47 protein-coding genes and 1 pseudogene (1 of these 48 running past the window's edge) are annotated in these 52,390 nt (G+C 57.1%); 16 read left to right on the plus strand and 32 right to left on the minus strand.

Annotated features, from left to right (window positions below):
* The 6 genes in view from KQP88_RS24935 to fliF are tightly spaced (at most 18 nt apart) and all read right to left on the minus strand, a layout consistent with a single transcriptional unit that may run on beyond the window.
* Positions 1-294 carry the start of a flagellar hook-length control protein FliK gene (locus tag KQP88_RS24935; protein WP_216704483.1) on the minus strand. 1,074 nt of this gene lie to the left of the window's left edge, so the window shows 294 of its 1,368 coding nt (coding positions 1-294); it begins with the start codon at positions 292-294; the stop codon falls past the left edge of the window.
* Positions 295-302: 8 nt separating this feature from the next.
* The gene (fliJ, locus tag KQP88_RS24940) at positions 303-773 is read right to left on the minus strand and encodes a flagellar export protein FliJ (protein ID WP_216704484.1); all 471 of its coding nucleotides are present in this window, start codon (positions 771-773) and stop codon (positions 303-305) included.
* An 18-nt stretch (positions 774-791) separates the two neighbouring features.
* Positions 792-2,183 (minus strand): flagellar protein export ATPase FliI, encoded by a 1,392-nt coding sequence (fliI, locus tag KQP88_RS24945; RefSeq protein WP_260413822.1) that lies wholly within the window; start codon positions 2,181-2,183, stop codon positions 792-794.
* Complete coding sequence (locus tag KQP88_RS24950; protein ID WP_216704485.1) at positions 2,180-2,902, minus strand: flagellar assembly protein FliH; 723 nt, start codon at positions 2,900-2,902, stop codon at positions 2,180-2,182. Before KQP88_RS24950 ends, fliI begins: the two co-directional genes overlap by 4 nt.
* Positions 2,895-3,893 (minus strand): flagellar motor switch protein FliG, encoded by a 999-nt coding sequence (gene fliG, locus KQP88_RS24955; RefSeq protein ID WP_216704486.1) that lies wholly within the window; start codon positions 3,891-3,893, stop codon positions 2,895-2,897. Before fliG ends, KQP88_RS24950 begins: the two co-directional genes overlap by 8 nt.
* Entirely contained in the window at positions 3,886-5,619 is a 1,734-nt protein-coding gene (gene fliF, locus KQP88_RS24960; RefSeq protein ID WP_216704487.1) for a flagellar basal-body MS-ring/collar protein FliF, read from the minus strand. The genes fliG and fliF overlap by 8 nt, the downstream gene beginning before the upstream one ends.
* Positions 5,620-5,881: 262 nt before the next feature.
* Between fliF and fliE the strand changes: the two genes are divergently transcribed.
* The 14 genes from fliE to KQP88_RS25030 all read left to right on the plus strand — a co-directional run bounded on the left by fliE (position 5,882) and on the right by KQP88_RS25030 (position 20,121).
* Positions 5,882-6,202: a flagellar hook-basal body complex protein FliE gene (gene fliE, locus KQP88_RS24965; RefSeq protein ID WP_216704488.1), complete on the plus strand. Its 321-nt coding sequence runs from the start codon at positions 5,882-5,884 to the stop codon at positions 6,200-6,202.
* Between the two features lie 128 nt (positions 6,203-6,330).
* On the plus strand, positions 6,331-7,734 hold the full coding sequence (fliD, locus tag KQP88_RS24970) for a flagellar filament capping protein FliD (protein WP_216704489.1): 1,404 nt from the start codon (positions 6,331-6,333) through the stop codon (positions 7,732-7,734).
* Positions 7,735-7,758: 24 nt separating this feature from the next.
* The gene (gene fliS / locus KQP88_RS24975) at positions 7,759-8,160 is read left to right on the plus strand and encodes a flagellar export chaperone FliS (protein ID WP_216704490.1); all 402 of its coding nucleotides are present in this window, start codon (positions 7,759-7,761) and stop codon (positions 8,158-8,160) included.
* 2 nt (positions 8,161-8,162) lie between these two features.
* Positions 8,163-8,558, plus strand: a complete 396-nt coding sequence (locus KQP88_RS24980) for a flagellar protein FliT (protein ID WP_216704491.1) — start codon at positions 8,163-8,165, stop codon at positions 8,556-8,558.
* 298 nt (positions 8,559-8,856) lie between these two features.
* Entirely contained in the window at positions 8,857-9,192 is a 336-nt protein-coding gene (gene flhD / locus KQP88_RS24985) for a flagellar transcriptional regulator FlhD (protein ID WP_216704492.1), read from the plus strand.
* A gap of 3 nt (positions 9,193-9,195) precedes the next feature.
* A complete protein-coding gene (gene flhC, locus KQP88_RS24990; RefSeq protein ID WP_216704493.1) occupies positions 9,196-9,762 on the plus strand; it encodes a flagellar transcriptional regulator FlhC in 567 nt (188 codons plus the stop codon).
* A gap of 140 nt (positions 9,763-9,902) precedes the next feature.
* The gene (gene motA, locus KQP88_RS24995; RefSeq protein WP_216704494.1) at positions 9,903-10,796 is read left to right on the plus strand and encodes a flagellar motor stator protein MotA; all 894 of its coding nucleotides are present in this window, start codon (positions 9,903-9,905) and stop codon (positions 10,794-10,796) included.
* Positions 10,797-10,801: 5 nt separating this feature from the next.
* Positions 10,802-11,704: a flagellar motor protein MotB gene (gene motB, locus KQP88_RS25000; RefSeq protein WP_216704495.1), complete on the plus strand. Its 903-nt coding sequence runs from the start codon at positions 10,802-10,804 to the stop codon at positions 11,702-11,704.
* A 100-nt stretch (positions 11,705-11,804) separates the two neighbouring features.
* Positions 11,805-12,974 (plus strand): flagellar biosynthesis protein FlhB, encoded by a 1,170-nt coding sequence (gene flhB, locus KQP88_RS25005; protein WP_216704496.1) that lies wholly within the window; start codon positions 11,805-11,807, stop codon positions 12,972-12,974.
* Between the two features lie 59 nt (positions 12,975-13,033).
* Positions 13,034-15,064 (plus strand): flagellar biosynthesis protein FlhA, encoded by a 2,031-nt coding sequence (flhA, locus tag KQP88_RS25010; RefSeq protein WP_407681849.1) that lies wholly within the window; start codon positions 13,034-13,036, stop codon positions 15,062-15,064.
* Positions 15,061-17,316 carry a flagellar biosynthesis protein FlhF gene (gene flhF, locus KQP88_RS25015; protein ID WP_216704498.1) on the plus strand — a complete coding sequence of 752 codons (2,256 nt, stop codon included), beginning with the start codon at positions 15,061-15,063 and terminating at the stop codon, positions 17,314-17,316. Before flhA ends, flhF begins: the two co-directional genes overlap by 4 nt.
* Entirely contained in the window at positions 17,313-17,765 is a 453-nt protein-coding gene (locus KQP88_RS25020) for a hypothetical protein (protein WP_216704499.1), read from the plus strand. Before flhF ends, KQP88_RS25020 begins: the two co-directional genes overlap by 4 nt.
* A gap of 292 nt (positions 17,766-18,057) precedes the next feature.
* On the plus strand, positions 18,058-18,750 hold the full coding sequence (locus KQP88_RS25025) for an RNA polymerase sigma factor FliA (protein WP_216704500.1): 693 nt from the start codon (positions 18,058-18,060) through the stop codon (positions 18,748-18,750).
* Positions 18,751-18,798: 48 nt separating this feature from the next.
* Positions 18,799-20,121 carry a UDP-glucose dehydrogenase family protein gene (locus tag KQP88_RS25030; protein WP_216704501.1) on the plus strand — a complete coding sequence of 441 codons (1,323 nt, stop codon included), beginning with the start codon at positions 18,799-18,801 and terminating at the stop codon, positions 20,119-20,121.
* Positions 20,122-20,228: 107 nt separating this feature from the next.
* On the opposite strand, the gene KQP88_RS25035 is transcribed toward KQP88_RS25030, so the two are convergent.
* A complete protein-coding gene (locus tag KQP88_RS25035; protein WP_216704502.1) occupies positions 20,229-23,663 on the minus strand; it encodes an O-linked N-acetylglucosamine transferase, SPINDLY family protein in 3,435 nt (1,144 codons plus the stop codon).
* A gap of 174 nt (positions 23,664-23,837) precedes the next feature.
* Positions 23,838-24,890, minus strand: coding sequence for a FliC/FljB family flagellin (locus KQP88_RS25040; RefSeq protein WP_216704503.1), 1,053 nt, complete (start codon positions 24,888-24,890; stop codon positions 23,838-23,840).
* 324 nt (positions 24,891-25,214) lie between these two features.
* Between KQP88_RS25040 and KQP88_RS25045 the strand changes: the two genes are divergently transcribed.
* Positions 25,215-26,039 (plus strand): motility protein A, encoded by an 825-nt coding sequence (locus KQP88_RS25045; RefSeq protein WP_216704504.1) that lies wholly within the window; start codon positions 25,215-25,217, stop codon positions 26,037-26,039.
* A 20-nt stretch (positions 26,040-26,059) separates the two neighbouring features.
* A complete protein-coding gene (locus tag KQP88_RS25050) occupies positions 26,060-26,953 on the plus strand; it encodes an OmpA family protein (RefSeq protein ID WP_253950531.1) in 894 nt (297 codons plus the stop codon).
* A 55-nt stretch (positions 26,954-27,008) separates the two neighbouring features.
* On the opposite strand, the gene KQP88_RS25055 is transcribed toward KQP88_RS25050, so the two are convergent.
* From KQP88_RS25055 to rpmH, 24 genes and pseudogenes are all read right to left on the minus strand, one after another.
* Positions 27,009-28,685, minus strand: coding sequence for a sensor domain-containing diguanylate cyclase (locus KQP88_RS25055; RefSeq protein WP_216704505.1), 1,677 nt, complete (start codon positions 28,683-28,685; stop codon positions 27,009-27,011).
* A 437-nt stretch (positions 28,686-29,122) separates the two neighbouring features.
* The gene (locus KQP88_RS25690) at positions 29,123-29,995 is read right to left on the minus strand and encodes a methyl-accepting chemotaxis protein (RefSeq protein WP_407681850.1); all 873 of its coding nucleotides are present in this window, start codon (positions 29,993-29,995) and stop codon (positions 29,123-29,125) included.
* Positions 29,978-31,027 (minus strand): annotated as a pseudogene (locus KQP88_RS25695) (methyl-accepting chemotaxis protein); the annotation flags it as partial. The gene KQP88_RS25690 and the pseudogene KQP88_RS25695, both read right to left, overlap by 18 nt.
* A gap of 496 nt (positions 31,028-31,523) precedes the next feature.
* On the minus strand, positions 31,524-33,359 hold the full coding sequence (gene glmS, locus KQP88_RS25065; protein WP_200994418.1) for a glutamine--fructose-6-phosphate transaminase (isomerizing): 1,836 nt from the start codon (positions 33,357-33,359) through the stop codon (positions 31,524-31,526).
* A 9-nt stretch (positions 33,360-33,368) separates the two neighbouring features.
* Complete coding sequence (locus KQP88_RS25070) at positions 33,369-34,136, minus strand: DeoR/GlpR family DNA-binding transcription regulator (RefSeq protein ID WP_095068088.1); 768 nt, start codon at positions 34,134-34,136, stop codon at positions 33,369-33,371.
* Between the two features lie 177 nt (positions 34,137-34,313).
* Entirely contained in the window at positions 34,314-35,681 is a 1,368-nt protein-coding gene (glmU, locus tag KQP88_RS25075) for a bifunctional UDP-N-acetylglucosamine diphosphorylase/glucosamine-1-phosphate N-acetyltransferase GlmU (RefSeq protein ID WP_200994419.1), read from the minus strand.
* A gap of 108 nt (positions 35,682-35,789) precedes the next feature.
* Complete coding sequence (locus KQP88_RS25080; protein WP_025262613.1) at positions 35,790-36,215, minus strand: F0F1 ATP synthase subunit epsilon; 426 nt, start codon at positions 36,213-36,215, stop codon at positions 35,790-35,792.
* A 44-nt stretch (positions 36,216-36,259) separates the two neighbouring features.
* Positions 36,260-37,636: a F0F1 ATP synthase subunit beta gene (gene atpD, locus KQP88_RS25085; protein WP_200994420.1), complete on the minus strand. Its 1,377-nt coding sequence runs from the start codon at positions 37,634-37,636 to the stop codon at positions 36,260-36,262.
* Positions 37,637-37,663: 27 nt separating this feature from the next.
* On the minus strand, positions 37,664-38,524 hold the full coding sequence (atpG, locus tag KQP88_RS25090; RefSeq protein WP_025262615.1) for a F0F1 ATP synthase subunit gamma: 861 nt from the start codon (positions 38,522-38,524) through the stop codon (positions 37,664-37,666).
* 50 nt (positions 38,525-38,574) lie between these two features.
* On the minus strand, positions 38,575-40,119 hold the full coding sequence (atpA, locus tag KQP88_RS25095) for a F0F1 ATP synthase subunit alpha (protein ID WP_025262616.1): 1,545 nt from the start codon (positions 40,117-40,119) through the stop codon (positions 38,575-38,577).
* A 21-nt stretch (positions 40,120-40,140) separates the two neighbouring features.
* Complete coding sequence (locus KQP88_RS25100; protein WP_025262617.1) at positions 40,141-40,677, minus strand: F0F1 ATP synthase subunit delta; 537 nt, start codon at positions 40,675-40,677, stop codon at positions 40,141-40,143.
* A 12-nt stretch (positions 40,678-40,689) separates the two neighbouring features.
* The gene (locus tag KQP88_RS25105; RefSeq protein ID WP_025262618.1) at positions 40,690-41,160 is read right to left on the minus strand and encodes a F0F1 ATP synthase subunit B; all 471 of its coding nucleotides are present in this window, start codon (positions 41,158-41,160) and stop codon (positions 40,690-40,692) included.
* Positions 41,161-41,217: 57 nt separating this feature from the next.
* Entirely contained in the window at positions 41,218-41,475 is a 258-nt protein-coding gene (gene atpE / locus KQP88_RS25110) for a F0F1 ATP synthase subunit C (RefSeq protein ID WP_002555987.1), read from the minus strand.
* Between the two features lie 153 nt (positions 41,476-41,628).
* Complete coding sequence (atpB, locus tag KQP88_RS25115) at positions 41,629-42,498, minus strand: F0F1 ATP synthase subunit A (RefSeq protein ID WP_200994421.1); 870 nt, start codon at positions 42,496-42,498, stop codon at positions 41,629-41,631.
* 16 nt (positions 42,499-42,514) lie between these two features.
* Positions 42,515-42,922, minus strand: coding sequence for a F0F1 ATP synthase subunit I (locus KQP88_RS25120; protein WP_025262620.1), 408 nt, complete (start codon positions 42,920-42,922; stop codon positions 42,515-42,517).
* A 146-nt stretch (positions 42,923-43,068) separates the two neighbouring features.
* A complete protein-coding gene (locus KQP88_RS25125) occupies positions 43,069-43,941 on the minus strand; it encodes a ParB/RepB/Spo0J family partition protein (RefSeq protein WP_198723267.1) in 873 nt (290 codons plus the stop codon).
* 9 nt (positions 43,942-43,950) lie between these two features.
* Entirely contained in the window at positions 43,951-44,742 is a 792-nt protein-coding gene (locus tag KQP88_RS25130) for a ParA family protein (protein WP_201001373.1), read from the minus strand.
* An 18-nt stretch (positions 44,743-44,760) separates the two neighbouring features.
* On the minus strand, positions 44,761-45,405 hold the full coding sequence (gene rsmG / locus KQP88_RS25135; protein WP_162883174.1) for a 16S rRNA (guanine(527)-N(7))-methyltransferase RsmG: 645 nt from the start codon (positions 45,403-45,405) through the stop codon (positions 44,761-44,763).
* Complete coding sequence (gene mnmG, locus KQP88_RS25140; protein ID WP_200994423.1) at positions 45,402-47,294, minus strand: tRNA uridine-5-carboxymethylaminomethyl(34) synthesis enzyme MnmG; 1,893 nt, start codon at positions 47,292-47,294, stop codon at positions 45,402-45,404. Before mnmG ends, rsmG begins: the two co-directional genes overlap by 4 nt.
* A 583-nt stretch (positions 47,295-47,877) precedes the next feature.
* Positions 47,878-49,248, minus strand: coding sequence for a tRNA uridine-5-carboxymethylaminomethyl(34) synthesis GTPase MnmE (mnmE, locus tag KQP88_RS25145; protein WP_216704507.1), 1,371 nt, complete (start codon positions 49,246-49,248; stop codon positions 47,878-47,880).
* A gap of 78 nt (positions 49,249-49,326) precedes the next feature.
* Positions 49,327-51,012 carry a membrane protein insertase YidC gene (gene yidC, locus KQP88_RS25150; protein ID WP_216704508.1) on the minus strand — a complete coding sequence of 562 codons (1,686 nt, stop codon included), beginning with the start codon at positions 51,010-51,012 and terminating at the stop codon, positions 49,327-49,329.
* A gap of 2 nt (positions 51,013-51,014) precedes the next feature.
* Positions 51,015-51,260, minus strand: coding sequence for a membrane protein insertion efficiency factor YidD (gene yidD, locus KQP88_RS25155; RefSeq protein WP_038399718.1), 246 nt, complete (start codon positions 51,258-51,260; stop codon positions 51,015-51,017).
* A complete protein-coding gene (gene rnpA, locus KQP88_RS25160; RefSeq protein ID WP_025257771.1) occupies positions 51,253-51,654 on the minus strand; it encodes a ribonuclease P protein component in 402 nt (133 codons plus the stop codon). The genes yidD and rnpA overlap by 8 nt, the downstream gene beginning before the upstream one ends.
* Before the next feature lie 16 nt (positions 51,655-51,670).
* Positions 51,671-51,805 (minus strand): 50S ribosomal protein L34, encoded by a 135-nt coding sequence (rpmH, locus tag KQP88_RS25165; RefSeq protein ID WP_002551315.1) that lies wholly within the window; start codon positions 51,803-51,805, stop codon positions 51,671-51,673.
* Positions 51,806-52,390: the final 585 nt, after the last annotated feature.

The following is a 52,390-nucleotide window of genomic DNA, read 5'->3' on the forward strand; positions in this document are numbered from 1 at the left end:
TTGCAGCTCGGACTCAGAGACCACTGGCGCAGACAGTACTGGATCAGCCACATCGGCCTCTGCAGCATCGACAGGGCTTTCAGCCTTGGCAACATTCGTCGAAGTCACTGAAGCTTTCGGCTCAGTTGGCGTGCCGTTCGCTGCCGTTGCAGCCGAAGCCGTGCTGGCAGCCGCTTCATCAGCCTGACTGAATGCCAGCGAAAAAGATTCGCCAGCCGAGTCCTGAGAGGCGCCTGAAACGCTGGCCTGAGTCGATACAGCGGACGATGAAGTAAGCGAAGCGATGATATCCATGGTGTCCCTTAAAGGCCGCGATCGATGGAAGACGAGAAACTGGCAGAACGCCGACGCAACTGACTGGCCATTTCATCCGTCTGCCGTTGCTCGACACGCCCGGCCTGTAAACGCTCCTGCGTGGCCCGACGACTCAGCAGCGCCTCAATGGCGCTGACCTTGCGCCACTCCGTCATCCAGTTCTCTTGATGCTGGGCAACCTGTTTGCGCTGGCGCTCCAGGCTTTTCTGCGCACGCTCGACGGCGGCTTCCAGCGAGTTGAGAAAGCCACGGTAGTTGGTGAGCGTCGAAGGGCTCATCCCGTCCTTGTGCAACTCCTGTTGCAGGTTCTGCCGATATTCCTGGTGATACTGGTCCAGGGTGTGCAACTGATTGACGATCTGCTGCTCGGTGCGGCGGCTCTCGGCCAATGCCCGTGCAGCGGTATCCCGCGCCTTGCTGGTCAGTTCCATAAGCAGTTCGAGGGATTCGTTAGCCATCCGGGGTTACTCGCCAGGTCATTTGCCGGGGAACAACAGGTTGAGCCCGTGTACGGTTTCTTCCACGCTCGCGCGGTCGTTGATGCGCTGTTGCAAAAAGCGTTCGAGATGGGGATACAGCGCCACGGCACGGTCAAGTTGCGGGTCATGGCCCGGCGCATAGGCACCGACGCTGATCAGGTCGCGATTGCGCTGATAACGTGACAACGACTGCTTGAGCTGCTGGGCCTTGCGCTGTTGCGACTCGCTGACAATGGCGGTCATCGCCCGGCTGATCGAGGCTTCGATATCGATGGCCGGGTAATGTCCGCTTTCGGCCAGATGCCGCGACAGCACGATATGTCCGTCCAGAATCGCCCGGGCCGAATCGGCAATCGGGTCCTGCTGATCGTCACCTTCGCTGAGCACCGTATAGAACGCGGTGATCGAGCCACCGCCGGGCGGCCCGTTGCCGGTGCGCTCGACGAGTTTCGGCAGCTTGGCGAACACTGACGGCGGATAGCCCTTGGTCGCGGGCGGCTCACCCACGGCCAGAGCGATTTCGCGCTGGGCCATGGCATAGCGGGTCAAGGAATCCATAATCAGCAAGACGTCCTTGCCCTGGTCGCGAAAATCTTCGGCCAGCCGGGTCGCGTAAACCGCGCCCTGCAGACGCTTGAGCGGCGATGTATCCGCCGGCGCAGCCACCACCACCGAACGGCGCAGCCCTTCTTCACCCAGAATGTTATCGATGAAGTCCTGCACCTCGCGGCCCCGCTCACCGATCAGCCCGACCACAATGACGTCGGCCTGTGTATAACGAGCCATCATGCCGAGCAGTACCGACTTGCCGACACCGGAACCGGCAAACAGGCCCAGGCGCTGACCACGTCCGACACACAGCAAGGCATTGATTGCACGAATGCCGACATCGATCTGACGATCGATCGGCGCACGTTTCAACGGGTTGAGCGGCTGGGTGTGCAGGCTGGCGTGATGGGCTCCGAGCAAAGGGCCTCTTCCATCCAGAGGCTGCCCGCTGCTGTCCAGGACCCGACCCAGAAGCGACATGCCCAGCGGGAAATATCGGGCACCGGTCGTATCGTCAAGAAAATCACCCGAGGCAAATACTCTCGCGCCAGGTTGCAGGCCGTGGATTTCTTCCAGCGGCATCAGATACAGAACATCTCCCGCAAAACCGACCACTTCGGCCTCGGCATGATCGGGCTTCGAACCGCTCTGGTGCCGGGCAGCCAGTTCGATACGGCAGGCTCCGCCCAGCGGCAGACGCAAACCGACCGCTTCCAGCACCATGCCCGTGGCACGGGTAATCCGCCCGCTGCGCATGTAGTCGGCAACTCGCAACTGTTCACTCTGGAACGCATCCAGTACCCCGCTCCAGCGATCGACATGGCGGTTGCCTGTGTTCATGGCTGGTCGCCGAGAATCGACACGGCGTCATCAAGGTTACGATCGGTCGTGCGGCTCAGCATTTCCCAACGTGACTGGCGCGTGGCATCCAGTTCACCACTGGCACTGACGACACGGCAGCCACCGGGCAGGATCGTCGTGTCAGCGTGCAAGACCCAGCCCGCCGCTTCGATCTGTTCGGCAAGGCAGCCCTGGACCAGTTGCAAATCATCCGGGTTCAGCCAAAGACGCGGCTTGCCCGTGAGTTCGGGATTGCTGTTGAGCATTTTCTGAACAATTGAAATCACCTGCTCCGGCTGTGCGGTCAAGGCTTCGCCTGCCAGTTGTCGTGCGGTGTCGAGCGCAATGCGCGTCAGTTGTCGGGCGATGTGGGCATCCATCTGCTTGAGTGCCTGATCGAAGTTCTGGCACAACTCCAGCAACGGTTGCAGGGTTTGCAAGACTTGTTGTTGCAATTCCACGGCCGCCGCCTGCCGCCCCTCGCTCAAACCCTGTGCATAACCCTGTTCTACACCCTGGGCATGACCGACCTGATGCGCTTCGCTGATCGTTTTCTCGCGCAGGACCTGCATTTCCAGCTTGTGCTGAAAGGCCTGCTTGCGCAGTTTCTCCCGACGGCTCATATCCGGGTCATGCACAGGCAGCTCGTTGCTGCCCAGCGCCTCCATCTGCCAGGTTTGCCAGCGATCGCGGTCAGAAGCCGGAGAGTGATCAGACATAAGCGTCATTACCGCGTGAGGTCACAATCTCGCCGCTGTCGGACAGGCGCCGGACAATCTGCAGAATTGCCTTCTGCTCGGCCTCGACCTGCGACATCCGGATAGGTCCGCGTGCTTCCATGTCTTCGCGGAACAACTGCGAAGCACGTTGCGACATATTGTTGAGGAAGCGTTCGAGCAAGGCAGGTGGCGCACCTTTGAGGGCAATGGCCAGCGAGTTGTCTTCGACTTGCTGGAGAATCATCTGGATGCCACGGTCGTCCACTTCGATGAGGTTTTCGAACAGGAACATCTCGTCGAGGATCTTTTGCGCCAGGTCTTCGCTGTGCTGGCGAACGGTATCGATGGCCAGCTCTTCCTGAGCGGAATTCATCAGGTTGAGGATTTCCGCCGCTGTTCTTACGCCGCCCATCTTGCTGCGCTTGAGGCTCTGGCCGTCCAGCATGGTGCCCAGCACTTCCGTCAGTTCCTGCAAGGCCACCGGCTGCACGCCACTGAACGTCGCAATGCGCAGCACGATGTCGTTGCGCAGCCGATCCGGGAGCAACTGGAGAATATCCGAAGCCTGATGGCGCTCCAGATGCACCAGAATGGTGGCGATGATCTGTGGATGTTCATCGCGGATCATCTCGGCAACCATCGACGCTTCCATCAGGTTCAGCTTGTCGATGCCAGAGCCGGTGTTGGTGCTTTCCAGAATATCGTCGATCAGGCTGGCAGCACGCTCGCTGCCCAGCGCCTTGGTCAATACCGCACGAATGTGGTCGCTGGTCTGGATATTGATGGCCGCATACTGGTCCGTCTCGTCCATGAACTCTTCAAGGACCTGACGCATTTCTTCATGGGACACCTGGCTCAGACGCGCCATTTCCATACTGATGGTTTCGACATCGGTGCTGGGCAGGTACTTGAAGACTTCAGCTGCACTGTCGGCATCCAGCGACAGCAGCAGGATGGCGCTGCGACGCGACCCGTTCATCTTGTTAGTCATTTTTCTTCATCCACCCGCGCACGATCATCGCTACCAGCCGCGGGTCTTCAACGGCGATCTGTTGCAGGCTCAGCAGGTTCTGTTCATACAGCGCCGACTTGCGCGGCAAGGCATGTGGCGCGCCATCCTGACCTGAAACCATGACCGCCGTGCCCATAGAGCCCATGGCCGTGGCAACGAGCGAAGTACCCGGCTCGCCGCTTTCCTCCTGCATGACCATGCGATTCTGCGCGGCATTGCGGCGTTGCATGGGCCTGAGCACCAGCAGCCACAAGCTCAGCGCGGCGAAAGCCACCAGCAGATAGCGCAAGGCGCTCATCAGCAGGTTGTAAGCCTCGGGCGTTTTCCACCATGGTTGCTCGGCAGCGACTGTGTCTGACACAACGAACGGGCTGTTGATGACTTGCAGCGCATCGCCACGGCTTTCGCTGAAGCCCATGGCCTGGCGTACCAGATTATTGATGTTCTCCAGTTCTTCCTTGCTCAGCGGCTCAGGCGTCGCCACGCCGTCCTTGAGTACGGTGCGATAGTTGACCACCACAGCCGAGGTCAGGCGCTGAATGTTGCCCTGGCTCTGCTTGACGTGTTCGACGTTGCGATCGACTTCGTAGTTGATCATCCGCTCGCTTTGCAGCGTCTTTGGCCTGGCTTGCGCAGGGGCTGCGGTCGCTGCGGCATTTGCGTTGGCATTGGCAGCAGGCGTGGGTGCATTGGCCCTGGTCGGTGCCGGAGTATTGGGCGGGCTGTTGGTCAATGCGCCCGGCACGCCACCGGCTTCATCGCCCTGCTGGGCCTGCTCGGACACCTGTTTGCTGCGCACGGCGGCCTCGTTGGTGTCCTGATTGGGCGCATAACGTTCAGCCGTGCTCTCGCGAGCGGAGAAGTCGATCTGGGCAACCACTTGCGCATGAACATTCTGATTGCCAAGCAATGGCGTCAGGATATCTTCGATACGGCGCTGATAAGAGCGCTCGACCTCACGGACATAAGTGAGCTGCGAGCCATCCAGACCATTGTTGCCGCCATTGGTCTGGGTCAGCAGACGTCCGTTCTGATCGACGATGGTGACCGCATCGACGCTCAGCTCGGGCACGCTGGAAGACACCAGATGCACAATCGCGTTGGACTGGCTTTGCCCCAGCTCGCGTCCCGGCTGCAAGGTCAGAACCACCGATGCTCGCGCTGCTTCGCGGTCGCGAACAAAAACCGACTGTTTAGCCATGACCAGATGCACACGAGCCTTGGAAACCGGCCCAAGGGATTCGATGGTCCGCGACAGTTCGCCTTCCAGGCCGCGCTGATAGTTCAGGTGTTCGGCGAACTGACTGACACCGAACGCCTGCTTGTCCAGCAACTCGAAACCGACACTGCCGCCTTTGGGCAGGCCTTGCTCGGCCAGTTGCAGGCGCAGCGCGTTCATCTTGTCGCTGGGCACCATGATGGTGTTGCCGCCCTCACTCAGGCGATAAGGGATATTTCGCTTTTCCAGCTCCCCGATTATTTGCCCGCCATCGGCTTCGCTGAGGCCGGAGAAAAGCACCCGATATTCCGGTTGTCGCGCCCACAGCAGTAAAGCGACCAGAACCGCAATGACTGCTGCCCCCGCCAAAAGCATCGGAAGCAGAGGCTGACTCCGAAAAAGGGTCAACAACGCTTCCATCGGCCTGGCCGAAGCACTGGTCGGAATGAGTTTCTGAGCGCCTTTGGCCGGGGCTGCGGTACTCACGAACACCTCGATAGCGAGGATGGGGCCTGTACGAAAGACATTGCAGAGTCCGGTAGCGGTAGTAGTCGATCAGGCGTCTCGAATCATTGCAAAGCCCACGGGCACAGCAACGACTCAAGGCATCTGGCAGGGCTTCATTCTCGCGAAAATGCCCGAACCTAAAGGCCGGAAAAGCCAGTAGTTTTGTGGTCAATTGACCGAATGTGAGAGGCATCAGGCTTGGTAATCTGCTGCCCTCATCGCTATACACGAGCCTTGCGCCATGACTCCTTCCGCTCTTGATAATGCATTGCAGCAACTGACGATCCTCGCTCAGCAAGCCGAAGGAGTAAGCCCTCAAAGCTTCAATACCGGGTCGGCCAGTGGATTTGCAGGGGAATTGCAGGCCTCGCTGCACCGCATCAATCAGTTGCAGACAACCGCCAGCAGTCAGTCGAATGCCTTTCAGGCAGGCAGTGAAGCCGTGTCTCTCAGCGATGTGATGGCTGACTCACAGAAAGCCAGCGTTGCCTTCCAGATGGGCGTGCAGGTACGCAATCGCCTGCTGACGGCCTACAAGGACGTGATGGCCATGCAGGTTTGACGAAAACTCGAGGCAAGCCCTAAAGACCGTATTCGCGGTTGCCGATGTTGCGTTCAAACGCACCCCTTTGAGTGTGAAACGGCCCCTTGCCCGGCAAGGCCAGCCCACAGACCAGGACGGATACGCACATGGCAACGACAACCACTACTTCTACGGCGACGATCACTTCCCTGGGCGTTGGCTCCGGCCTGGACCTGGACAGCATTCTGGAAAGTCTGGAAGAGTCGAAAACCGTCAGCCTGCTGGACCCGATCACCGCGCAGGAAGAGTCGGTCGAAGCAGAGATCACGGCTTATGACTCTCTGAGCAGCGCCCTGACCTCCCTGCAGACAGCGGTCGAGGCGCTGGCCGATGAAAGCCTCTATGAATCCTTGACCACGACCCTGTCCGGCACCGGCGTAACGGCGGCAACCACCAGTGAAGCCGAAGCCGGGACCTACACGCTGGTGGTGACGCAACTGGCGCAATCGCAAAGTCTCACCACCGATGGCATCGAAAGCAAAACCACGGCCCTGGGCACCGGCACGCTGACCATTCAGGTAGGTTCGCAAGACGCCGTTTCTATCACGCTCGACAGCAGCAACAACACACTGGAAGGCATTCGCGATGCCATCAACGCCTCCGACGCCGGGGTCACAGCCTCAATCGTCAATGACGGCAGCGACACCCCGTATCGGCTGGTGCTGACCTCGGACAGCACCGGCACCGAATCGGAAATGACCGTCACCTACACCAGCACGGACAGCTCTGACACCGCATCGAGCCTGTTCGGCTACGACGGCACGACGGGCAACATGACCGAAACCGTCGAAGCCCTGGACGCAGAACTGACGATCAACGGCATCTCCATCAGCAGCCAGAGCAATACCGTCGAAGATGCACTGCAAGGCGTCACCCTGAGTCTGACCGCCACCAGCACCTCGCAAACACTGACCATCGCTCAGGACACAGACGCGATCCTGGAAGCCATCACCGCCTTTGTCGATGCCTACAACTCGTACGTCTCGGTCGTGGATACGCTGACCTCTTATGATGCAGACACGGATACAGCGGGCGAACTGCTGGGAGACTCGACCACCCGCCGGATCAGCAGCGAACTGAGCGCAGACCTCTATAGCGCTGTTGGAAGCGGCACTTACAGTTATCTGTCTCAACTGGGCATTTCCCTGGAAGTCGATGGCACCCTGACGATTGACGAAGACGCGCTGACCGAGGCGCTTGAAGACGATGTCGATGCCGTCGCGCAGTTTTTTATCGGCACCGATGACACCACTGGCTTTATCGAACAGATGTCCGCCGATCTGGACAACTACCTGGATGAAGACAGCGGCTTGATCGTCGCCAAGACCGAAAGCCTGGAAACCAAGCTGGAAGAGCTTGCGGATCGCTATGAAGAAAAGCAGGCCCTCATCGACTCCGAAATGGCCCGCTGGACAGAAGAATTCACCCAGCTCGATACCTTGATATCGGAGCTGAACTCTACCGCCGATTATCTGACGACCCAGTTCGATGCGCTGAACAGCGATGATTGACGGCTCTAATTCGGAGTAAACCTGATGAGTTCCATTCGCGGCGCGAATGCTTACGCCAGAGTTGGCGTGGAGAGCGGTATTTTGTCTGCCTCTCCTCACCAAAGGATTGTGATGCTGTTCGACAGCTATCAGGCGTCGATACGCGTCGCACGGCTCCATATGCAGGCCGGCAATATTGCCGAAAAAGGCAATGCGATTACCAAGGCAATAAACATTGTCAGCAAGGGGCTGCGCGCCTCACTGGACCATGAACAAGGAGGTGAAATTGCCGTGCAGCTTGATGCCCTCTACGACTATGTCGTTCGTCTGCTACTTCGGGCCAATCTCAATAATGATGAAACAGCCCTTACAACGGCCGCCGACTTACTGAGTAATGTCGCCGCCGCCTGGTCCGCCATTGGTTCGCCCATCGAACAAGAGCGATAGACATGATGCAAGCCCAAGTAATCGATGCCTATAAAAAACTATTAGAACAATCAAGACGCATTCTCGAGTGTGCTGAAAACTCTGACTGGGATGGCATATTTACCCTTAAGTCTCAAGGCCTTATAGATGCAGCGTATCTTCGTCGGTTCGAAAATGAGACACCACTTGACGACGCTGGCCAGGCACAGAAACTTGAACTAATGAGCCAGATTATCGAGCTGGACTTTCAGGTCAATCAGTTCTTGCGAGCCCGACAGGATGATTTAGGTCAACTCATGAAAGTCAATCGCCGCAAGAGCGACTTGAACCAGGCTTATCAGATACCCGGCAACAACGTGATACCAATTAGCCTTCATTTGTATCAGAAAAAACAAGATATGCCTACAGACTGCACCTAAGTGTGAAACATTAGCCTGAAAAGATCTAACACGTGCGAAAAGCTTTTAAAACGGTCAACTAATAGTCCGGCTCAATCTGTTATCGTACGCTCAGCTTTATACTTTAGAAAAAATTAAAAATGGTATTCACGGCCTGCAAGTGGAAGGCCAAGCGTGTGAATAACCTGATAACGACACGACTTTTTCCCGCATGGGAAAGAGCACAAAAACTTGTTTTTGTCGAAGTTCGGCACCTGTCTGCTGGCGGCCATACCCCTTGGGTGTGTCCGAACCGTAGTGTCCATGGGAGGATAGAAAGTTGCCAAATACCAACACCGGGCTTGAAGATATTCAGGACTTGAATCTCTCGTATCTGCTTCTGGCTCAAAACCTGCTGCGCAAGGATCGTGAAGTTGCCATTTTTCGCCTGAAACTAAGCGAAAAGATGGCGGACTTGTTGATCAAATTAAGTAGTAAGCAAATGACTCAGCTGGCGCGCGTCAATCAACTGATTTGCCGCCCCGTCTTTGAAGAAACAGAACGCCTGTCCAGGGTATTGGGCAACTCACGCGAACTGGGAATGGTGGAAATTCATTCAGCCCTGCTGATGGCTTCCGCAGAGCGCTCGGGCGATATACGCATCGGGGAAGGCTGACCCATGCAAGAGAAAAGCCTGGTCACCGAAATGCAACAAGTGCAGTTGGCAATCGAGCTGATCGAGCTGGGTGCACGACTGCAGGTGCTGGAAACGGAAACCTCGCTCAGTCGGGGCCGACTGATCCGGCTGTACAAGGAAGTTCGCGGCGTTTCCCCGCCAAAAGGCATGCTGCCCTTCTCGACCGACTGGTTCGTGACCTGGCTGCCGAATATCCACTCGTCCCTGTTCTACGGCATCTACCGCAGCATGATGGAGATCAGCGGACACCGGATCGATGCCTTCGTCAAAGCCTATCGCCTGTATCTGGAGCAGGTTGGCCAGGAGGGCGAGCTGGTGCTCGGGCTTACTCGCGCCTGGACACTCGTGCGCTTCTTTGAAAGTGACATGCTTGAGCTGATTCGCTGCTCATGCTGCCGCGGCGAGTTCGTCGCCCACTCCCATGCACCTGCGCAGAACTACGTCTGCGGCATCTGCCAGCCGCCATCACGTGCCGGCAAGACCCTCAAGCGCCGAGAGATCGACGCCCAGTCCCTCCACGCCTTGCCTGCCGTACTTAAACGCCTTTGAGCTTTCGCGAATGAATTCGCTCCTACAGCCTGGGAGCCAATTCATTCGCGAAAAGGTTTTTCCAAACAAAAAATTCAAGTTTTACAGACTTCTGCCGATATCCAGCAGGTCACCTATTTCTTGAATTTAAGGAACGACCCGTGCTCATCGCATTAGGACTTACCGTTGTACTCTTGTCGGTGTTCGGTGGCTTCGTTCTGTCAGGTGGCAGTCTTGGCCCTCTGTATCAACCGACCGAACTGCTGATGATTGGCGGAGCCGGTATCGGGGCGTTCATCGCGGCGAATAACGGCAAGGCCATCAAGGCCACTCTCAAGGCAATCTCGCGCTTCAAACGCAGCACCAAGTACGACAAGGCGTTGTACATGGCGCTGATGACCATGATGTACAACCTGCTGAGCAAGGCACGCCGCGAAGGCATGATGGCGCTGGAGCGCGATGTGGACGACCCGCAGCAAAGCCCGGACTTCAATCAGTTCCCACAACTCTCAAACGACCCGCTGATCATCAACTTCATCACCGACTACCTGCGCCTGTTGATCAGCAGCTCGATGCAGCCCCATGAACTCGACGAGTTGATGATGCACGAGATCGAAGAGTTCGAGCATGAAGCCGCTCTGCCTTCCGATGCCTTGTACAAGGTCAGCGATGGCTTGCCAGCCTTCGGCATCGTAGCGGCAGTCATGGGTGTGGTCAAAGCCCTGAGCGCAGCAGGTGTCGGCCCGGAAGAAATGGGCCAGATGATTGCTCACGCACTGGTCGGCACCTTTCTGGGTATTTACCTGGCCTATGGCGTCGTTGCACCGCTGGCTTGCCGCATAGAACGTCAGGCCGCCGAGTGTACCAAGATGCTGCACTGTATCCGCGTCACGCTGGTGGCCAACCTGCAAGGGATGCCGCCACAACTGGCGGTGGAGTTCGGGCGCAAGGCCCTGCATGTCGGTGAAAGGCCCAGCGCGCTGGAGTTGGAAAACCATGTGCGCAGCGGCGGTAGCAGTGCCTCAACCAACAAGTCTGCCCAGACCGGGGCCTGACAGACATGAGCGATCAACAGATCATCATTCGCCGCAAGAAAAAGGCCGCTCATGGACATCACGGCGGAGCCTGGAAAATTGCCTTCGCAGACTTCATGACCGCGCTCATGGCGCTGTTTCTTGTGCTGTGGGTGCTGTCCAACGCCAGCAAAAAGGACAAGGACGCGGTTGCCGAATACTTCAGCACTCCGTTGCTGGTCGCCATGAGCAAGGGTGATCGCAATTCGGCAAGTACCAGCGCGATTCCCGGCGGTGGCCCGGACCAGCGTTTCACGGAAGGCGAGCGGGCGCGAATGGAACAGCGCCCCAAGCGCCTGTCCAGCGAAGAGCGCCGTCATCTGGAATCCCTCAAGCGGCGCCTGGAAAGTGCAGTAGAGCGTGACCCGCAACTGCGCGAGCTCAAACAACAGATCGCCATAGAGCTGAGCCCGGAAGGTTTGCGCGTGCAATTGCTCGATACCGACAAGCGTCCGATGTTCGAGCTGGGCAGCGCCAATGTCGCGCCTTATCTGCGAAAACTGCTGCGCACGTTCGGGCCGGTCCTCAATGAGTTACCCAATCGTATTCAGATCAGCGGGCATACCGACAGCCATCCGTATTCCGGCGGCGAAGCGGGCTACAGCAACTGGGATTTATCCGCCGACCGCGCCAAGGCCTCTCGTCAGGAGCTGGTCGCCGGAGGTCTGGAGTCGGACAAACTGCTGCGCGTCTCGGGGATGTCCGACCGGATTCCTTACCACAACGCAGGTCCCTATGACGCCGCGAACCGGCGTATCGAGATCATCGTTCTGGACAGTCGCGTCGCAGAGAGAATCCTGTCCAGGGACGAATACGGAACCTCCGAAGAAGCCCCACCCTCACTCCCTGATACATCCCCAGGCAAGCCGGCAGAACAAACGCCACATTAGCGCTCGTTTGTTAGCCGTGTTTCCCCGATCAGCCCTCTCTGCCGCTGCGCACAATACCGACCTTTGACATGCGCGGGTCGCCGCAGGCGCCTGGAGAGCCATGGCTGAGACCAGCAAAGAGGACAAGACCGAAGCGGCGACGCCGCGACGAATAGAGAAGGCCCGTGAGCAGGGACAGGTCGTTCGTTCTCGCGAAATGAACACGTTCATCATGTTGCTGGCCGGTATCGGCGGGTTGTGGATCATGGGCGGCAAGCTGTACGACAACCTCGGGCAAGTCATGGAACAGGCGCTGCTGTTCGACCGCACTCAACTGTTCGACACGGCACGCATGCTCAGCGCACTCTGGTCTTTGAGTCAGACGGCGCTTTTCGCTCTGGTGCCTTTCTTCGCGTTGATGGTCATGGCCGCCCTTGGCGCGCCTGCATTGCTGGGCGGGCTGGTCATTACCCTGGCTGCCGCACGCCCCCAGTTTTCGAGAATCAACCCTGTCAGCGGGCTGGCACGCCTGTTTTCCGTACAGGTTCTGGCCGAGCTGGCAAAAGCCGTCGCCAAGGCCACACTGATCGGGCTGGTGACCTATTTCTTTCTCAAGGCCCATATCGACCAGCTTCTGTCCTTGCCACAGATGCCAGCCACACAGGCTCTCGCGGTCGTCATGGCCCTGACCGCCAAGGCCTGCGTAATGTGCGTGGCCGTGCTGATTATCGTGGTCGGCATGGACGTCCCCTACCAGCTATGGACCTATGCCAAGAACTTGCGCATGTCCAAGGACGATCTGCGTCAGGAGCACAAGAACTCCGATGGCGACCCGCATATCAAGGCCCGGATTCGCCATATTCAACAATCGCGTGCCCGACGCCGAATGATGAGCAAGGTGCCCAAGGCAGACGTCATCATTACCAACCCCAGCCATTTTGCGGTGGCGCTGTCTTACCAACGCAATCAGACCGGCGCTCCGAAAGTGGTCGCCAAAGGGGCCGACGATGTGGCCCTGCGCATTCGTGAAATAGGCATGGAACACAACCTTCCCATGCTAGAAGCGCCGCCCCTGGCCCGTGCGCTGTATTTCCATGTCGATCTTGACCGTGAAATTCCTGCCGAACTGTACACCGTTGTCGCTGAAGTGCTGGCGTGGGCCATCCGCCTCAAGCGCGTCAACGAGTATGGCGGCGATATCCCACCGACTCCCGTGAACCTGAAAGTGCCTGCGGGCATGGATCAGCGTGGCCCGCGCAATGCAAAACCTGAGGATGAGCAGAACCAATGAAAGGCATGACTGATTTCCTCGGCCCTGAGTCCTGGCTGGGCAAAACCGACCTGAAGATCATGACCGGGCCGGTGCTGATCATCCTCATCCTGTCGATGATGATCCTGCCGCTGCCGACTTTCATCCTGGACCTGCTGTTCACCTTCAACATCGCTCTGGCAATCATGGTGCTGCTGGTGAGCATGCTCACCGAGAAGCCTCTGGATTTCTCGGCGTTTCCGTCGGTGCTGCTGTTCACGACCTTGCTGCGCCTGTCACTCAACGTGGCCTCGACCCGCGTGATTCTGATGGATGGCCACACCGGCCCCGACGCCGCGGGAAAGGTCATCGAAGCCTTTGGCGAGTTTCTGGTGGGCGGCAACTTTGCCGTGGGCCTGGCACTGTTCCTGATTCTGGTAACCATCAACTTCATGGTGATCACCAAGGGTGCAGGTCGTATTGCGGAAGTCGGGGCACGCTTTACGCTGGACTCCATGCCGGGCAAGCAGATGGCAATCGATGCCGACCTCAACGCAGGTCTGATCGGTGAACCGGAAGCCCGGAAACGCCGCAAGGAAGTGGCTCAGGAAGCCGACTTCTTCGGCTCCATGGACGGTGCCAGCAAGTTCGTGCGCGGGGACGCCGTGGCGGGGCTGGTCATCATGGCCGTGTGCATCATCGGCGGTCTGGCCATCGGCATGCTGCAACACGATATGGCGTTCGCCGATGCCGCTCATACCTACACCATGCTGACTATCGGTGATGGCCTGGTGGCACAGATTCCCGGTCTGGTCATTTCCATCGCGGCGGGCGTCACGGTATCGAGGGTCAATACCGAAGAAGACGTGGGCCAGCAGATGATGGGCCAGCTCTTCAGCCGACCCAAGGTGTTGATGTTGACCGCCGGTGTGATGGGCTTGCTCGGGCTGGTGCCGGGCATGCCGAACCTGGTGTTCCTGATGCTGACGGTATTGCTGGGTGGTCTGGGCTGGTGGTTTTCCAGGCAAGAGGCCCCGCCCGCCGAAAACTCCATACAGAGCGCGCCGCTCAAGTCCGCCTCACAAAGCACCGAGGCCACCTGGGATGACGTGCAACTGGTCGATACCCTGAGCATGCGTGTGGGCCATCGGCTGATTCAACTGGTCGACGCACGCCAGCAAGGCGAGCTGGTGACCCGCATCAAAAGCCTGCGCAAGAAGTTCGCCCAGGACGTGGGCTTTCTGCCGCCAGTGGTCCATGTGCGTGACAAGCTTGAGCTGTCGCCCAACACCTACATCATCAGCCTCAAGGGTGTGGAGATCGGACGCGGAGAGATCTTCCCTGGTAAGTGGCTGGCCATCAATCCAGGCAAGGTGACGGGCAAGCTGGAAGGCGACGAGGCCGTGGATCCGGCATTCGGCTTGCCTGCCATCTGGATCGAGTCGAGCCTGCGCGAGCATGGGCAGATCTACGGCTATACCGTCGTCGATGCCAGCACCGTGGCAGCAACCCATCTCAACCACTTACTGCATCAGCACGCCAAGGACATGCTCGGTCGCAGTGAAGTGCAGAAGCTTCTGGACAAGCTCGGCCCGGACAGCAAAGGCCTGATTGACGAAGTGGTACCCAAGCTGGTGTCGATGACGATCCTGCAACGCGTGCTGCAGAACCTGCTGGAAGAAAGCGTCTCGATCCGCGACATGCGGACCATCCTCGACGCACTGGCCGAGCACGGTGGCGTGCAGCAGCCACCCGATGTTCAAGAACTGACGGCCGTCGTGCGGGTCGCTCTGGGCCGCTCCATCGTCAACCAGCTGTTCGCCAACAAGCCCGAACTGAAAGTCATCGGCCTGGATTTCAATCTTGAGCAGGTGTTGATGCAGGCCGTGGGCAACGGCGGATCGCTGGAGCCCAGCCTGGCGGACAACTTGATGCAGCAGACCACCCTGGCCCTCAAGCGTCAGGAAATCAGTACCGAACCTCCGGTGCTGGTAGTCCCCAACAAACTGCGGCCAGTGCTGTCGCGCTTCCTTCGCCGCCGCCTGCGCCACCTGACCGTGATCTCTCTGAGCGAAGTGCCGGATGACCGCACGCTACGCATGATTAACGTTATCGGAGGAACACCCAAATGAGTGCTCAACGATTTGTCGGTGCCAACAGTCGCGAAGCCATGAACCAGGTGCGCCTGGTATTGGGTGAAGACGCCTTGATCCTGTCGAGCCGCATGATCGACGAAGGTGTCGAGATCATGGCGTTGATCGATGAGGCTCAGCCATCGGAACCGGATGACAGCCCTCTACCGGTCAGCCCTTTGCATGCCGCAACCGCATACGCCAGTCAGGTGAATAGCTACCCAACGAGCACCGTACACGATGCGCCTGTCGCACCAGCCATCACATCCGGACCGGCGATGGATTTTGCCGCCCTGAGCGAACGCCTGCTGAACGAAATCCAGGATATGCGCCAGCTCATTGATCGCAAGTCGGAGCGCCTGTCAGCCAGCCAGGGTTGTCGCCCTCAACTCCTCAAATGGCTGCTCGATGCCGGTTTCAGTGCAAGTCTGAGCGAGGAAATACTGGGAACAATCCCTGCGCAACTTGAAGGTCCGGACGCCACGCCAGCCCGGCTTCAGACCTGGCTGGAGCAAAAGCTGGGCAGTCACCTGAACCAGCTGGGCGATGAAGCCGAACTGTTCGATGACACCGGCATCATTGCGCTGGTCGGCCCGACCGGTGTGGGCAAGACCACCACCACGGCCAAGCTCGCTGCCCGCTATGTCATGCGTCATGGCGCCAGCCAGGTGGCGCTGGTGACCACCGACAGCTTCCGGATCGGTGCCCATGAACAATTGCGCATCTATGCAGACTTGTTGGGTGTGGAGCTGCATGCCCTGACACCTGCCGCTGCGCTCGATCAGGTGCTTGCCGGACTTATCCACAAGCGCCTTGTCATTATCGATACCGTCGGCATGAGCCAGCGCGACCAACGCCTGATGGCCCAGATGAACCAGTTGGGCTCAAGCGGACGGTCGTTGCGTCTGATGCTGGTCATCAATGCTGCGAGCCATGGCGACACCCTGGAAGAAGTGGTTCAGACCTATCGCAACGCCGCCCATGTCGCGGGCTGCAGCCTGGATGACTGCATCATTGGCAAATGCGATGAGGCTGCACGTCTGGGACCGGCACTGGACACCGTTATCCGTCATGGCTTGCGCCTGAATTACCTGTCCACCGGCCAGCAAGTGCCTGAAGACTTGCAGCTTCCTTCGAACTCGTCCGTCCTGCAGCAGGCTGTGGATATCTCGCGCCCTTCCCTGTTCGCGACAAAGCCGGGAAAATCGACTGCCCTGCGGCTCGATGCGCTGGTGCGCGGACTGATGGGCCAGACCCGTCTCGTCTCGACATTGCGTGACACTCTGAAACAGCGGATCTCGGGCTTTGGAGAATTGCTTGATGTCTGGCCGTTGACGGGCTTGCCCCAAGCGCTACAGAACCAGCGCTGGGCGACGTTCACAAGTACGCAGGAGCATTACACGCCAGCCAGGCCAGGAGGCCTGTTGCTGTGGGGTGCGCCTCGTTCATTGCCTGGAGCCACATGGAACATGCCCTTGCTGGCAGCGGACAACGCTGGCCAGTTAAAGGCTCGCCCCTGGCTGGCACATCGCTTGCCGATTGGCCAGCAACCCCGTCTGAACTGGTGTCAGCATCGCTGGCCTGCACACCGCCATCTGTGGGCAGGCTGTCCGGACACGGAAACCCTCGATGCCTTGAGCCATGCAGGCCAGACCTGGCTGAGCGCAATCAAAGGCAGCCAGCGGGTTGAATATCAGGGTGAGCGGCAGCGTCTCGATGCGCTGGTTATCCACAGCGAAGACTTCGGCTTTCGCGAGCTGAGATACCGCGGCCGCAACGTACGCCTGAGCCTTCGCCATCTGCCGGTCAATCGCGTGAGCAAGGCACAGGAATCACTGCGGGCCTGGTTCGGTACCTTGCATGACAGCCACAGCGGGCAATTGTTGGGACAACGCTGGTGGCTGGCCGGAGAACACATGGGTGCCAGGTCGGAGCTGGATAATCAGGCGCTCAATCTCACCCTGCAACTGACCCACGATGAACTGGCCACGCTTACTGCGCGCACCTGGAAACAACTGGCGGAAATCCAGCCGCATCAGCATGCCGAACTGCGCCAGTATCTGGCCGCCGGGCTGGCAGCGACCGCTGTGCGATTGACCAACACCAACGATGACTGGGCCTTCCAGGCCAGAGCGCAATTGTTGGGGCTGCTGGCTAAAAAACATACAGGCAATGCAGCCGCAATCCTCGACGGCTTGCTGCATCTGCTGACGGTCAGCGATGCCTTCACGCGCATGGACGCCTGCGCATGAGTGACTGGCCTGAACTGGATCAGGCCGCCGGCCTGCGGCGTTGGGCCAGACATCACACTCCGGCTCCTGAACCCGTGCCAGACCGCACGCTGATGCTGTTTGGCCCGGCGCATCTGACAGGCTCGGCCCACAAGACTCTGGAGCGCTGGCATCAACAAGGCCATAGATGGGTCGGGCATCCCGACCGCTGGCATGTGCAGGCTGTGGATAAGTTGAACAGCCAGAATCTTCGGCATCCTCGCTGGGGGCTGTGGATAAAAAACCATCCTGATGCATTCCGACAAAGCTTCGGGCTCTTGCGCCAGCTCCAGGAGCAAAACGGCCCGGCCTGCGTATTGGCGCTGCATGAAGGATTTGCTTCACGGGATGGCCTGCTCAATAACCTGATCGATGCCGCACAACACTATCTGGGCATTCGGTTGCTGGTGGTCGATGAGTGGAACCCGTGAATTCGCCTGCGGGTTAATGCCGCTCAGTTAAGGTCATGAATCACTTTGTGGGAGGCAGCTTGCTGGCGACTTCACGTACAGACACAGAATATCTGCCGGTTTTCAGGCTTTTTTCGCCAGCAAGCTGCCTCCCACACGTTTTGTTCGTGCCTTAACTGTCTGGCATTACGCCTGCCGGTGATCGTCAGCTGTGGTTAAACGGGGAATATGTCGTTTCGTGCATGGCTGTTCCACGCTTAAGGGCTCCATGGGAGCGGTAATAATCCTGACCTTACAACTCCGGGCGCGCACGATGTATACGGCACAGGGCAAGATGAACCAGCAGGAATTGCTCAAGCAGTACCTGCCCTTGGTCCGGCGGCAAGCATTAGGTCTGAAAACACGGCTGCCTGCCAATATTGAACTGGATGATCTGATTCAAGCCGGCAGTATAGGTTTGCTCGACGCCATGACCCGCTATGACGTGGATATCGGAGCCACCTTCGGGACCTTCGCTTCCCAGCGCATTCGCGGTGCGATGATCGACGAACTGCGCACCCGCGACTGGGTACCGCGCAGCGTGCGACGCAATGCGCGAGCACTGGAAGATGCCATACACCGTCTGGAGCAAAGCCTCGGACGCCCCGCCAAGGAGCGTGAAATCGCTGCGGCCATGGGGCTGAGCCTCGATGAATATCATCAGGTGCTCAGCGATACCAATGGCAGCCAGATGCTGCCCATCGACGATCTGGGCGAAGACCATAGCGAAGCGCTCAGCTCCAAGCACATCACCCCCTTTGCAGAACTGGTCAACGACCGCAATCGCATCCATCTCATCCGGGCCATTGATGCTGTTCCGGAGCGTGAAAGAGTGCTGCTCGCGTTGTGTTATCAGGAAAAACTCAACCTGCGTGAAATTGGCATGGTGCTGGGTGTCAGCGAATCCCGTGCCTGTCAGTTGCACAGCCAGGCCATTGCCCGGTTGCGCACCAGCATGGCCGAGTAAGACACGTGCCCACCACGCTGAAATAGCGCTCAAAATTCGGTAAAAACCATGAAAATCAGCGTATTCGGTTCGGGCTATGTAGGTCTTGTGGCAAGCGCCTGCCTTGCCGATGTCGGGCATGAGGTGATGTGCATGGACATCGACGTGCAGCGCATAGAACTGCTGCAAGCAGGTGAAACACCGATTCATGAGCCAGGACTGAGTACGTTGATCCGTGCCAACGTTCAGGCCGGACGCCTGATCTTCTCGACCGATATCGAGCAAACCGTTGCTTTCGCCAACCTGCTGTTCATTGCGGTGGGCACTCCATCGGATGAAGACGGCAGCGCCGACCTGCAATACGTGCTGGCTGTTGCGCAAAGCATTGGCCAGCACATGCAGGACTATAAAGTCGTGGTCGACAAATCCACTGTCCCGGTCGGCACCGGCGAAAAAGTGCAGGCGACCATTCAGGCAGAACTCCAAAGGCGCGATCTTCAACTGCCGTTCGATGTGTGTTCCAACCCCGAGTTTCTGAAAGAAGGCGCAGCCATCGAGGACTTCACCCGCGGCGCGCGCATCATCGTCGGTACGGAATCCGAAAAAGTCAGAACCCTGATGCGCGAATGCTATGCGCCCTATAACCGCAATCACGACAAGCTGATGTTCATGAGCCTGCGGGCCGCCGAACTGACCAAGTACGCCGCCAACGCCATGCTGGCCACCAAGATCAGCTTCATGAACGAGATGGCCAACCTTGCCGAACGCCTCGATGTGGATATCGAGCAGGTGCGCCACGGGATCGGCAGCGACCCGCGTATCGGTTATGACTTCATCTATCCGGGTTGTGGTTATGGCGGTTCGTGCTTCCCCAAGGATATTCAGGCGCTGAGCCGCACGGCCCATGAAGTGGGCTACACCCCGCAATTGCTCAGGGCTGTTGAAGAGGTCAACCAGCGACAGAAAACCACGCTGTTCAGAAAGCTTGAACGGGCACTCGAAGGTCAGTTGGTGAACAAGACCATTGCGGTGTGGGGGCTGTCTTTCAAACCCAACACCGACGACATGCGTGCCGCCCCCAGTAGAAATCTGATGGAGTCGCTGTGGGAAGCAGGCGCCAGAGTGCAGGCTTACGACCCGCAAGCCATGCCGGAATGTCGGCGGATCTACGGCGAGCGAGACGACCTGTTGCTGGCGGGTGATCGTATCCAGGCAGTCAAAGGTGCAGATGCCCTGGTGATATGCACCGAATGGAAAGCCTTTCGTAGCGTCGACTTCGCCTGGCTCAAACAACAGCTCAAGGCAGCCATCGTGATCGATGGCCGCAACCTGTATGAACCCAAGGCCCTGGCAGAAGCAGGGTTGGCCTATTCCAGCATTGGCAGGGCCTGAGCGTCACGTCACATCAGGTTTCTGTAGGAGCGAATTTATTCGCGAGACGTAATTGAGGGCGATAGATTTTCTTCAGCTTCACCGATCTTTCGCGAATGAATTCGCTCCTACTCGGCGTATGCCACTTCGTTATAACTCCCCACCAGCCAGGTCAGCTCTGCCTTCGGCACTTCGGTCAGAGGCTTCAGGTCGAACCGTGCCATACGCCCTACGAACTCGGTCGGTTTCAATAGTCGCTCGACCACGTGGTAGTGAGGCCGATCAGAGTAGTCATCGAACAGCACAATCGTTGGCTTGCTCACCCGAAGGTAAGCCGTCACAAAACAGGCAATCCGAAATCGCCCGTCGATAAGAATGACATCCGGCTGCTGGAAAAAAGGTTCGTCCCAGACCTTCAGTGGATAAGTATGGAATCGCTTCCAGGCCCGAGCATTCTTGGGGCGTGCCCATTTCCCGGTCTCGCCGACATTGACCGGATAGATAACGGGCCGCGATTCAAAGGTATGACTCGCGATATAAGCCTGCATGTCATTCGCCCATTGCGCGTCGTTTTCGACAGAAATGACCGACTTGTTCGGCATTTTTGCAGCAATGATGGTTGAGCCACCGCTGCCGTACTCCAGAATCACCGAGGCATCGGCATAGACCTTGCGCAGATAAACAGCGACCTCCTCCGGGAAGGTCACCTGAGGCTCCTGCATCGGAGCGGCAACAGGTTGATGCTCATCGTTGCGGGCGATTGGCGTATGAGTCAGGTTCGAGGGCGGTAGTTGTAATACGGCTGGCGAGGAACCCTGACAGTACTTGAGGTATCGGGCACCCAGTTCACTGTCCCGATTCATGATGAGTTGCGTCGCCACATCGTGGGCGCCGTAAACCGTATGCAGAATGAACGCGAGCTTCAGGCACTGATTTTCCGACAGGGCTTGCAGCCGGGATGCATTGGGCAGAAACAAGGCATCGGCGCATACCAGATGCGAGGCGCGCAATTGAACAAGGCTGTCACTCTGAGGCAGATGGCTGATGTGTTGAAGCCGGTTCAGCCGATAAAAGCTGAAGCCCAGACGCGCAAGGCTTTGGCTCACGAGCCCGATATCCGGTTGTTGCATATGGGTCGGCACGAAGTTGATACGCGCCTGAACCAGCAAGGTATCAGCCAGGGTTCGCTGACCATTTTCCAGCACGGCCAGGCTGTCGTTCAGGTTGTCCAGCAACAGCCAGTCCACGGGCGGCAAACCCTTGATGTTGTCCAGCTTCAAGGTCGGCAGTGCAAGCTTTGCCAGAACTCTGGTGCCCGCCAGCCCCTCGCCGGGCAAGGGTTCCAGCGATGCCGTCAGCGTCGGGTCGAGACATGCATAGAGCGTCGCAGGCTGACCATTGCCCAGCGCTGCATGCGGGTAATGATGCAGTTCGCCCAGTTGCCCCAATTGTCTGGCATTGTCTACACGGCTTGCCGGATCGAAGGCAATGGTCGAAAAGGCACCCAGCTTTTGCAACTCGACGAATTGCGCCGAAGCCACAAGCGTCGCGCCATGATCCAGGGTGATGACCTTGCCCTGAAACTTGAAGCTGAAGTCTTCTTCCTTTTCTGGCGCAGCAGGATGCTGGATATCCACAGCCTGCTCGTCGCCTTCGAACCAGGCCTGGCCATCCTTGCCGAGCGCCAAAGCCGCAGCAGGTCTGGCTTCGCAATAGCGCTGCCAGATCGCCCGCATGGCATTGCTGAAGTGGCCAGCAAAACGACTGCTGTCGCACACAGGCGAACACATCAGCACATCGCGCAAATGAGTGCGGATGCTGGCAAGGCTCTTCAGATCCTTGCCCAGACCAATGGCCCGCTCTCGATACTCCTCCCAACTGCTGACCACCAGCTCGGGCAAGCCGGCATTGACCAGGTGAGTGGCAGAGTGACGACCCGCGAAGGTCGGGCCAGGCAAGGTGATGACCGGAACCCCCATCAACAAGGCCTCACAGGTGGTCAGGCCACCGGAGTACGGCCATGGGTCGAGGGCGATATCGATGCGGTTGTAGGTTTCAAGCAGATATTTGTGGCCAATCGGCCCTTCAACGATAACCCGCTCACGGGCTACGCCACGGGTTTCCATAAAGAGATGAACATGTTCGCGCAGCTCGCCGTTGCTGAATGAACCACCCTTGAGCAGCAAACGCGAATCAGGCGTCGCAAGCAGCAATTGCGCCCACTGGCCGAGCAGGAAATCGTTGATCTTGGTCGGGTTATTGAAGCAGCCATAGGTGATGAAGCCGTTTTCCAATGCAGGTAATGGCTTGATGTCCGGTGTGTAGGGCGGCGGGTCGTAGCAGATGTAATCGTCAGGCAGGCGAATGAGTTTTTCGGTGTAGAACGCATCCTCGCCTTCAGGCGACTCGATACTGTCGCTGAGCAGGTAATCAATGGCGTCCAGCCCCATGGTATTGATCAGGCCACCGACCCATTTGACCAACAGAGGTGCCGGTTGCAGGGCCATGGTGCCCATGCGGTTGCCCGCGTTGTGGCCACAGAGATCAATCAGGATATCGATCTTGTCATCACGAATACGCTGGGCAAGCGTTTGCTCATCCATGTGCTTGATCGCCAGCCACTGATGAACGGTCATGCGAATGCGTCGGGTCAGGTGATCGGACACCTGGCTGGTGCTGTAAGCGAACAGTTCGAACTGATGACGCGGCAGTTTTTCCAGCACGCCGACGATCATGTTGCCCACCGGATGCTGGCGCAGGCCATCGGAAACCAGGCCGATTCTCAGGCATCGGTTCGGCGTACGGTCCTGCGCCTCGGGCCTTGGAGGAACAAGTTTGGGACCGAAGCGCGACTGCCACTCCTTGCACACTTCAAAAATATACTCGCGACTACGATCAGGGTCATAGTGCAGCGAGGTCAGGCGATTGGAATACGGCAGTACATCCTTGCGTTTGGCCAGGGCCACCGCCTTTTGATAATGCTCATCGGCCTTCTTGAGCTGGCCAATGTCCTTGTACAGGTTGGCCAGGTTATTCCAGTGGCTGTAATCGCCCGGCTCACGTTTGATCAACAGCTCGAATACTTCGATGGCCTCGCCATGACGATCAAGCCGGTTGAGGATCAGGCCCTTGCGAGACAGCAGCCGAAAATCCCCGGCGTTGGTGTCCAGAGCCTGTTCGATATGCTTCAGGGCTTTGGCGAACTGGCCTTTCTCGAAATAGAGCGTGGCCAGACGATGATGGGCCGGTGAAAAATCCGGTTCTATGCCCAGCGCCTTGATGGCCAGCTCTTGCGCTCGTTCGGCCTGCCCAAGCTTTTGCGCAGCACGGGCCACAAGTTCCATTGTCCGGGCGTCGTCCGGGCTCAGGCTCATGGCTTGTTCGTAACTGGCCAGCGCCCGCTCTGGTTCGTCCTTGAGTTCCAGGTTGCCCAGATCCCGCCACACTTGCGGGTCGCGAGGGCGTTGTTGGCAGAGTTGTCGGGCCAGGGTCAGGTCGCGAGTGTCGGCTCGACTCGATGTGGATGAAGCGTTTTTCTTTTGCGATCTGACGGGCTTGGGCATGGAAAAGGCGGCCTTGTGAAGAAAGAATCCAAAGCTGGATGCTATCTCGGCACAGATCGTGACAAAGCCCGGATAAGCTGGCGCAAGCCACGGGTTTACGGGGTATTGGGTACAAATGAAAAAAGGGGGCACAGCATGCGCTGGCCCCCTTTTGCTGTATTGCCTGCTGCGCTATTACTGCAGCAGAGACAGCATCTGCTCAGGCATGGAGTTGGCTTGAGCCAATACCGAAGTACCCGCCTGTTGCAGGATCTGCGCGCTGGTCATCGACGATACTTCTGTCGCGTAGTCCACGTCCTGGATACCCGAACGGGCGGAGGTCAGGTTGGTGGTGGTTGTCGAGATGTTGGTGATCGCCGAGTCGAAACGGTTCTGCACCGCACCGAGGTCCGAACGCATGGAGTCCACGGTATTCAGCGCACTGTCCAGCGTCGTCAGGGTACCGGTCGACTTCTTGGTAACCTCGTTTTCAGTGTCGATGCTGACGCTGGCCGTAGTCGTGGTGCCGCTGGTGGTCAGCGTGACCTCTGCCGCATAGGTTTTACCGTCTACGGTCAGGAAGTAATCGCCATCTGCGTCAACCGACAGGGTGCCGCCAGTCACGGTAGTACCGGACTTGTCGACATAGCTGGTGTTGGTAGCAGTGATCGCGGTACCCGAAGAATCAGTCAGGGTGGTCGCGGTCAGCGTGGTGTCATAACCGTTGACGTTGAAATCGCTCAGACCCAGGGTTTCAGCGTTGATTTCGCTCAGTTTGATGTCGATGGTTTCGCCATCGTTGGCACCGACCTGGATGGTGATGGTCTGGTCGGAAGCCAGTACGTCCACGCCGTTGAACGCGGTCTGCTCGGAGATACGGTTGATCTCGTCCAGACGCTGGGTGATTTCATCCTGGATCGATTGCAGGTCGGACTGGGAGTTGGTGCCGTTGGCGGCCTGTACTGCCAGCTCACGAATACGCTGCAGGTTGTCGTTCACCTGGTCCAGCGCACCTTCAGTGGTCTGCGCCAGGGAAATACCGTCGCTGGCGTTGCTGCTTGCCTGTTCCAGACCGGTGATCTGAGAGCTCATGCGGTTGGCAATTGCCTGGCCGGCAGCGTCATCGGAGGCGCTGTTGATTTTCAGGCCAGAGGACAGGCGCTCGATGGAGGTGCTCAGGCTGTTCTCCGAAGAGTTCAGGTTCTGTTGAGCGATCATCGATGTGATGTTGGTATTGATAACTGACATTTTTGCAGTTCCTTCTCGTGGGTGAGGCGCTTATGACAAATCGGGAATATGGCGGCGCCCCTTGCTTTCAGCGCCGTTGCCGTACAGACATTCCGAACATCGGCGCTGCGATAACCCACCTTTAGCGAGCCGTAAAAAATTTTTTGAGCATGTTTTCTCTCAGGGCTCCAGAGCCGTCAGCCTCTTTCGTAACGCAGATTTCGATAGGGAAAGTGGCTGTATTAACGACTTTGAAAACAGCACCTGCACGCTATAAAGCCTCCTTTCCTCTACCGTACCGGCGTCTTTTGCGCCGGTGCCGAGTGTTGTTTCCAGGAGTGCGGCATGAACCCTTCAACTCTGATAGGCATGCTTGCCAGCCTTGTCTTGCTGGCCGTTCTATTGGTGTTCTCTGCACAGGACCCCGGCTTGTTCGTCGATCTTCCAAGTCTGGGGATTGTGGTCGTCGGTACTTTCGCGGCGACCTTCATCAGCTATCCGCTGAGCGAAGTGCTGCGCATCTTCAGCCTGATCAGGACCGTCATTCGCAACGAGCGCGAGTACGCTCAGGAAGATATCGACGAACTGGTCAGCCTGTCGCGACTGTGGATCGATGGAGATCTACGCGCAGTGGAAGAGGAACTGGGCCGAGTGAAAAACCCCTTCCTGCGCTCAGGTGTGCAACTGGTGATCGACAAGACGCCAGAGGATGACATCGTCGAGTTATTGCAATGGCGCATTTCCCGTCTGCGCGCCAAGGAGCAGGCCGAAGCGCAACTGTTCCGGGTCATGGCCAGTTACGCACCGGCCTTCGGCATGCTGGGCACATTGGTGGGGCTGGTGAACCTCATGTTCGTACTCGGCGATGGCGACATGATCACCATCGGCCGACAAATGGCCGTCGGCCTCATGACCACCCTTTATGGCGTGCTGCTGGCCAACCTGGTGTTCAAGCCTGTCGCGGTCAAGCTGGAGCGACGCACCGAGCAACGAGTGGTGCTGATGAACATGGTCCTGCAGGGCATTTCCATGATGTCCAACAAGCGCAGCCCGGGCTTGATGCGCGAAACACTGAAATCATTCGTCGCTCAGCACCAGAACGAGCTGCGCGACGAACCTCCACGTTCACGCCGCAAAGTGATAACACTCAGGGGCATACCAAAAGTATGAGGCCCGATAGCAGCGTCTCGGTGAACGGTCCAACCAGTCATCAGCACTTGCTGGCACGCCAGCGGGCTCTTGAGGTCGAGTTGATGCAGGCTCGCCAGAGTCAGCGTGGGCTCAAGCGCAAAAGTGCAGCCGCCGCAGCGGCCAGCGCCACACCTGTGGGCGAAGCCGAGAACGACTCATGGATGATGACGTATCTGGACATGATGACGCTGTTGCTGGTGGTGACCATGGCAATGCTGGCCATGGCAGGCAAAGGTCATAGCCACACTCAGAAAACCGACGGCGACCTCAGCCCGTTGATGAGTGCGAAAAACCTGACTCAAGTCCAACAGCCGGATCAGCCGGGCAAGTTGCTGCTCGTGCCAAAGACTGAAATACCTGCCGAGCCGGAGCCCGTTGTCGAGCCTGTCGCAACCTCAGCCCCAACAGAAGTCATCACAGAAACCGCTGCAATCGAACCGCCTCCACCTGCCGCTCCTGCGCCCAGTGTCGATGACCTGCTCAAGGAGCTGCCTCTGGACAAGCTGGGCGATGACATTGAGGTGGTCACCAACGAAAGCACCATCAGCTTTCGCATCAACAGTGAAATCCTCTTCCCTTCCGGACAGTCCGATCTCAACCTGGGCGGCCTGAAGGTTCTGCAACATCTGATTCCAGTGCTCGAAAGCGTCTCGCACAAAGTCATCGTGACAGGTCACACCGATACTCAGGACATCCGCAGTTCCCGCTTCCCTTCCAACTGGGAACTCTCCAGCGCCCGCGCAGGCAGCGTCGTGCGTTACCTGCAGAGCAACGGTATCAAAGGCAATCGGCTTGCAGCCGTGGGATACGCAGACACCCAGCCCCTGGGCGATAACCATACAGCCCGGGGACGTGCGAGTAATCGTCGGGTGGAACTGGTTCTGGAACGCTGAGGATAAAGTTATCCACAGCGCTCGACCGGGTCGATCAACACATTGCGTGCCGGCGCTATGTGGATAACAGCTGATCGCTCACGCCGGCATTGCAGACAACCCGATTCCTGCCTGACAGCTTCGCCTGATAGAGCTGCTGGTCGGCCCGCTTGATAAGGGCTGTCGAGTTGGCATCGGTTGACTCGGCCAGACCGATACCGATGCTGACAGTCACCTGCCCGACCAGGGAGAAGTCGGCATCTGCAATGGTGGCGCGGATCTTCTCGGCCACGATTTCCGGGCTGCGCAGATTGTCGAACTCCGGCAACAGCACTGCGAACTCCTCACCGCCATAACGGGCAACGAAATCGGTGGAGCGGGTGTTCTGCTCGATGAGTTGAGCCAGTTGGTAGAGGACTTCATCGCCAATGGCATGACCATAGGTGTCATTGATGCGCTTGAAGTGGTCGGCATCGATGAACAACAAGGCGAACGGGCGTCCGGTGCGTTCAAAGCGCTGGCTGCATTCGATCAGTTTTTCATCGAACATGCGTCGGTTATACACACCCGTCAGCGCATCGTGAGTGGCCAGTTTCAACAGTTCGGCATTGGCCTCGGTAAGAGCCGCTGTTCGTTGTGCAACCGTGACTTCCAGTGAGCTGTTGGCATCCTGCAGTTCGCGCTCCTTGCCCAGCAGCGATTGCGTCATGTTCTGTATCGACTGGCCGAGCTGGGCAATTTCCAGCACCGGATGGCTCAGCGGGAAGCTCACGCCGGGCTGCTGGTCCTGTACCTGCCTGGCTGACTTGGCCAGTTGCTCGATCGGACGACTGAGGTACAACGCCAGATAGTAGGCCGCCAGACCAAATGCGATGGCGGCAATGACACCCAACCCCAACAAACGGTAGAAAAGGCTATGCGCAGGTTGCAGCGCCTGAGCCAGAGGCTGACGAACCGCGACATACCAGGCCAGCCCTGAAATCGTCGGGGTCGGTACTTTCACAACACTGGTCAGGAAATCATCGCCCACGAACCATCCCGGCTGCGGTGACTGAAGCAGTTCCGGATGTTTTTCCCCCAGACGCTGCTGTGGATAAAGAACATCGCCCGCCTGATCGACGATCAGCACTTCGGTATTGGTCAGCATGCCTTCGCGCAGAACGGCCGCCTCGACAATCCTGGCCATCCAGCTCCAGTGGGCATGCGCGCTCAGCACGCCGATGACATTCCCCTCGGCATTGCGGATGGGCGTGGCGAAGTCGATGAAACGTACAGGCTCGCCGCTGGGATTGGGCAACAACCTGGCCAGCAGGACGGCCTCATGAGGATCGCCAGTGTAGGAACCTTGCAAACCCGCCTTGAACCAAGGACGTTCCTTGACCGACTGATTGACCAGCACACCATTCACAGCCTGCCGCACCCGACCGTCCGTATCGGCAACCCCCATCCAGGCATATTCGGAATGGGACTGACTGCGCAGTTCCATCGACCGAAGGATGGCCGGATCGTCCAGATCGCCGCTCATCAGATGACTTTCCTGGCTGAGCAGGTGCATTTCCAGTTGCCGCTCATAGAGCTGCGCACCCAGCAATGCGGCGGCCGATTTGGCTGTGCTCAATGACGTATGAGCACTCGCCTGCTTCATCTGTCCAGTTGCGATATGACCGACGTAGAAGCCGACACTCACGAGCGTAAATAACGACAAGCCCGCACACCATAAGGTCAGGTGGCTACGAAGACTGGCTTTGATCATGAGTGGGCATCTGATTGTGAGAATAGTGGCACTTTATGCCGAATATGACGGTTAAAGGGCAAGGAAAAGTTTTGGCTGAAGTTGCCTTCAGAAAACAGTTTCAGGGTCTTAAATACAGCAAGCCTTGAAGACTTGATAAAGACGCGTGGAACCCGGGCCATAAAAAGGCCTTACCTGACGTTTCGATGAATCAGGATCGGGGGATCGCAGGATGCGACATTCCCCCCCATCAGGCGAACCTTGGCCATGGCTTGCGGCACGTTTACGGCGAACTCGTACGGCGCGGCGTACTGGCACGCATGCTTGGCATCCGCTGGGTCAGCGAAGATCGGACCGGTGCTACGCAACGGCCCTGTAACACCCTGGATTGATCGGGCTTGCCAAAGACTTAACATTCTCCGTCCAAGCGATACCCACTGCACATACCTCTCCAGCTTTTACACAACAAACTTACTCACCAACCCCTGCAGATGCACACCCAAACGCGCCAGCTCAACGCTTGACGCTGCTGTCTGTTCACTGGCGGAAGCGGTCTGTTCAGAGATGTCCCTCACACTGAGGACACTGCGGTTAATTTCTTCGGCCACCGCGCTTTGCTCTTCGGCAGAAGCGGCGATTTGCTGGTTCATTGATTCGATGGTGGAAATTGAGCGACTGATATTGCCGATCGAAGCCCCTGCATCCCGCGCCAGCTCCACGCTGTTGTCAGTCAGTAGGCGACTGTTTTCCAGGGTGGTCGCAACCTGTGCGGTTCGGCTGTGCAGACCACCAATCAATGTCGCAATTTCTTCGGTCGACTCCTGGGTGCGCTGCGCAAGACTTCTCACCTCATCCGCAACAACCGCAAAACCTCGTCCGGCTTCGCCAGCGCGCGCGGCTTCAATGGCGGCATTGAGTGCCAGCAAGTTGGTTTGCTCGGCAACAGCCTTGATAACGTCAAGCACGCCGCCGATCTTGTTGCTCTCTTGCTTGAGCTCATCCATGGCGGTTTTCGAATGACCCACTTCAGTTGCGAGCTTTTCGATCTGAAGCACTGCCTTGGCCACAACTGCATCGCCATCGCGGGCCTCTTTAGAGGCGCTGACTGCCGCATCTGACGCCTGCTCTGCGTTCCTCGCAACTTCCTGAACAGTGGCCGCCATTTCATTCATGGCTGTTGCGACCTGATCAGTTTCGGTCCGCTGGCTATTGACCCCCGCGCTGGTCTGCTCGGTCACTGCCGACAACTGTTCGGCAGCGCTCGCGATCTGAGTGACGCTATCACGCAGACCACCAATCAATTGCCGCAGGTTTGTGGTCATTCTGTGCATGCTGGTTTGCAGCAGGCCAAGTTCGTCTCGTCTTACCGTCACCTCGCTGTAGGTCAGATCACCGTTTGCTACCCGATCAGCCAATTGCAGCGCTTCGCGAAGCGGACCCACGATGAGGCGGGTGATGACCCATGCAGCCAATGCGCTGATGATGAGCGCGATACTAAGCCAGATGATCAACATCTTGTTGGCTTGACCAACATCCTCAATACGCAGCGAAACCTGGTTTTGTGCCAACTGATCGGCGGAACTCAGCAGAACTTCGATGGTTTTCGTGATACCCGCCTGACCCTGGTTGATCGCGATCTGTGCTTCCGAAAACTGAGCGATGGCGGCCTGGTATTTACTCAGTGGAGCCTGGAGGCCTTTGATGGCATCAGGTTGAAATCCAGCGGCTTGCAGGGATTGAGTGTTGTTTACAACCGCGGCGATTGAAGCGATCGCCAGCGGCTGCGCGTCAGGCTTGAGGGTGTAAGTGTACCCACGTACATCAAAGCGCATTTTCTGAAAGAGCGCCTGCGCCTGCCTGATTGCATCTTGCTGTGCGGGCGTGCCTTCTGGCGAATAGGCGAGGGCGTCGAGGCGTTGCAGCGCCTCCGATGCATCGTCGCTGTTGCTGCCCAATACGGCTCGACTGGTTTCGCGGGCGTGGGTCGCATTGATGACGTCGTTGTAAAAACCCTTGTAGACCGTCATCGCGGCCGTCGCGCTTTTTACATGAGGGATATTGATCTCGGAATCCAGTATTTGGCGCAAATAAGCCAAATGACTGTCCAGATTGTCATACGCCTTCAGCCAGGTGGCAGCGTTGGCGTCGTCAGAATTCTGGGCGTAGACCAGCCGGGCGATGCGCATGTCCCGCGTCAGCGTTGTGAGCTTCGCGATGTCAGACACGCGCTCACTCCGCTCGCTGAGTGAGGAGATTCCTCTCCAACCCGTGAGGGCAATAAGCACAGTAAATATTATTACCAGGGTGAAACCGAGTACGAGCTTTGACCTGACGGTCATATTGATCAATATATTATTTAACATAGAGCCCTCTGAAAGTTATAGGTAGTCACATAGGAGAGGGCTACTCCATGCCATTCCTAACCCCATAAATTTCGGCCACCCGCAAATAAACTTTAGCGAAAAAGTATCTTTCCAAGATGCTATCGAACTCATAATTTATTTTAATCGACGAAACTTATCCCGGATAAAAAAGTTCAACTTATTTGCCATTTTTTTATAAGTCCATAGGAGCAAGTTCCACCGTCTATGGCAGCATCTCTAAAAAGGATCCTCATCAGCCTCTGAGGGTGCTCAATCGTGAGAGAAATCACTGATCGGAGGCAAACCGAGGGTTTGATCCCCGGTCACTTCCGACAGTTTTAATTCTCTAAAACCACTGCTGTGGGATCTGCAGGACAGCAGATCAACGGAGGAAAGCGTGTCTGTTGATAACTTTGAGACTGCTTTTGGTGGAGACGCGAATGGCAAGAAGGAGCAGTGATGCTCCTTCTTGCCAAAACTTACACCTGTGAATAACTCACTCCACAGTAACGGATTTGGCCAGATTCCGAGGCTGATCCACATCCGTACCCTTCAACACCGCCACGTAGTACGACAGCAGCTGCAGCGGGATGGTGTAGAGAATCGGGGCCAGGGCGTCGATGATATGTGGCATGGCGATGACATGAGTGCCTTCGCCGTTTTTCATGCCGGCTTGTTCATCAGCGAATACCACCAGCTCACCACCGCGTGCGCGGACTTCCTGGAGGTTGGATTTGAGTTTTTCCAGCAGTTCGTTGTTTGGTGCAACGGTGACCACCGGCATGTCGTTATCCACAAGCGCCAGCGGGCCGTGCTTGAGTTCGCCGGCCGGGTAGGCTTCGGCGTGGATGTACGAGATTTCCTTGAGCTTGAGGGCTCCTTCCATCGCTACCGGGAATTGCGCGCCACGGCCCAGGAACAGGGTGTGGTGTTTCTCGGCGAACAGCTCGGCGACTTTCTCGACGGTGCTGTCCATGGCCAGCGCTTCGCCCAGACGGGTCGGCAGGCGACGCAGTTCTTCGACCAGTTCGGCTTCGACACCCTCCTCCAGTGTGCCTTTGACCTGTCCAAGGGAGAGGGTCAGCAACAGCAGGGCAACCAGTTGGGTGGTGAAGGCCTTGGTGGATGCCACGCCGATTTCAGGACCGGCCTGGGTCAGCAGGGTCAGATCCGACTCGCGCACCAGGGAGCTGATGCCGACGTTGCAGATGGCCAGGCTTGCCAGGAAACCCAGCTCCTTGGCGTTGCGCAGTGCCGCCAGGGTGTCGGCGGTTTCGCCGGACTGGGAGATGGAAACGAACAGGGTGTCCGGCTGGACCACGACCTTGCGATAGCGGAACTCACTGGCCACTTCAACCTGACAAGGAATGCCGGCCAGACCTTCGAGCCAGTAACGCGCAACCATGCCGGCGTGATAGCTGGTGCCGCAGGCCACGATCTGCACATTGCGAACCTTGGCGAACAGTTCAGCGGCTTGCGGGCCAAAGGCATGGACCAGCACTTGTTGCTGACCCAGGCGACCTTCCAGCGTGCGCTGCACAACCTTGGGCTGCTCGTGGATTTCCTTGAGCATGAAGTGACGGTATTCGCCCTTGTCGGCGGCTTCGGCACCTTCGTGGTATTGCACGGTTTCGCGAACCACCGGCAAACCATCCACAGACCATATCTGCACGCTGTCGCGACGGATCTCTGCGATATCGCCTTCTTCCAGGTACATGAAGCGGTCGGTCACCTGACGCAGTGCCAACTGGTCCGATGCCAGGAAGTTTTCACCAAGACCCAGGCCAATCACCAACGGGCTGCCACTGCGTGCGGCCAGCAGGCGATCCGGTTGTTTGGCGCTGATGACTGCCAGGCCGTAGGCACCGTGCAGTTCCTTGACCGCTGCTTTCAGGGCATTGGCCAGATCCGGCGTGTCCTTGAGCTTGTGGTGCAGCAGGTGGACGATGACTTCGGTGTCGGTATCGGAAGCGAATACGTAACCCAGGCCTTTGAGACGCTCGCGCAGGGCTTCGTGGTTTTCGATGATGCCGTTGTGGACAACTGCCAGCTCATCAGCCGAAAAGTGCGGGTGTGCATTGCGCTCGCAAGGTGCACCATGGGTAGCCCAGCGGGTGTGAGCGATGCCCAGACGACCAGCCAGAGGCTCGCCCGCCAGCGCTTGCTCCAGTTCGCTGACCTTGCCCGAACGACGACGGCGCTCAAGGGTGCCTTCATTGCTGAAAACCGCTACACCGGCGCTGTCATAGCCACGGTATTCAAGACGTTTGAGCCCTTCCAGCAGAATGGCTGTGATACTACGTTCAGCAACGGCGCCGACAATTCCACACATGGTTCTCTCCTAGCTGACAGCGGCACAAATCAGGGTAATGCCGCGGGCTTTTATCTGTTCGCGTGCCTCATCGGGCAGGCGCTCATCTGTGATAAGGGTATGGATACTGCTCCAGGGCAGTTCCAGGTTGGGAATCTTGCGACCGACTTTGTCGGCTTCGACCATGACCACCACTTCCCGGGCAACTTCAGCCATGACCCGGCTCAGGCCCAGCAACTCATTGAAGGTGGTGGTACCGCGAATCAGATCGATGCCGTCGGCACCAATGAACAACTGATCGAAGTCGTAGGAGCGCAGAACCTGCTCAGCCACCTGTCCCTGGAAGGATTCGGAGTGCGGGTCCCAGGTTCCACCGGTCATCAACAGCACCGGCTCATGCTCAAGCTCGGCCAGAGCTCGCGCCACATGCAGGGAGTTGGTCATCACAACAAGGCCCGGCTGGGCGCCCAGTTCGGGGATCAGCGCAGCGGTGGTGCTGCCACTGTCCACAATGATGCGGGCATGTTCGCGAATTCGCGTCACTGCCGCCCGGGCAATGGCCTGCTTGTATCGGGAAACAGGCTGGCTGCTTTCGGCAATCAATTCATGGGGCAAGGTGACTGCACCACCATAACGGCGTAGCAGCAAGCCATTGCTTTCGAGAGCGGCCAGATCCTTTCGAATCGTAACTTCCGAAGTTTCAAAGCGCTGGGCCAGATCATCGACACTGACTTCGCCCTGCTCATTGAGCAAGGCGAGGATATTGTGGCGACGTTGAGGCGTATTACGTTTCGACATTTTGGCTTTAAGTTTCGATTCAAAAGATAACGAAAGCAATAAAACCTTATTATCGGAACCGGGTCAAGCCGTATTAATCATCTTCAGTCTGAGTCGAAGGAGCCTGGGTAACGACAACGGCCGTCGCGAGCAAGCTCCCTCCCACAAATCGGGTTCCAGCCCAGTCTGTGGATAACCTCAGGGCTTCTTGACCTTTACCGGACGCTTCCAGCCTTCGATGTTGCGCTGGCGTGCACGAGCGACGCCCAACTGTTCGGCCGGAATGTTCTGATTGATGGTGGAACCCGCTGCAGTTGTGGCTCCTGAAGAGATATCCACAGGTGCAACCAGCGAGTTGTTGGAGCCGATGAAGACGTCCTCACCCAGGATGGTCTTGTGCTTGTTGGCACCATCGTAGTTGCAGGTGATGGTCCCGGCACCGATGTTGGTGCGCGCACCGATTTCGGCATCGCCCAGATAAGTCAGGTGGCCGGCTTTTGCACCATCGCCAAGGTGAGCATTCTTGAGTTCGACAAAGTTACCCACATGGGCCTTGGCACCCAGAACACTGCCAGGACGCAGGCGAGCGAATGGACCCGCGTCACTGCCCTCGCCCAGAATCGCGCCTTCGATGTGGCTGTTGGCCTTGAGCACGACACCTTTGCGCAGGGTACTGTCCTTGATGACGCAGTTCGGGCCGATGACCACGTCATCTTCAATGATCACGCGACCTTCAAGAATCACGTTGATATCGATCAGCACATCACGGCCAACCGTCACCTCGCCACGCACGTCGAAACGTGCCGGGTCACGCAGGGTTACGCCGGCAGCCATCACGCGACGGGCTTCACGCAACTGATAATGACGCTCCAGTTCCGCCAATTGCTTGCGGTCATTGGCGCCCTGCACTTCCATCGCGTCGTGAGGCTGTTCGGTGGCAACCACCAGACCGTCACTGACCGCCATGGCGATAACATCCGTCAGGTAATACTCGCCCTGGGCGTTGTTGTTGGACAAACGCCCGAGCCAGTCGGCCAGACGCTTGCCAGGCACTGCAAGAATGCCGGTATTGCCTTCGTTGATCGCCTTCTGGGCTTCGCTGGCATCCTTGTGCTCGACAATGGCACAGACCCGGTTCTCGGCGTCGCGAACGATGCGGCCATAGCCTGTCGGATCGTCCAGCGTCACGGTCAGCAGGCCCAACTGCTGCGGGGTAACCAGTGCCAACAGACGCTGCAGGGTCTGAACCTCGATCAGCGGGACATCACCGTAAAGAATCAGCACGGTATCAGCGCTCAGTTGCGGTACTGCCTGGGCAACTGCGTGGCCTGTGCCCAGTTGCTTGTCCTGCATGACGAAATTCAGGTCATCCGCTGCCAGGCGTTCGCGTACGGCATCTGCGCCATGACCGATCACCACATGAATGCCATTTGGGGATAACTGTCGTGCGCTGTGGATAACATGACCCAGCATGGAGTTACCTGCAACAGGGTGCAGGACTTTAGGCAAGGCCGAACGCATCCGGGTACCTTGGCCAGCGGCAAGAATAACGATATCGAGAGACATGAGGACTACCAACTGAGCGGCAACCAGCCCGGAACGGACTGATTCGGAAAAAAGAAAAAGGGTAGCCGAGGCTACCCTTTTACTCAATCGCGCATCAAGCCAGCGGGGTTAGCCGCCGAACTTCTTGCGAATTTGCTGAACGGTGCGCAGCTGAGCTGCAGCCTCGGCCAGACGAGCAGTCGCAGATCCGTAATCGAAGTCCGCGCCTTTTTCGTTCAGGGCCTTCTCGGCAGCCTTGACGGCGGCCTGAGCAGAAGCTTCGTCCAGGTCGGCAGCACGTTGCACAGTATCGGCAAGCACCTTGACCATGTTCGGCTGAACCTCGAGGAAACCACCGGAGATGTAGAACACCTCGGCTTCCCCACCCTGCTTGATCAAGCGGATCGGGCCCGGGACCAGATTGGTGATCAGAGGCGCGTGGCCTGGAGCGATACCGAGATCACCCAGGTTGCCGTGCGCAATCACCATCTCGACCAGACCGGAGAAGATTTCCCCTTCCGCGCTGACGATGTCGCAATGGACTGTCATAGCCATTTGCTTGCCTCAACCTAATTAGCGCCCGTTTCCGGGCGCCGGGATTACAGTTTCTTGGCTTTCTCGATCGCTTCTTCGATGCCGCCGACCATGTAGAACGCTTGTTCTGGCAGGTGGTCGTAGTCACCGTTGAGGATGCCTTTGAAGCCAGCAATGGTGTCTTTCAGGGAAACGTATTTACCCGATGCACCAGTGAAGACTTCAGCCACGAAGAACGGCTGCGACAGGAAGCGCTGGATCTTACGAGCACGGTTTACCAACTGCTTGTCGGTTTCCGACAGCTCGTCCATACCCAGGATCGCGATGATGTCTTTCAGCTCTTTGTAACGCTGCAACACGTACTGAACGCCGCGAGCGGTGTCGTAGTGTTCCTGGCCGATGACGTTCGGGTCCAGCTGGCGCGAAGTCGAATCCAGTGGGTCTACCGCTGGGTAGATACCCAGGGAAGCGATGTCACGGGACAGTACGACAGTTGCGTCCAAGTGGGCGAACGTGGTCGCTGGCGACGGGTCGGTCAAGTCGTCCGCTGGTACGTATACCGCCTGGATCGAGGTGATCGAACCGTTTTTGGTGGAAGTGATGCGCTCTTGCAGAGTACCCATCTCTTCAGCCAGGGTCGGTTGGTAACCTACTGCGGAAGGCATACGGCCCAGTAGTGCGGATACTTCGGTACCGGCCAGGGTGTAACGATAGATGTTGTCGACGAACAGCAGAACGTCGTTACCTTCGTCACGGAACTTCTCGGCCATGGTCAGGCCGGTCAGAGCAACGCGCAGACGGTTTCCCGGTGGCTCGTTCATCTGACCGTAAACCAGTGCCACTTTGTCCAGAACGTTGGAGTCCTTCATCTCGTGGTAGAAGTCGTTACCCTCACGAGTACGCTCACCCACACCGGCGAACACGGAATAACCGCTGTGCTCGATGGCGATGTTACGGATCAGTTCCATCATGTTTACGGTTTTGCCTACACCGGCACCACCGAACAGACCGACTTTACCGCCCTTGGCGAACGGGCAAACCAGGTCGATAACCTTGATGCCTGTTTCCAGCAGATCGTTGCCACCCGCCTGTTCAGCGAAGGACGGCGCAGGACGGTGAATGCCCCAACGCTCTTCTTCACCGATAGGACCGGCTTCGTCGATCGGGTTGCCCAGGACGTCCATGATCCGGCCCAGAGTCGCTTTACCGACCGGTACGGAAATGGCTGTGCCGCTGTCATTGACGTTCAGACCGCGCTTCAAGCCTTCGGTCGAACCCATTGCAATGGTACGAACCACGCCGTCGCCCAGCTGCTGCTGAACTTCAAGAGTGGTTTCCGCGCCTTGTACACTCAGCGCGTTGTAGATGCTCGGTACGCTATCGCGTGGGAATTCCACGTCGATCACGGCGCCGATGATTTGAACGATACGTCCGCTACTCATTAGCTGGTTCCTCTAATATTTGAACCGTTAAACCGCGGCAGCGCCGCCGACGATTTCCGAGATCTCTTGGGTGATCGCTGCCTGACGCGCCTTGTTGTAGATCAGCTGCAAATCGCTGATCAAATCACCGGCGTTGTCTGTGGCGTTCTTCATCGCGATCATCCGCGCAGCTTGTTCAGCAGCGTTGTTCTCGACCACCGCCTGGTACACCTGCGACTCAACGTAGCGAACCATCAAGCCGTCAAGCAGCTCTTTGGCATCGGGTTCGTAGAGATAGTCCCAGTGGTGCTTGAGTTTCTGATCCGGGGTTGCCACCAGCGGAATCAATTGCTCCACCGTTGGCTGCTGGGTCATGGTGTTGATGAACTTGTTGGATACCACGGACAGGCGATCAATTCGACCATCCAGGTAGGCATCCAGCATCACCTTGACGCTGCCGATCAGATCATTGATCGACGGCTCTTCGCCCAGGTGGCTGATCGCAGCGACGACGTTACCGCCGAAGTTGCGGAAAAATGCCGCACCTTTGCTGCCGACCACGCACAGATCGATCTCTACGCCGTTTTCACGGTTTACCGCCATGTCCTTGACCAAAGCCTTGAACAGGTTGGTGTTCAGGCCACCGCACAAACCACGGTCACTGCTCACTACGACATAACCGACACGCTTTACTTCGCGCTCGATCATGAACGGGTGGCGATACTCCGGGTTGGCGTTGGCAAGATGACCAATCACCTGGCGGATGCGCTCCGCGTAAGGACGGCTAGCAGCCATGCGCGACTGAGCCTTGCGCATTTTGCTGACCGCCACTTTTTCCATGGCGCTGGTGATCTTTTGCGTGCTTTTGATGCTCGCAATCTTGCTGCGAATCTCTTTTGCGCCTGCCATGTAACACCTATCAGGTTAGCAAGCGGGAACCTCTCGGCTCCCGCTGCGGCTTACCAGGTTTGGGTGGCCTTGAACTTCTCGATACCGGCTTTGAGGCCAGAGTCGATTTCGTCATTGAAGTCACCCTTCACGTTGATCTTCGCCATCAAGTCGGCGTGATCGCGGTTGAAGTAAGCAATCAGAGCCTGCTCGAAGCTGCCGATTTTTGGAATCTCGATGTCCACCAGGAAGCCACGTTCAGCGGCATACAGGGACAACGACATATCAGCGATGGACATCGGCGCGTATTGCTTCTGCTTCATCAGCTCGGTAACGCGCTGACCATGCTCAAGCTGCTTGCGGGTCGCTTCGTCCAGGTCAGAAGCGAACTGGGCAAATGCAGCCAGTTCACGGTACTGAGCCAGAGCGGTACGGATACCACCGGAAAGCTTCTTGATGATCTTGGTCTGTGCGGCACCACCTACACGGGATACCGAAACACCGGCGTTCACTGCCGGACGGATGCCGGAGTTGAACATGGCCGATTCCAGGAAGATCTGACCGTCGGTGATGGAAATCACGTTGGTCGGAACGAACGCGGAAACGTCGCCAGCCTGGGTTTCGATGATCGGCAGTGCAGTCAGGGAACCGGTTTTGCCGGTCACTGCGCCGTTGGTGAACTTCTCTACGTACTCTTCGGAAACACGCGATGCGCGCTCCAGCAGACGGGAGTGGAGATAGAACACGTCACCTGGGTAGGCTTCACGGCCTGGTGGACGGCGCAGCAGCAGGGAAATCTGGCGGTAAGCCACTGCTTGCTTGGACAGATCGTCATAAACGATCAGCGCGTCTTCACCGCGGTCACGGAAGTACTCGCCCATGGTGCAACCCGAGTACGGTGCAAGGAATTGCAGCGCAGCGGATTCGGAAGCACTTGCAGCAACGATGATGGTGTTAGCCAGTGCACCGTTTTCTTCGAGCTTGCGAACAACGTTGGCGATGGTCGATTGCTTCTGACCAACTGCAACGTAGACGCAGAAGATGCCGCTGTTTTTCTGGTTGATGATCGCGTCGATTGCCATGGCGGTTTTACCGATCTGGCGGTCACCGATGATCAGCTCACGCTGGCCACGGCCGACTGGAATCATTGCGTCGACGGCCTTGTAGCCAGTTTGCACTGGCTGATCGACCGACTTACGCCAGATCACGCCTGGAGCAACTTTCTCGACCGCATCGGTCTCGGTGTTGTTCAGCGGACCTTTACCGTCAACAGGGTTACCCAGTGCGTCGACAACGCGACCCAGCAGTTCCTTACCAACCGGAACTTCGAGGATGCGGCCGGTGCACTTGGCGCTCATGCCTTCAGCCAGAGTCGTGTAGGCGCCCAGTACAACGGCACCGACAGAGTCTTGCTCAAGGTTCAGCGCCATACCGAAGACGCCGCCCGGAAACTCGATCATTTCGCCGTACATTACGTCGGCAAGACCGTGAATCCGCACGATACCGTCAGACACGCTGACGACTGTGCCTTCGTTGCGGGCTTGGGAGGTTACATCGAGCTTCTCGATGCGACCCTTGATGATTTCACTTATTTCGGAAGGATTGAGTTGCTGCATTGCTCTGCTGCCCCTTCAAACTCAAGATTTCAATGCTTCGGCTAGTTGCGCGATCTTGCCGCGAACTGAGCCATCGATAACCAGGTCGCCGGCGCGGATAACGACACCACCGATAAGGGTGGCATCCTCCGCAGCATGCAGGCGCACTTCCCGGCCGAGCCGTGCACTGAGAACCTTGGCGAGTTTGTCTTGCTGTTCTTGGTTCAATGCAAAAGCACTGGTGACATCCACATCGACCGATTTTTCCTGCTCGGCCTTGTACAGGTCGAACAGTTCGGCGATCTCCGGCAGAAGCGGGAGACGGTCGTTTTCAGCAACGACGTGGATGAAATTCTGTGCCTTGGCATCGAACTTGTCGCCACACACTTCAATAAAAGTGGTGGCCTTTTGTGCGCTCGTCAGTCGCGGGGCCTTGAGCAGGCTCTGCATGGTGTCGTCTTGCGACACCGCAGCAGCCAGGCCGAGCATGGCTGACCAATTGGCCAGTTGCTGGTGGGCCTGCGCGTGCTCGAAGGCCGCCTTAGCGTAAGGTCGGGCCAACGTGGTCAGTTCTGCCATGATCGCCCTCGCTTAAATTTCAGCTGCCAGTTTGTTAACCAGCTCCGCGTGCGCGTTTTGATCGATTGTGGCACCCAGGATCTTCTCGGCGCCATTGACTGCCAGGCTACCCAACTGGGCGCGCAGAGCGTCTTTGACACTGTTCAGTTCCTGCTCGATCTCGGCCTGAGCCTGAGCCTTCACACGGTCAGCTTCGACGCGAGCCTGTTCACGGGCTTCGTCGACAATCTGAGTACCGCGTTTCTTGGCTTGCTCAATGATTTCGGCTGCTTGAGCTTTAGCTTCGCGCAGTTGTTGACCCACTTTGTCTTGGGCCAGCTCCAGGTCGCGAGCTGCTCGTGTAGCAGCGTCCAGTCCATCCGCGATCTTCTTCTGACGTTCGTGCAAAGCCGCGATGACCGGAGGCCACACGAACTTCATGCAGAACAGCACAAAGATGAAGAACGCAACGGACTGGCCAATCAGGGTTGCATTAATATTCACGCCAACACCTCGCTCGTTCGTTGTCCATCACACCAATCAACTCGAAAATTCGAGCGATTAGCCAGCGAGCTGACCAACGAAGGGGTTCGCGAAGGTGAAGAACAGAGCGATACCAACACCGATCATGGTAACGGCGTCGAGCAGGCCCGCAACGATGAACATTTTAACTTGCAGCATTGGAACCATTTCTGGCTGACGCGCTGCGCCTTCCAGGAACTTACCGCCCAACAGGCCGAAACCGATTGCAGTACCCAGTGCGCCCAGGCCGATCAACAGTGCAACAGCGATAGCGGTTAGACCAACTACAGTTTCCATCTTTCCTCCCGACTTTTACGTCGTATTGGTTAGGTTTTCTTAGATTAAAGCGGTAAAGCAAAATCGTTTGTTACATCAGCCCTTGCGGTTTCCCGCTTGCGGCTCCCTCTCACCAATGGCAAGAGGGTCATCAGATGCGCCGGATGGCGAATCTTAATGGTTATCTTCGTGAGCCATCGACAGGTAAACGATGGTCAGCATCATGAAGATGAACGCTTGCAGGGTGATGATCAGGATGTGGAAGACAGCCCACGCCCATTGCAGAACCACACCCAGGCCACTGAGCCAGAGCAGGCCGCTGCCGAACATGACCGCGATCAGGATGAATACCAGCTCGCCAGCGTACATGTTGCCGAACAGACGCAGTGCCAGCGAAATCGGCTTGGCTACCAGTGTCACGAATTCAAGCAGGAAGTTCACCGGGATCAGCAGCGCCTGAACGAAGATGTTCTTGCTGCCGAACGGGTGAAGGGTCAGTTCGCCGATGAAACCACCGATGCCCTTGACCTTGATGCTGTAGAAAATGATCAGTGCGAAGACCGACAGAGCCATGCCCAGGGTGGCATTCGGGTCAGTGGTCGGAACAGCACGGAAAGGAATGTGCTCGTCGCCCGAGATCAGCATCGCCAACTGAGGAATCCAGTCAACCGGAACCAGGTCGACGGCGTTCATCAGGAACACCCAGACGAAAATGGTCAGGGCCAGGGGAGCGATCACCGCACTACGGCCGTGGAAGCTGTCACGCACGCTGCCATCGACGAACTCGACCAGAACTTCGACGAAGTTCTGCAGAGCGCCAGGCTGGCCGGAAGTTGCCTTCTTGGCTGCCATGCGGAAGATAAGAACGAAAATGAGGCCCAGTGCGACCGACCAGCCGAGAGTATCGACGTGGAAAGCCCAAAAGCCCATTTCCTTTGCTTCTGCTGCGGTATGGGCAAAGCCCCAGCTGCCGTTGGGTAGCTGACCGAATGTCAGGTTCTGCAAGTGGTGCTGGATATAGCCCGAAGCTGTTTGCTCTGCCATTTTTGCCTCAAACGCCCTAAGGTCTCGAAAGTCTTGTTCTCATTAGCAGGGGAGCGAACCAGTTGACCACCTGGATCAACATGAACACGCCGAATACAGCTAGCGGCGCCAATGGCTTCACACCTGCGAACGTCAATGCAAAAAGCACTGCCGTCAAAATCAGTTTGCCTGCCTCGCCGGCATAAAATGACCGGACGATGGCTTGCGCTGCTCTGGCCCCGGAAAACCGGAAAGCCTTGTGAGCAAAGTACAAATTGGGCAGCCACGCTATCAGGCCACCACACAGCCCTGAGTATCCCGCTACGACTCCATTCCACTGCATGAGCGCCAGAGCGGCCAGCAGCAGGACAATCAATTGAGCCAGCAATACCGGAAAAACCGCTAGCCGATGGAACGGCAAGCGGTCTGGCATGCGTGATTCCATCGCAACTGCTCCTTGAATGTCGGTCGCCACAAGCAATAACTTGGCATAATTTGTGCCGACAAAATGCGCGCAGAGTATAGGGGCGGTTAAGCCCCTATTCAACCGTAAGGTAGTGATTTCCGACTATACGCTACAGAGCAATTGTTTCAGCGAATGTGAGCGAGCACACCTTGCAACTCGTCCAGCGAGTTGTAACGGATGACTAATTGCCCTTTTCCCTTCTGCCCATGACGAATCTGGACTGCAGAGCCCAGCCGCTCGGCGAGACGCTGTTCCAGCCGACTGATATCGGGATCTGTCTTGACGGCCTCGACAGGAGCAGGCTTGCCGCTGAGCCACTGCCTGACGAGGGCTTCGGTCTGACGCACAGTCAGGCCGCGTGCGACAACATGTCGCGCACCTTCGACCTGCCTTTCTTCGGGCAAACCGAGCAATGCACGTGCATGACCCATTTCCAGGTCACCGTGGGACAGCATGGTCTTGATCACGTCCGGCAAGGCGATCAGACGCAACAGGTTGGCCACGCTGACTCGCGACTTGCCCACCGCATCGGCGACCTGCTGCTGAGTCAGTTGGAACTCCTGCTGCAAGCGCTGCAACGCCATCGCTTCTTCGATAGGGTTCAGGTCTTCGCGCTGGATGTTCTCGATCAGCGCCATGGCGATGGCGTTTTCATCCGAGACTTCGCGGACCATAGCCGGAATCGTCTCTACACCTGCCTGCTGACTGGCACGCCAGCGACGCTCACCGGCGATGATTTCATAGCGGTTGTCGCCAATCGGACGGATCACGATCGGCTGCATCACGCCCTGGGACTTGATCGACAGGGCAAGTTCTTCAAGCGCCTGGGGATCCATATCGCGACGCGGCTGGTACTTGCCACGCTGGATCAGATCCAGAGGGACATGCTGCAGCTCACGCTGATCGATCTTGACGGCCTGTTCTTCCAGCGAACTGACGGTTGGACTGCTCAGAAGTGCGTCCAACCCACGTCCGAGACCTCGTTTCTTGACGGCCATGGGAATTCCTTAGGTTGGCTGCGCGGCTTTCGAGCTGCGACGTTGACGACGTACCAGTTCACCCGCCAGGGCCAGGTAAGCCAGCGCACCGCGGGAAGCCTTGTCATAGGCCAGCACCGGCATGCCGAAGCTCGGCGCCTCGGCGAGCCTGATGTTGCGCGGAATGACCGTGTCGTAGAGCTGTTCGCCGAAATGCTCCTTGAGCTGCGCGGAAACATCGTTGATCAGGCTCAGGCGCGGGTCATACATCGTGCGCAACAACCCTTCGATTTTCAGTTGAGGGTTGAGCAGTTCTGCGATGCGCTTGATGTTATCCACAAGGTCGCTGAGACCTTCCAGCGCAAAGTACTCGCACTGCATGGGGATAATTACCCCATCGGAAGCCACCAGGGCATTGAGGGTCAGCATCGACAGCGACGGCGGGCAGTCGATGAGAATGTAATCGTAGTTTTCCCGGATCGGCGCCAGCGCATTGCGCAAGCGGCTTTCCTTCATCTGCATTTCCAGCAACACCACTTCGGCAGCCGTAAGGTCACGGTTGGCTGGCAGCAGTTGATAACCGCCATGTTCGGAAAACTGTATCGCCTCGGCCAGATCGCATTCACCGATCAGCAAGTCGTATACCGAGTTTTCCAGGGTGTGTTTATCCACACCACTGCCCATGGTCGCGTTGCCCTGAGGGTCGAGATCGATCAACAGCACGCGTCGCTTGGTTGCAACCAGTGACGCTGCGAGGTTGATACAGGTGGTGGTTTTACCCACACCACCTTTCTGGTTCGCTATCGCGAATACCTTAGCCATTCTTGCTTGTGTTCCCAGTCATGCCGTGCGGCGCAGTATCAGCAGATGGCGTTGGCCTTGGCAACCTGGAACGGTCAAGGCTTGTGCGCTATCGAGATGAAAGTCTGCCGGCAATGCTACCAGTTCATCGGTCGGATGCAGCCCTTTCATTGCCAGCCAACGTGTATCGGTGTCGCCCATGTGGCGAGTCCACCCGGTAAAGTCTTCCAGACTGCTGAATGCCCGGGAAACAATCCCCGTAAACGGCACATCTGGCTGATAAGCTTCTGCACGGCTGTGGATAACTTCGAGGTTGTCGAGTTTCAGCTCAAGTTTGACCTGAGTCTGGAACCGGGTTTTCTTGCCATTGCTGTCCAGAAGCGAAACTTTCATCTCTGGAAACATGATAGCCAAGGGAATGCCAGGCATTCCGCCACCGCTACCAACGTCCAGCCAGCGTGGCCCTTCGATGAAGGGTACGACGCTCAGGCTGTCGAGCAAATGCCGCGAAACCATCTCGTCCGGATTGCGCACAGCCGTCAGGTTGTAGGCTTTGTTCCACTTTATCAACAGCTCAAGGTAAGCCAGCAACTGGCCATGCTGTTTTTCACTCAGATCCACACCCAGTTCCCGGGCACCTGTGGATAATTCCTGAGCATGCTGCGGAGTAACCATAGAACTCAAGCGCTTTGCTCCAACTGACGGCCCGCGCCGCGTTTTTTCAAGTGAATCATCAACAGGGAAATCGCCGCCGGCGTTACGCCAGGAATACGCGATGCCTGTCCCAGGGTCTCGGGACGAGTTATCCCCAGCTTGCCTTGAATCTCTTTCGACAGACCGGAAATTGTCGTGTAATCGATGTCTTCCGGCAGTTTTGTATCTTCGCTGGCTCGCAGACGGGCAATTTCATCCTGCTGACGTTCGATGTAACCGGCGTATTTGGTCTTGATCTCGACCTGCTCGGTGACTTGAGGGTCGCTGCAACCCTGACCTGTCAGGGAAATCAGGCTCGCATAATCGACTTCCGGGCGAGTCAGCAGGTTGAGCAGATTGTATTCGTGGGTCAGCGGCGTGCCGAAATGTGCGGCAATCGCATCGCCCTGCTCTGTGCCCGGGCGGACCCAGGTACTTTTCAAACGCTGTTCTTCCAGCGCGATGTTCTCACGCTTGGTGCAGAACGCCGCCCAGCGGGCATCGTCGATCAGACCCAGTTCGCGACCTTTTTCCGTGAGACGCAAATCGGCGTTGTCTTCACGCAGGATCAGACGGTATTCGGCACGGGATGTGAACATCCGGTACGGCTCTTGGGTGCCGAGGGTAATCAGGTCGTCAACCAGCACGCCGATATACGCTTCATCACGGCGCGGGCACCAGCTTTCCTTGCCCTGTGCACGAAGCGCAGCGTTGGTTCCGGCCAGCAGACCTTGTGCACCGGCCTCTTCGTAGCCAGTGGTGCCGTTGATCTGACCTGCGAAAAACAGACCGCCGATGACTTTGGTTTCCAGGCTGTACTTCAAATCCCGCGGGTCGAAGTAATCGTATTCGATGGCGTAACCGGGACGAACGATGTGCGCATTTTCCATACCGCGAATCGAGCGAACGATCTGCAGTTGCACGTCGAATGGCAGCGAAGTCGAAATACCGTTCGGATACAGCTCGTGGGTAGTCAGACCTTCCGGCTCGATGAAGACCTGGTGGCTTTCCTTGTCGGCAAAGCGGTGGATCTTGTCTTCGATCGAAGGACAGTAACGCGGGCCGATACCTTCGATCACACCGGAGTACATTGGTGAACGATCAAGGTTGGAGGCAATGATTTCGTGAGTCCGTGCGTTGGTGTGCGTAATCCAGCAACTGACCTGCGCTGGATGCTGCTCCTTTGAACCCAGGAACGACATGACCGGGATAGGCGTATCGCCCGGTTGTTCTGTCATTACCGAAAAATCCACGGAACGGCCATCGATGCGTGGCGGTGTTCCGGTTTTCAGTCGACCCACGCGCAGCGGCAATTCACGTAACCGTTTTGCCAGGGCAATCGAAGGCGGATCTCCAGCGCGACCACCGGAATAGTTCTGCATACCGATGTGGATAAGTCCGCCCAGGAACGTACCTGTGGTCAAAACCACGGAGTCGGCCATGAAACGCAGGCCCATTTGCGTGACGACACCGCGAACCTGGTCCTGCTCGACGATCAGGTCGTCACAGGATTGTTGAAATATCCACAGGTTCGGCTGGTTTTCGAGGATTTCGCGAATGGCTGCCTTGTATAGAACACGGTCTGCCTGGGCGCGTGTCGCTCGTACTGCTGGCCCTTTGCGGCTGTTCAATACGCGGAACTGGATGCCGCCTTTATCGGTAGCCATTGCCATCGCACCGCCAAGGGCGTCGATTTCCTTGACCAGATGACTTTTGCCAATACCGCCAATAGCAGGGTTACAGCTCATCTGACCGAGCGTTTCCACGTTGTGCGTCAGCAATAGGGTTTTGACACCCATGCGTGCCGACGCAAGTGCGGCCTCGGTACCGGCATGACCGCCACCGATGACGATCACTTCAAAACGGGAAGGGAAATCCACCACGCACCTCGTGCCTGTTGTCGATGGGAAATTGGGATAGCTGACAAGTATAGGGAATACACCCACCTGAAAGAAACCCGTTGCACAAAATTTAACCAGCTGTGGAAAACTGGCGAATAAAGAAATTAAAAAGGAAAGAAATCTTATAAAACCTTGTTTTTATGTTTATTCTTACTGAACCACCTTTCTGTGGATAAAGCTCTACAGGCCATATATATCAATGTGTACAGCGTTTCAAAAGTCTGTGTTCATGTGCCAATGAGGCCTTTGGATAACCGTCTTGAGCCTGTGGATTAAATGACAACTTGTCCACAGACGGGTTTATCTTCAGCTTTCGACCCCACTTATCAACTGAGCTCAGAAGCAGTTATTCACAGGGCTTAATTCACATAAATTGCTTCCTGAAGGTGGAATTCACAGGCTGTGAGTACACAGAATGATGTTGTCTGAGCGACAGGCGGTAGTGAGGGAGGCACAGCAAAGCTTCCCTTTGTGGATAAGAGAGGCTGATCGAGGGCTTTATTGTGAGGTCTGAGACGCAAGCCCGGCATTGCACCGGGCTGTTCAAGCAATGTGTGCGGGATTATTTACCGATGCAGAAGCTTGAGAAGATCCTGCCAAGCAGATCGTCCGAGCTGAAGGCTCCGGTAATTTCACCCAGCGCCTGCTGAGCCTGGCGCAGGTCTTCGGCCAATAGCTCGCCTGCGCCCGCCAGTGTCAATTGCGCGCGGCCATGTTCCAGGAAGTCACTGGCATGGCGCAGCGCTTCAAGATGGCGTCGACGTGCGCTGAAGCTGCTTTCAGAGGTCTGTTCATAACCCATGCAGGCTTTGAGGTGTTCACGCAGCAGCTCCAGGCCTTCTCCACCGGCCTTGGCGCTCAGGCTGATCGTGACATGGCCATCGGCACTGGTTTCCAGGCCAATCAGGTCGCCGCTGAGATCGGCCTTGTTCCGGATCAGCGTAACCTTGGCTGGATCAGGGCGTTGCTCCAGGAATTCAGGCCACAGGGCGAAAGGATCGGTTGCTTCAGGCGCAGTAGCGTCGACTACCAGCAAGATGCGATCAGCCTCGCCAATGGCCTTGAGGGCACGCTGTACACCGATGATCTCTACCTGATCGTCGGTATCGCGCAAGCCGGCTGTATCCACGACATGCAGCGGCATGCCGTCTATGTGGATATGTTCGCGCAATACATCCCGTGTCGTGCCGGCAATCTCGGTGACGATCGCGGCCTCTCTGCCCGCCAGAGCATTGAGCAGGCTGGATTTTCCGGCATTGGGGCGACCGGCGATCACGACAGTCATGCCGTCACGCAGCAATGCGCCCTGCCCTGCTTCGCGCAGCACTGTGGATAACTCGTCACGCACCTCATCGAGCATGCTCAGCACATGGCCATCGGCAAGGAAGTCGATTTCTTCCTCGGGAAAGTCGATAGCCGCCTCTACATAGATCCGCAGGCTGATCAGCTTTTCGGTCAAGTTATCCACACGCTGGGAAAAAACACCCTGCAAGGAGCGAAGGGCATTACGCGCAGCCTGTGCAGAACTGGCTTCGATCAGGTCCGCAATGGCTTCGGCCTGAGCCAGATCCAGCTTGTCGTTGAGGAAAGCCCGCTCGCTGAACTCTCCCGGCCGAGCCAGACGACTGCCCAGCTGCAGGCAGCGCTGCAGCAACATATCCAGAACAATGGGACCGCCGTGGCCTTGAAGCTCCAGGACATCTTCACCGGTAAAGGAGTTGGGGCCTGGGAAATAAAGCGCGATTCCTTCGTCGATGACCTGGCCTGTTTCATCCTCGAAAGGACCGTAATGGGCAAATCGTGGTTTTGGCGTGCGTCCAATGATTGCCTGGGCAGCCTTGCCTGCCAAAGGCCCGGATATGCGCACGATGCCTACACCACCGCGACCTTGAGCGGTGGCGATGGCGGCGATGGTTTCACGAGGGACGTTCATGGTCCGGCTCCTGGGCAACTGACAGATAGCAAAACGCCCCACGAGGGGGCGCTTTGTAAAACTTGTTCACAGGTTAGATCAGGCAGCAGCTTTGTTGGTAGATGCTTCGATCTTGCGAGTGATGTAGGCCTGCTGTGCAATCGACAGGGTGTTGTTCACAACCCAGTACAGAACCAGACCGGCAGGGAACCACAGGAAGAAGAACGTGAAGATGATAGGCATCATTTTCATGACCTTAGCCTGCATCGGATCCGGAGGAGTCGGGTTCAGACGCTGCTGGATAAACATGGTAGCGCCCATGATGATCGGCAGGATAAAGAACGGGTCTTTGATCGACAGGTCGGTTATCCACAGTATCCATGGAGCCTGACGCATTTCCACGCTTTCCAGGAGTACCCAGTACAGCGCAAGGAAAACCGGCATCTGGACAAGAATCGGCAAGCATCCACCCAGCGGGTTGATCTTTTCTTTCTTGTACAGCTCCATCATTGCCTGGGACATTTTCTGACGATCGTCGCCATACTGTTCTTTCAGCGCAGTCAGCTTCGGACCTACGGCACGCATACGCGCCATGGACTTGTAGCTGGCAGCCGACAGTGGGAAGAACAGGCCCTTGATCAGCATGGTCAGGAAGATGATCGACCAGCCCCAGTTACCCACAATGGCGTGGATATGTTGCAGCAGCCAGAAGATTGGCTGGGCAATGAACCAAAGAAAGCCGTAGTCGACAGTCAATTCCAGGCCTGGGGATAACTCTTTGAGTACCGCCTGGCTTTTCGGACCTGCATACAACGTAGCGCTGGTTTCACCTTTGCCACCGGCAGAAACCGACAGGGTCGGGCCAGTGAAACCGATGATGTAGTTGCCCTGGCTGTCTTTACGTGTCTGAACGGCATTGCTGTCGCCATGGCTTGGAATCCAGGCCGTCACGAAGTAATGTTGAAGCCATGCAACCCAGCCACCTTGTACTGTTTCTTTCAGCGGAGCCTTGTCGATATCTTTCATCGACACTTTTTTGTACGGCTCTGCAGCTGTCCACAGGGCTGCACCCAGATAGGTGGCCGTGCCGGTGGCAGTAGTCGAAGACGGATCGGAACTGGCATCGCGCTTCAGTTGTGCAAACAGATTACCCGCCCATGGCTGAGCGCTCTGGTTATCCACAACGTAGGTGACAACAACATCGTACAGGCCACGCTTGAAGGTGAAGCGCTTGATGTAGTTGACGCCGTTATCAGCGAATTTCAGCTCGACGACCAGATCGTTCTGGCCATCGTTCAGTTGATAAGTCTTCTGTGCAGACGAATAAACCGGACGACCGGCAGCACGTGCATCAGGTCCGTTGGTACCGGTCAGGCCACTTTGTGCCAGAAAAGTACGCTCGCCACCGTTGTCGAACAGCTGGAATGGAACATCCGGGCGGTCCTGACGACGTGGATACAGTGGAAGACGAAGTTGAACGACGTCACCACCTACCGGATCGATCGCCAGATCGAGCACGTCGGTCTTGACCTGAATCAGGTCCTTGCTCGGTGCGACTGGAGTTTCCAGAGGCGCTGCGGCAGTGGTCGCTGTAGCACTTGGAACATCGGCATTTGCAGAACCATTAGTACCAGCAGCCGTATCCGGTATAGCCGGTGCGGTTGTGCTGGCTGCAACATTCTGGGTCGGCATGGCAGCCTGGCCGTAGTCTTGGTTCCATTTCAGAACCCCGACGTAGGTCACGATTGCCAGGGCGACGATCAGGATCGTGCGTTTAATATCCATGATTACTCGGCCATCGAAGAAGAACGGGAGGTGGGGACAGGTGGAACCGGGTCATAACCACCGGGATTCCACGGATGACAGCGGCCCAAACGACGAAGTGTCAGCCAGCCGCCGCGTAAAAGGCCATGATTATCGATGGCTTCATACGCATAGCAGGAGCAACTGGGGTAGAAACGACAGTGACTGGCCATCAGCGGGCTAATGGCATAGCGGTAAAACTGGATCGGAACGAGTGCCAGTTTACGCATCTGGACTGTCTACCCCTGCAGTTTCGGGTTTTGCTTCTGGAGTAGGTCGGCTACGCGCCAGACGTTTCCAGAGCTTGCCGAAATGCTGAATCAATTCCGGGTTTTCTATATCACCCAGACCCTTACGCGCGACGATCACGATATCCCAACCGACCAGATTATCCTGGTGTTGGCGAAATGATTCGCGCATGAGGCGTTTCAAGCGGTTTCGCTCAACGGAGAGTTTTACGCTCTTTTTACCTATCACCAGCCCCAGGCGGGGATGATCAAGGTCGTTGTTGCGAGCAAGGAGCAGGAGATTTTTCCCCGGAACCTTGCCGGTAGGGGAGTCAAAGACTGCCTTGAAATGCCGGGGAGTCAGCAAACGCTTTTCCCGACTGAAGTCTCGACTCACCACCAGTGCCGATTTATCAAACTGCCAGACGCTTACGGCCTTTGGCGCGACGACGCGACAGGACTGCACGGCCGTTCTTGGTGGCCATACGGGCACGGAAACCGTGGGTGCGGGCGCGCTTGATAGTGCTGGGTTGGAAAGTACGTTTCATGGCGTGTTACCTGGTTCGTCCACTACGGGCCGGAATGGCCCCCGTTTTAAGAGACCGGGGATTCTAGAGAAAGCAAGCGTGCAGGTCAATTTCCAACCAGCTTTTCCTTTATCTACTTCCTTACAGCTCGTTACGCCTTCCTCAGCCGGTTCGAGGGTTACCTGAGGGAAATCAGTTATAGAAATAAAAAGAGCGAATATTTAAAGCTTTTCTGTAGAGCTTATAAAGGCTAGGGACGACTCTACCTGTGGATAACCAAGCCAAGACCTTTAAAATCAATGTGTACATAAGATCATAAGACTGTCGAGAAACGGTGTTCTGCCTGTGCTGTGACCTCGGAAAAGCTGTGTATGGAATGCCTTGTTATCCACAGGCTGGTTATCCACAGAGTTTCACCGTGACTTATGCAATGAGCTGAGGCCGGTTTATCCACAGAGCTTATCCGACTACCGTCTGTCGCCTTTTCAACGAATAAAAGCCGGTTTTCTCCTTGTTTGTGAGCAACCTACATGTGGATAAGTCGGCGTCTGATCGTTACAATGGCGGATGTTTTTGCCTCACCGGCTTTCGACTTAGGGGATATCC

The organism is Pseudomonas lijiangensis (assembly GCF_018968705.1).
In the GTDB taxonomy this organism is placed as follows: Bacteria; Pseudomonadota; Gammaproteobacteria; order Pseudomonadales; family Pseudomonadaceae; genus Aquipseudomonas; species Aquipseudomonas lijiangensis.

Bases quoted from the DNA above. Each gene is read 5' to 3' on its own strand.
- fliJ (WP_216704484.1), bottom strand. From the start codon at position 773: ATGGCTAACGAATCCCTCGAACTGCTTATGGAACTGACCAGCAAGGCG.
- fliI (WP_260413822.1), bottom strand. From the start codon at position 2,183: ATGAACACAGGCAACCGCCATGTCGATCGCTGGAGCGGGGTACTGGAT.
- KQP88_RS24950 (WP_216704485.1), bottom strand. From the start codon at position 2,902: ATGTCTGATCACTCTCCGGCTTCTGACCGCGATCGCTGGCAAACCTGG.
- fliG (WP_216704486.1), bottom strand. From the start codon at position 3,893: ATGACTAACAAGATGAACGGGTCGCGTCGCAGCGCCATCCTGCTGCTG.
- fliE (WP_216704488.1), top strand. From the start codon at position 5,882: ATGACTCCTTCCGCTCTTGATAATGCATTGCAGCAACTGACGATCCTC.
- fliD (WP_216704489.1), top strand. From the start codon at position 6,331: ATGGCAACGACAACCACTACTTCTACGGCGACGATCACTTCCCTGGGC.
- fliS (WP_216704490.1), top strand. From the start codon at position 7,759: ATGAGTTCCATTCGCGGCGCGAATGCTTACGCCAGAGTTGGCGTGGAG.
- KQP88_RS24980 (WP_216704491.1), top strand. From the start codon at position 8,163: ATGATGCAAGCCCAAGTAATCGATGCCTATAAAAAACTATTAGAACAA.
- flhC (WP_216704493.1), top strand. From the start codon at position 9,196: ATGCAAGAGAAAAGCCTGGTCACCGAAATGCAACAAGTGCAGTTGGCA.
- motB (WP_216704495.1), top strand. From the start codon at position 10,802: ATGAGCGATCAACAGATCATCATTCGCCGCAAGAAAAAGGCCGCTCAT.
- flhB (WP_216704496.1), top strand. From the start codon at position 11,805: ATGGCTGAGACCAGCAAAGAGGACAAGACCGAAGCGGCGACGCCGCGA.
- flhA (WP_407681849.1), top strand. From the start codon at position 13,034: ATGACCGGGCCGGTGCTGATCATCCTCATCCTGTCGATGATGATCCTG.
- flhF (WP_216704498.1), top strand. From the start codon at position 15,061: ATGAGTGCTCAACGATTTGTCGGTGCCAACAGTCGCGAAGCCATGAAC.
- KQP88_RS25020 (WP_216704499.1), top strand. From the start codon at position 17,313: ATGAGTGACTGGCCTGAACTGGATCAGGCCGCCGGCCTGCGGCGTTGG.
- KQP88_RS25025 (WP_216704500.1), top strand. From the start codon at position 18,058: ATGTATACGGCACAGGGCAAGATGAACCAGCAGGAATTGCTCAAGCAG.
- KQP88_RS25030 (WP_216704501.1), top strand. From the start codon at position 18,799: ATGAAAATCAGCGTATTCGGTTCGGGCTATGTAGGTCTTGTGGCAAGC.
- KQP88_RS25035 (WP_216704502.1), bottom strand. From the start codon at position 23,663: ATGCCCAAGCCCGTCAGATCGCAAAAGAAAAACGCTTCATCCACATCG.
- KQP88_RS25040 (WP_216704503.1), bottom strand. From the start codon at position 24,890: ATGTCAGTTATCAATACCAACATCACATCGATGATCGCTCAACAGAAC.
- KQP88_RS25045 (WP_216704504.1), top strand. From the start codon at position 25,215: ATGAACCCTTCAACTCTGATAGGCATGCTTGCCAGCCTTGTCTTGCTG.
- KQP88_RS25055 (WP_216704505.1), bottom strand. From the start codon at position 28,685: ATGATCAAAGCCAGTCTTCGTAGCCACCTGACCTTATGGTGTGCGGGC.
- KQP88_RS25690 (WP_407681850.1), bottom strand. From the start codon at position 29,995: ATGCACAGAATGACCACAAACCTGCGGCAATTGATTGGTGGTCTGCGT.
- glmS (WP_200994418.1), bottom strand. From the start codon at position 33,359: ATGTGTGGAATTGTCGGCGCCGTTGCTGAACGTAGTATCACAGCCATT.
- KQP88_RS25070 (WP_095068088.1), bottom strand. From the start codon at position 34,136: ATGTCGAAACGTAATACGCCTCAACGTCGCCACAATATCCTCGCCTTG.
- glmU (WP_200994419.1), bottom strand. From the start codon at position 35,681: ATGTCTCTCGATATCGTTATTCTTGCCGCTGGCCAAGGTACCCGGATG.
- KQP88_RS25080 (WP_025262613.1), bottom strand. From the start codon at position 36,215: ATGGCTATGACAGTCCATTGCGACATCGTCAGCGCGGAAGGGGAAATC.
- atpD (WP_200994420.1), bottom strand. From the start codon at position 37,636: ATGAGTAGCGGACGTATCGTTCAAATCATCGGCGCCGTGATCGACGTG.
- atpG (WP_025262615.1), bottom strand. From the start codon at position 38,524: ATGGCAGGCGCAAAAGAGATTCGCAGCAAGATTGCGAGCATCAAAAGC.
- atpA (WP_025262616.1), bottom strand. From the start codon at position 40,119: ATGCAGCAACTCAATCCTTCCGAAATAAGTGAAATCATCAAGGGTCGC.
- KQP88_RS25100 (WP_025262617.1), bottom strand. From the start codon at position 40,677: ATGGCAGAACTGACCACGTTGGCCCGACCTTACGCTAAGGCGGCCTTC.
- atpE (WP_002555987.1), bottom strand. From the start codon at position 41,475: ATGGAAACTGTAGTTGGTCTAACCGCTATCGCTGTTGCACTGTTGATC.
- atpB (WP_200994421.1), bottom strand. From the start codon at position 42,498: ATGGCAGAGCAAACAGCTTCGGGCTATATCCAGCACCACTTGCAGAAC.
- KQP88_RS25120 (WP_025262620.1), bottom strand. From the start codon at position 42,922: ATGGAATCACGCATGCCAGACCGCTTGCCGTTCCATCGGCTAGCGGTT.
- KQP88_RS25125 (WP_198723267.1), bottom strand. From the start codon at position 43,941: ATGGCCGTCAAGAAACGAGGTCTCGGACGTGGGTTGGACGCACTTCTG.
- KQP88_RS25130 (WP_201001373.1), bottom strand. From the start codon at position 44,742: ATGGCTAAGGTATTCGCGATAGCGAACCAGAAAGGTGGTGTGGGTAAA.
- mnmE (WP_216704507.1), bottom strand. From the start codon at position 49,248: ATGAACGTCCCTCGTGAAACCATCGCCGCCATCGCCACCGCTCAAGGT.
- yidC (WP_216704508.1), bottom strand. From the start codon at position 51,012: ATGGATATTAAACGCACGATCCTGATCGTCGCCCTGGCAATCGTGACC.
- yidD (WP_038399718.1), bottom strand. From the start codon at position 51,260: ATGCGTAAACTGGCACTCGTTCCGATCCAGTTTTACCGCTATGCCATT.
- rpmH (WP_002551315.1), bottom strand. From the start codon at position 51,805: ATGAAACGTACTTTCCAACCCAGCACTATCAAGCGCGCCCGCACCCAC.